Raw genomic sequence first — 54,039 nt, 5'->3', positions numbered from 1 at the left:
GGTGTATGGCGGCATCGCCGGCCGGCGGATGGCGCGGTCCGGCCTGCGCGCTGCGGTGCCGGTGGTGTGCATCGGCAATCTCACGCTGGGCGGCACCGGAAAGACGCCGACCGCGATCGCGGTGGCGAAGATGTTTCGGCTCGCCGGGCTGAAGCCGGTGTGTCTCACCCGTGGTTTCGGTGGCCGGGCCGAGGGGCCGGTGACGGTCGAAGCCGGAGCGCGGGCCGAGGATGTCGGCGACGAGCCGCTGCTGCTCGCCCGCGTGGCGCCGACGGTGGTTTCGCGTGACCGCGTCGCCGGCGCCGAGGCGGCGATCGCGATCGGTGCCGACGTCATCGTGATGGACGACGGGCTGCAGAACCCGGCGCTGGAGAAGACGGTGTCGCTGGTCGTGCTCGACGGCCGCCGCGGCATCGGCAACGGGCGGGTGTTTCCCGCCGGGCCCCTGCGGGCGCCGCTCGCCGGCCAGCTCGAAAAGGTCGACGGCGTCTTGGTGATCGGCGCCACGCCGGAGGGGACCGAGGCGACACGGGCGCTGCTCGACAGCGTGCGGCGGGCGGACAAGCCGGTGTTTTTCGGGGCGCTCGTGCCGGAGGCCGAGGCGGTGGCGGCGCTGCGCGGCAAGCGCCTGCTCGCCTATGCCGGGATCGGCGACCCGGAAAAATTCTTCGCGACCTTGCGCGGCCAAAAACTGGATGTGGTGCGAACGAAAAACTTTCCGGATCACCACCGCTTCTCGCCGGCCGACGCCGCCTGCCTGACCGACATCGCCGCCGCCGAGGGGCTGGTGCTCGTCACCACCGAGAAGGATGTTTGCCGGATGCAGGGCGACCCCGCCCTCGCAGGCCTGGCGACGACGAGCGCCACGCTGCCGGTGACCCTCGTGCTCGACGAGGAGGCGGGTGCGGATCCGGGGCTCGACCGCTGGCTCGGCGCCCGCACGGGGCTGTTCGTCGAGGCGAAAGCGTCCGGCGCGCCGCTCTGACGACGCGCCATTTCTCACCAGTTATTGAAAAAAAACGAAAAAGGGCGCGCCGCGGCGCGCCCTTTTCCGACGTATTCCAGAGAGCGAGGCTCAGGCGGCGAGCGCCTCGTCCAAGTTCTCGGCGACCTTGTCGAGGAAGGCGGTGGTCGAGAGCCATGTCTGCTCCGGCCCGACCAGCAGCGCGAGGTCCTTGGTCATGAAGCCGGCCTCGACGGTGTCGACGCAGACCTTCTCGAGCGTCGCGGCGAAGCGGGCGAGCTCGGCGTGGTCGTCGAGCTTTGCCCGGTGCGCGAGGCCGCGGGTCCAGGCAAAGATCGAGGCGATCGAGTTGGTCGAGGTCTCCTGCCCCTTCTGGTGTTGGCGATAGTGGCGCGTCACCGTGCCGTGCGCGGCCTCCGCCTCGACGATCTTGCCGTCCGGCGACATCAGCACCGAGGTCATCAGGCCGAGCGAGCCATAGCCCTGCGCGACGGTGTCGGACTGCACGTCGCCGTCGTAGTTCTTGCAGGCCCAGACATAGCCGCCGTTCCACTTCAGCGAGGCGGCGACCATGTCGTCGATCAGCCGGTGCTCGTAGGTGAGCCCGCGCTCGGCGAACTTCTCCTTGAACTCGGCGTCGAACACCTCCTGGAAGATGTCCTTGAAGCGGCCGTCATAGACTTTCAGGATGGTGTTCTTGGTCGACAGATAGACCGGATAGTTGCGCATCAGCCCGTAATTGAACGAGGCGTGCGCGAAATCGCGGATCGAGTCGTCGAGATTGTACATCACCATGCCGATGCCCGAGGCCGGGAACTTGAAGACCTCGTGCTCTTCGACCGTGCCGTCCTCGCCGACGAACTTCACCGTCAGCGTGCCCTTGCCCGGCACCTTGAAGTCGGTCGCGCGATACTGGTCGCCATAGGCGTGGCGCCCGATCACGATCGGCTGGGTCCAGGACGGCACCAGGCGCGGCACGTTCCGGCAGATGATCGGCTCGCGGAAGATCACCCCGCCGAGAATGTTGCGGATGGTGCCGTTCGGCGAGCGGTACATCTTCTTGAGCGAGAACTCCTTCACCCGCGCCTCGTCGGGGGTGATGGTGGCGCACTTCACGCCGACGCCGGCCTTCTTGATGGCCTCCGCCGCGTCGATCGTCACCTGGTCGTCGGTCGCGTCGCGGTGCTCCATCCCGAGATCGAAATATTGGAGATCGACGTCGAGATACGGGTGGATCAGCTTGTCCTTGATGTACTGCCAGATGATCCGGGTCATCTCGTCGCCGTCCATCTCGACGACCGGGTTCTTCACCTTGATTTTCGCCATGGGGCAGACGGCCTTTCACGAGCGCACGGGCGGATCGGGGATGCGGGCGGCGGGCGGACCGGCGGGCGCTCGCCGCCGGGGGCCGCAGTCCAGGCGGCGCCTATAGCATCCGCGAAGTTCCGGAGGAAGACGACAAAGGGTCGAAAGCCGCGCCGCCCCCGGCCTTCGCCCGGCCGATGTGAGGGACTCGCGGCGCGGCCGGACGGCGCGAGAACGGTACGCCGCCAGCCGAAAAACATCTCGCGGACGCCTTGCGCCGGCCCGCGTTCACCGATATTTGGTTGCCATCGACATTTGGCCGGACAATCGGGCCGTTTCGCCTTCGCCGAAAGCGGGCGTACGATCGGACTTATCTCTCCAAAGATCGAACGAGCGACCGAAGAGCCACCGTGGTTCAGCTGCCGTGGCGCTTCGGTGTATCCGCACACAGCTGCGAAAGGATCTCCCGATGACCCGGGGTACCGTGAAGTTCTACAACGATCAAAAGGGTTACGGCTTCATTGCGCCGGACGACGGCAGCAAGGACGTGTTCGTCCATGCGACCGCGCTCGAGCGCGCCGGCCTGCGCGGCCTCGCCGAGGGCCAGAAGGTCGAGTTCGACACCCAGCAGGATCGTCGGACCGGCAAGATCGCCGTCGGCACCATCGCGATGGTGTGACGACGCGCGTCGCCGTCGGCGACACCGCGTGCACGACAAGAGCCGCCCTCCGGGGCGGCTTCTTCGTATCCGGGTTCGTATCCGGAAGGAGCCGCCGATGAGCGAGCGCCACGCGGCTCGGACCGCAACGGCCCCGACCCCGGCAGCCCCGACCGCGCCGGCCGGTCCGCCCGCCGATGCGCTGGCCGACGCGCTCTCGGCCGCGATCGCGGCCGCCGGCGGCTGCAGGACCTGCGGGGCGTGCTGCGCCTATGCCGCCGACTGGCCGCGCTTCTCGCTGGAGAGCGAGGCGGCGCTGGCGGCGATCCCGCCGGAGCTGGTCGCCGCCGACGGTGCCGGCATGCGCTGCATCGGTGACCGCTGCGCGGCGCTCTCCGGCGAGGTCGGGGTCGCCACCGCCTGCACCATCCATCCGGTGCGGCCCGAGGTGTGCCGCGCCTGCGAGCCCGGCGATCCGGAATGCGGGCTCGCCCGCGCCCGGTTCGGGCTGTGACGCCGGCGCCGGCCGTTCGCCGGTTCCGGGCGGCGGTCGACACGCGAAACCGGATCGGCTAGTGGTCCGATTCCGACATTCGAGCCCCGCTCGGCCGCAGGCTCGTCCACCAGAAAGACCCCTCCCGAGACCATGCCCGGCGCCGGAACCGACAAGACGAAAACCTGGGTGGTCGCCCCCGCTCCCGTGGTGATTCTGGTCGAGCCCCAGCTCGGCGAGAACATCGGCGCCGCCGCCCGTGTGATGGCGAATTTCGGCCTGTCGCGGCTGCGGTTGGTAGCGCCGAAGCAAGGGTGGCCCAATCCCAAGGCCCACATGATGGCGGCGGGCGCCGACCGCGTGCTCGAGAGCGCCGTGCTCTACGACACCCTGAAGGACGCCATCGCCGACTGCACGCAGGTGCTCGCCTGCACCGCGCGCGCCCACGACCAGGCGAAGCCCGTGCTGTCGCCGGAGGCGGCGGCGGCGACGCTCGCCCCGCCGGTCGCGGCCGGCGAGACCGTCGCGATCGTGTTCGGGCGCGAGCGCAACGGGCTCGAGAACGAGGAGGTCGGGCTCGCCGACGCGATCGTCACCTTCCCGGTCAATCCGGCCTTCGCCTCGCTCAACCTCGCCCAGGCGGTGTCGGTCGTCTCCTACGAGTGGTTCAAGCTGACCGGCACCGGGCTCCCGTTCGCCATGCCGGTGCGCTCGCAGCCGGCGCCGAAGGAGCAGCTGCTCGCCTTCTTCGGCGACCTCGAGCGCGAGCTCGAGACGGTCGAGTTCTTCCGTCCCGCCGAGAAGCGCGAGACGATGACCATCAATCTGCGCAACATCTTCTCTCGCATGCAGCCGAGCCGGCAGGACATCCAGACGCTGCACGGCGTGATCATGGCGATCGCCGAAGGCCGCAAGGGGCCGGCGCGCGGCGGCGTGCTGGACGGCGACGAGGCGTCGCTGCTGCGCAAGCTGCTGGCCGAGCACGGCGACGGCAAGGTGCCGGGCGAGCGCGGGCCGGTGCGCGGCTTGTCGCGGCTCTTGCGCCGCAATCCGACCGAGGCCGAGCGCACACTGTGGGCGGCGCTGATCGCCGACCGCCGGTTCGCCGGGCAGGGCTTCAAGCGGCAGGTGCCGGTCGGCCCGCACATCGCCGATCTCGTGTCGTTTCCGCTGCGCACCGTGATCGACATCGAGCCGCGCGAGGAAGCCGACGAGGCCCGCACCGCGCGCGCCGACAAGCGCGCCTGGCTTTCCGCCCGCGACTACCGGGTGCTGCCGGTCGCGGCCGGCGCGATCGAGGCGGACCCGCATGCCGTGCTGGACGCGCTCGCAACCGCGCTCGCCGCGCCGCGTGCCGACGCCTGACGGGACGCCGAAGCGCCGTACCACATCGTCTTTCACGCATGTGTGAAAGCTCGCGGGATGCCGATTCGCGCGCAGCTCGCGGCGACACGACGGCGCCTGCGGCAATCGGCGCGCCGCCGCGGGCGGACGTCTTGCTTTGGATCAAGGAGCCGGCGACGAATGTGCGCTTGGCTCGCGCCATCCGAAAACGAGGTCTTTTGGCGATGGGTTTGCGCAATTCGTCTTATGCCTACGGCTCGCTCGCGCGGGCGTTCCACTGGCTCACCGTGCTGGCCGTCACGCTCGCCTGGATGATCGGCCTGTTCCACGATGCGCTGCCGAAGGGCAGCCCGGAGCGCGCCGCCGCGATGCTCACCCATTTCAGCCTCGGCCTGTCGATCGTCGCCTTGTTGATCATGCGGGTGCTGTGGCGGGTCGCCGACCCGGCGCCGCGCCCGGAGCCGACCCCGCTCGGCCGGCTCGGCGAGATCTCCGCCGCCGCGGTTCACGGCATCGCCTATCTGCTGCTCGCCGCGGTGCCGGTGGTCGGCGTCCTGATGGTGTTCGCGGCCGGCCACGCGCTGCCGGTGTTCGGGCTGGTGATGATCCCGCCGCCGATCGCTGCCGATCCCGCGCTCGCCAAGATGCTGCATCCCTGGCACGAGTGGCTCGCCCACGCGCTGATGGCGGTCGCCTTCGTGCATGCGCTCGCCGCGCTGATGCACCACTGGGTGTTTCACGACCGCACGCTCACCCGGATGCTCGGCCGCGCCTGACGGCACACGCTCCCGGTGCGCGAAGGGCCGCGTTTCGCGGCCCTCCATCCGATACGCGAAGGGCCGCGGTTGCGCGGCCCTTTGTCGTCGTTTCGCCGGTGGGGATCGTCCGTCATCGGCTGGTCGTCACTGGCCGGCCTTCACCGAGTCGATCGCCTGGAGCAGCAGCTCCTCCATCGTCCGTCTGATCTGATGGTCGGACTGGTGCACGCCCGCGGCGTCGAAATCACGCCGGATCTTCTGAAACACGTCCTCCTCGCCGGGCGCCTCGAAATCGGCGATCACCACCTCCTTGGCGTACGCCTCGGCCTCGGCGCCGGACCGCCCGAGCTTCTCGGCGGCCCACAGGCCGAGCAGCTTGTTGCGCCGCGCCACCGCCTTGAAACGCAGCTCCTCGTCGAGCGCGAATTTCTTTTCGTGACTGTCCCGCCGATCCTCGAAAGTATTCATCGGTTCCTCGTCGCTGACCCCGTTTTCCGACCTCGCGTCGGACGCCCGGCGGAAATGTCGCCGCGCGGCATCGCAACTGCGCCTTGCATACCGCAAGGTAGAGGTCAAGGCCGGCTTACCACCCGCACAAGTCCTCATTGCACGGCCTGCCCCGGAGGTCTATGTCGATTGTGCTCGCCGCCACCATCGGGTAGTTTCGCTGCCGGACGTGGGCAGCCGGCCGGACGTGGCGTGCCCGCAACGTCCGAAACTCGACCTCGCCGCGGGCAACCCCGGACCTGGGCAAGCGCCTCTGGGCAACCCCGAAACGGAGCCACGGCATCCATGGATTTCCTCGAGACACGGTACACCCCCATGAGCCGACGCCGCCGCATCTACGAAGGCAAGGCGAAGGTCCTCTACGAGGGCCCGGAGCCGGGAACGTTGATCCAGCACTTCAAGGACGACGCGACCGCCTTCAACGCCAAGAAGCATCAGGTGATCGAAGGGAAGGGTGTGCTGAACAACCGCATCTCCGAGTACCTGTTCCAGCACCTGAACGACATCGGAGTGCCGACCCACTTCATCCGCCGCCTCAACATGCGCGAGCAGCTGATCCGCGAGGTGGAGATCGTTCCGCTCGAGGTGGTGGTGCGCAACGTCGCCGCCGGCTCGCTGTCGCAGCGCCTCGGGATCGAGGAGGGCACCCAGCTGCCGCGCTCGATCATCGAGTTCTATTACAAGAACGACGCGCTCGGCGATCCGATGGTCTCGGAAGAGCACATCACCGCCTTCGGCTGGGCGACGCCCCAGGAGATCGACGACATCATGGCGCTCGCCATCCGCGTCAACGATTTCCTCTGCGGCCTCTTCCTCGGCGTCGGCATCCGTCTGGTCGACTTCAAGATGGAATGCGGCCGGCTGTGGGAGAACGATCTGATGCGGATCGTCGTCGCCGACGAGATCTCGCCGGACTCCTGCCGCCTGTGGGACATCAAGTCGAACGAGAAGCTCGACAAGGACCGCTTCCGCCGTGATCTCGGCGGTCTGCTCGAGGCCTATACCGAGGTGGCGCGCCGGCTCGGCATCATGAGCGAGAACGAGCGCTCGATCGGCTCCGGCCCGGTCCTCGTGAAGGGCTGATGCTCGTGAAGGGCCGACGGCGACGCGCCGGAAGCCGACGAAAGAAAGACAGCCCGGCCGGACGGCGGCCGGGCGCCTCGGCACAAGCCCGAGCCGGGGCAAGACGCTCGCGACGCAGCCCCCGAGCCGCCACACGCCAGATCCACGTCAGGAGACCGCATGGGCATCCCGACGATCAGCACCGCACCGATGTCGGTGGAGGATTTTTATGCCTTCACCGACGGTCGTCCCGACGAGGAGAGGTGGGAGCTGATCGAGGGGGAGCCGATGATGCAAGCGTCTCCGGGGTTCTTTCATCAGGTCATCGCCGCCAATCTGATCACTGCGCTGAAAACGCGGTGCGCCGGCACGGCCGGCTGGACGGTGATTCCGGGAATCGGCGTGCGGGTCTCGGGAGCGAGCCTGCCGCAGCCCGACGTGATGGTGGTGCCGACGCCGGCCCGGCGCGACCATCGGCCCGGCGCCGGCTTGCGGCACGCAGAAAACCCGCTGGTCGTGTTCGAGATTCTCTCGCCCTCGACCGCCGACCGTGACCTTCGCTGGAAGCGCAACGCCTACACCGCGCTGTCCTCGCTGACGCACTATGTCGTGATCGCACAGGACGCGATCGAGGTCGCGGTGTTCGCCCGCGACGCCGGCTTTGCCGAGCGGCGGCTGCGCTCGCGCGACGACGCGATCGCCTTCGCCGATCTCGGCGTCACGCTGTCGCTCGACGAGATTTTCCGCGACACCGGCCTGTGAGCGTTTTCCGCCGTCCGGTGCGATCCGTGACCGGTGCGCCTCTCCTCCGGCCGTAGCGAAACCATTCGCGACTCGCTACTCACCACTCGCCGCCCTCACACCGTCACCTGTGTGCCGACCTCCACCACCCGTCCGGTCGGGATCTGGAAGAAGTCGGTGGCGTCGCTGGCGGTGCGGGCGAGGCGGATGAACAGCTTGTCCTGCCAGCGCGGCATGCCGGAATGGGCGGCGGGCTTGAGCGAGCGGCGCGACAGGAAGAACGACGTCGACATGATGTCGAAGTGCCAGCCCTGCTTGCGGGCGATCGCCAAGGCCTTCGGCACGTTCGGCGTCTCCATGAAGCCGAACCGCAGCACCACCTTGCTGAACAGCGGTGAGAGCTGGGTGATGCGCACCCGCTCCTCGTCGGTGACGCGCGGGGTGTCGGCGCTCTCGATCGTCAGCACCACGTTGTGCTGATGCAGCACCTTGTTGTGCTTGAGATTGTGGAGGAGGGCGGTCGGCGCCGAATCGGGGTCGCCGGTGAGGAATACCGCGGTGCCCGGCACGACGTGCGGCGGCTTCTTGGTCAGCGTCTGCACCAGCGTCTCGAGCGGGATCTCGAGGTGGCGGGTTTTTGCGAGCAGCAGCCGCGAGCCGCGCCGCCAGGTGATGATCATCAGCACGATGGTGCCGGCGAACAGCAGCGGCACCCAGGCGCCCTCGAACAGCTTGAGCAGGTTGGCGACGAAGAAGGTGACGTCGATCAGCGCGAACGGGGCGATCAGCGCCGCCGCCGCCCACGGCTTCCAGTGCCACAGCTTCCAGATCACCACGAAGGCGAGCAGGCCGTCGACCACCATCGTGGTGGTCACCGCGATGCCGTAGGCCGAGGCGAGATCGCTCGAGGTGCGGAACAGCGCGACCAGCAGCAGCACGCCGACCAGCAGCGCGGTGTTGACGCGCGGAATGTAGATCTGGCCGAGCTGGGTCTCGGAGGTGTGGCGGATCGCCAGCCGCGGGATCAGGCCGAGCTGGATCGCCTGGCGGGTCAGCGAGTAGGCGCCGGTGATCACCGCCTGGCTGGCGATCACGGTGGCGGCGGTCGCCAGCACCACCATCGGGATCTGCAGGAGCTCCGGCACCATCCGGTAGAACGGGCTCTCGATCGCCGCCGGGTGCGACAGCACCAGCGCGCCCTGCCCGAAATAGTTGATCACCAGGGAGGGGAAGACGAGGCCGAACCAGGCGGTGCGGATCGGCGTGCGGCCGAAATGGCCGAGATCGGCATAGAGCGCCTCGCCGCCGGTGACGGCGAGAAAGACCGCGCCGAGCGTGACCAGCCCGGTGACCGGGTGGTCCCACACGAAGCGGACCGCGTGCAGCGGGTTGACCGCGCCGAAGATGTGCGGGTCGTCGGCGAGGTGGACGAAGCCGAGCGCGGCGAGCGACAGGAACCACACCACCATCACCGGCCCGAAGAACGCCGCGACGCGGGCGGTGCCGCGCGACTGCACGGTGAACAGCGCGACCAGGATGATCACCGTGAGCGGCATCACCACGTGATCGAGCGCCGGGGTGACGATGGTCAGACCCTCCACCGCCGACAGCACCGAGATCGCCGGAGTGATCACCGAGTCGCCGTAGAACATCGCCGCGCCGATGATGCCGAGCATGACGATCGGCACCGTCCGCCGGCCGACCGCCCGCGAGGCGAGCGCGGTCAGCGACAGCGTGCCGCCCTCGCCGTGATTGTCGGCGCGCAGCAGCAGCAGCACGTATTTGGCGGTGACGACGATGGTCAGCGCCCACAGGATCAGCGACAGCACGCCGAGCACCGCGGCCTGGGTGATCGGCCCGGTGCCGACCGCGGCGCGCAGCGCCTCGCGGAAGGCGTAGAGCGGGCTGGTGCCGATGTCGCCATAGACGACGCCGACGCTGCCGAGGGTGAGCGCCCAGAAGCCGGAGGGGTGGCCGGCACCGGAGGAGCTTTCGGTTTTTGCGCCGTCCGGTTTCGGTCCTTCGGGTTTTGCCCCGTCGGGTTTTGCTGCGTCGGATTTGGCTGCGTCGGATTTGGTGGCGGCCGTTTTTACCGGCTCTGGCTTGGTCGCATCCGGCTTGGTCACGTCGGGCTTGGCGGCGTCGGGCTTGGCGGCGGCCGTTTTTACCGGCTCCGGTTTGGCCGGCTCCGCCTTCGTCGCATCCGACTTCGCCATATCCGATTGGGCCGCGCTCGGCTCGACCGAATTCGACCGGGCGGAGTCCGGGGTACCGGACGGCGCGATGTCGCGGGTCGCCTCGTTCATGGTGGTGCCGACTCGATCCCCGCGCAAATCCGAAGCGGCGGTCGGAGCCGGGGCGAACCGGTGTCCGGCCGCCGCGGTCCCTCTGCCGCGTTTATGCCCCAATAGCACGCCGGGCCATCGGGACAATGGTCTCGACGACGTACGGGTTTCACCCGCGTCGCTGCGGCGGCCGGTCCCGGCGCCGGGAGTTGCAGAAAAAATCGTTCAATTCGAGCACATTGGCTTCGAAATGCGGCGCCTGGTGGCGTTTTCGCCACGGTTCGGGCCGGTCGTGCATGGCGGTCCCGCAAGGCGGGTGGTCTCGACCGGGAGCCGAATTCCGGCGGCGCTGCACGTCAAGGACGCGTGCGTCAGGGCTTGAAGTCGAGCGGCAGCGGCGGCGCCTCGCGCACCAGCGTGATGGTCACCCGCCGGTTGGCGGCGATCGCCGGGTCGTCCGGAAACAGCGGCTCGGTGCCGGCCTTGCCGGCGACGCGGAAGAAATGGCCGGTCGGCACGCCTTCCTCCTCGAGGATGCGGCGCACTGCGTTGGCGCGCGCCGCCGAGAGCTCCCAGGCGTCGTTGCCGGCGCCGTAGGCGATGCGGGTCTTCGAGGTGTGCCCGGTGATCGAGATGCGGAACGGCATCGCCTTGAGCATGGTGGCGAGCTTCTGGACGATCTGGCGGGTGCGCTCGTAGGGCTCGGCCGAGCCTTCCGGGAACATCGAGCGGCCGTCCTGGTCGACGATCTCGACATTGAGGCCGTCGCGGCTCTCCTCGATCATGATGTGCTTGGAGGCTTCGGTCAGCTCCGGCATGTCGTGCATCGCCTGGCGGAGCGTGGCGGCGGCGAGCGCCAGCGCCTTGTCCTTCTGCAGCCGGGCGCCGGGGCTCATGGAGTCGGACTGCTCGTCCGGGGTCGGGTTCTGCGAGGCGTCCTCGGGCGGGATGTGGGCGGCGCTCTTGAGCTTCGGCCGGGTCGGCAGGCCGGGCATCTCGATGATGCCGGAATAGCGGATCGCGGTCTGCACGCCGAAGGCGTCGCGCATCGAGCCGGCGACGATCTGCAGCTTCTGCTTGTCCTGGGTGGAGAAGGCCGCGAGCATCACGAAGAAGGCGACCAGGAGCCCCATCAGGTCGGCGAAGGTGACGAACCAGCCGTGGCCGCCGCCGGCGGCTTCCTTGCGGCGTCCCATCAAGGCCTCCCGCGGGTGTGCGCCGGGCGCGCCGGCCGGACGGTGGTCGGAGTGCTCGCCCGGTCTCTCATGGCTGGAAATCCAGCGGGATCGACGGCTCGTCCCGCATCAGGGTGATGGTCACCCGCCGGTTGGCGGCGACGTAGGGGTCGTCGGGGAACAGCGGCTGGGTGTCGGCCTTGCCGGCGACCACCTGGACGCGGGCGTCGGCGACGCCCTCGTCCTCGAGGATGCGGCGCACGGTGTTGGCCCGCTCGGCCGACAGCTCCCACGGCCCGTAGCCCGGCCGCGAGGGCGTGCGGGTGGCGGCGGTGTGGCCGGTGACGGCGATCGGGAACGACATCGGCTTCAACGTGACGCCGAGCCGCTCGATGATGCGGCGGGTGCGCTCGTAGGGCTCGCGCGAGCCTTCGGGAAACATCGAGCGGCCGTCCTGGTCGACGATCTCGATGTTGAGGCCGTCCTTGGTCTGCTCGAACATGATGTGCTTGGAGGCCTCGGTCAGCTCCGGCATGTCCTCCATCGCCTGCCGGAGCGACGCCGCGGCGAGCGCGAAGGCGCGGTCCTTCTCGAGCTTGGCGCCGACGTCGCGCTCACGGTCGCGGTCGGGGGTCTCCTTCGGCATCTCTTCCGGCGGAATGTGCGCGGGGTTCTTCAGCTTCGGCCGGGTCGGCAGGCCGGGCACCTCGATCATGCCGGAGTAGCGCACGTTGTTCTGCACGCCGAAGGCGTCGCGCAGCGAGCCGGCGACGATCTGCAGCTTCTGCTGATCCTGGGTCGAGAAGGCGACCAGCATGACGAAGAAGGCGACCAGCAGGCCCATCAGGTCGGCGAAGGTGACGAACCACCCGTGACCGCCGCCGTGCCCGCCGTCCTTGCGCCGCCCCATGCTCGCCTCCGCCGCCGGCCGTTCAGGCCGCGGCCGCCTCGGTCATTTCTTCGCGGTTCTTCTCCGGCACGTAGGCGAGCAGCATCTCGCGCACCACCGCCGGGCTCTTGGAGTCGCGGATCATCAAGACGCCGTCGATGATCAGCGTGCGGTTGATCTCCTCGTCGACCAGCTTGCCGTGCAGCTTGTCGGCGATCGGCAGGCAGAACAGGTTGGCCACCGTCGCCCCGTAGAAGGTGGCGAGCAGCGCCACCGCCATGTACGGCCCGAGCTTCGAGGGGTCGGTCATGTTGGCGAACATCTGCACCATGCCGATCAGCGTGCCGACCATGCCGAAGGCCGGCGCGCAGTCGCCGATCGCCCGATAGATCTTCTGGCCCTCGTCGAGATGGGTGAGGAAGTTGTCGCGGTCGCGCTCGAGGTTGTCGCGGATGAATTCGAGGTCGTAGCCGTCGGCCACCAGCCGGACGCCCTTGCCGAGGAAGGAGTCCTGGCACTCCACCTTCTCCAGCCCGATCGGCCCCTGCTTGCGGGCGATCTCGGCGAGGTTGGAGATCTCGTCGATCAGCTCGCGCTGGGTGGTCCGGCGCAGCGTGAAGGCGAATTTGAGCCCGAGCGGCACGCCGTGGAAGATCGACGACAGCGGGAAGCGGATCAGCGTCGCCGAGAACGAGCCGCCGAAGATGACGATGAAGGCGTGCGGGTCGATGAACATGCCGATGTCGCCGCCCATCAGGATGAGAGTGCAGAGCACCACCATTCCGGCGACGAGACCGAGCGCAGTCGAAATATCCATCGAAAGCTCCAGCGTCAGGCGAACGCGCCACGGCGTCCTCGAGGGAAATCGCTCCCGGACGCGTCACCGGACCGTAGCCACAAGCCGTCTAAAAAGCGTAAAACCCGAGCAATCCTTTTCCTTACATGCGTTTTTCACATGGAAGCGCAGCCGTTTCGGCCCGTTCGACGGTGCGCTATGGAGGAGAGGCAGCACCGCTGCGGCGCCACGTCGCGGACGGTGAGAAAAAACCGGCGCCGGGCCGGCGGGATTTTCCGGCGGCCGGCCGAACGGGATGACGAGAATGGCCGAATACGAGCTGTACTGCTTCGCCCAATCCGGCAACGCCTATCGGGTCGCGCTGATGCTCGAGCTGGTCGGCGCCGACTGGTCGCCGGTGTTCGTCGACTTCTTCAAGGGCGGCGAGACGCGCACGCCGAAATATCGCGAGGAGGTCAACGAGATGGGCGAGGTGCCGGTGCTCCGGCACGGGGCCCGCCGGCTGACCCAGTCGAGCGTCTGCCTGACCTATCTCTCGCGCCGCTTCGGCAAGTTCCAGACCCAGGGCGAGGACGAGGAGCTGGAGGCGTGGCGCTGGATGGTGTTCGACAACCAGAAGCTCAACGGCTTCCTCGGCACCTATCGGTTCTTCCGCAACTTTTTGCCGACGCCCGGCGATCCGGCGGTGCTCGCCTTCCTGCGCGGGCGCGCCGAGGGGGCGCTGGCGGTGGTCGACAAGCGGCTCGGCAAGGCGCCGTTCCTCATCGGCGAGCGGCCGACCGTCGCCGACGTCTCGCTGTGCGGCTATCTCTATTATCCGGCCGAGGAGTTCGGCTTCGACATCGCGGCGACCTATCCGAACGTCGCGGCCTTTCTGGAGCGCATGAAGGCGCTGCCGGGCTGGAAGCACCCCTACGACCTGATGCCGGGCTGGCCGATGGCGAAGTGACGCCGGGTCTCGGTGATCGATCGTGATCGCGGTCTCGGCCGCGATCACTCCGCCGCGTCGCGCACCGACAGGTTGTCGAGCGAGGAGACGATGTGGCCAGCCAGCGCCTCGGCGAGCGGCGAGCGCTCGTGGGTGTTGCGCAACAGGCCGATGCGGCAGGGCGGCAGCGTCGGAAAGCCGTCGGCGGGGGTGAGCACCCGCATGCCGGGGCGCAGCCCCGAGGTCGGCAGCACCGAGATGGCGAGCCCCGCCAGCACCGCCGCCGAGATCGCGCCGGCATTGCCGCTCGAGAACAGAAGCCGGTGCGGCCGGCCGATCCGGTCGAGGCTTTCCACCGCGGTGGTCCGCCAGGCGCAGGCCGGCCGGCCGAGGGCGAGCGGCAGCGGCGAGTCGCAATGGATCGAGTGGCGGCTCGAGGTGACCCACAGGAGCTCCTCCTGCCGGAAGATCTCGACCGCCCGCGCGGTCTCGCAGCTCGTCACGATGGCGATGTCGATCTCGTCGTCGTCGAGCCGCAGCACCAGGTCGGTCGACGGCTCGCAGAACACCGTCAGCTCGACCCCGGGATAGACCCGTGAAAACCGTGCCATGATCTCGGGAAGGTAGCGGTCGGCATAATCGTCCGGCACGCCGAGCCGCACGCGCCCGGCGAGGTCGTCGTCGGAGAAGGCCGACACCGCCTCGACGTTCAGCTTGACGATGCGGCGCGCGTAGTCGAGCAGCCGCTCGCCGTCCTCGGTCAGCTTGGAGGCGCGCCCATCGCGCACGAACAGCGGCCGCTCGATCCGCTCCTCGAGCCGCTTCATCTGCATCGACACCGCCGACTGCGTCTTGTGCACGATCTCCGCCGCGCGGGTGAAGCTGCCGGTCTCGGCGATCGCGACGAAGGTGCGAAGCTGGTCGATGTCGAGCATCGGGGTCATGGCCTCTCCATGCGGTGGGGCCGGTCGCCGGCGAGGTGAGCCGGCGCGCGGTACGGCGGGTCGGTCCCGCATGCTGGCATCCCCGACGCCGACGCGCCAGCCGTCGCGCTGCCGCTCCCCCCCCCTCGGATACCCGAGAAAACGACATCACGAATGCTGATCCGAACGATCAGGAACATTCGTTTCAGTCATCGATCGGAGAATGGCATTGTCGTGACGCGGCCGCCTCTCGAACGGCTTTTCGGGTGGTCTCCCCGCCGGGGAGGACCGAGAGTGCCGGGGCGGTCACCACTGGAGATGGTCATGACTTCGCTTCCGCTTCCCCCGCAGGCCCTCGCCGCGCCGCTGCCCGCGCTGCGCACGCTCGCCGGCGCGATCGGGACGGTGACGATGGCCGTCCACCGCCTGCACGTCGTATGGACGCATCGCCGCGAGGCGGCGGCGCTCGCGGGCTTCAACGACCGCATGCTGGCCGATATCGGGCTGACGCGCTGCGACCTCGCCGACGCCTATTCCGAGCCGGCATGGCGCGACCCGACCGCGGTGCTGGCGCAGCGCGTCGCCGAGCGCCGGGCGAGCCGCCGCCGCCCGTTCCGGCCGACGCTGACGCGGCTGTCGTGCGGGCCCTCGATCGTTCCCGACGATGGCGGGCAGCGGGCCGATCGCCCGGTGCCGACCGCGGAGTGAGCGCGGATTTTTTTACGAGAAAGGCCGCCCGGGAGCGTCCCGGACGGCCTCTTGTCGAATTGGACGTCACCCGATCGAACTGGTCCCGACCGGGCGAGACCGGGCCGGTCCCGTCACGGGCACGGATGGCGCAAACCGTCGTAGCCGAGATAGGTGCCGGAGGCCGGGTCGTACGACTTGAACTTGGACTGGCAGTAGGCGACCTCGTTCGGCGTCGGGCCGGCCGCGTAGCCGGCGTAACCCGGGGCGTAGCCCGGCGCATAGCGCGGCTGCGACAGCGCGCCGCCGATGATGGCGCCCGCCGCCAGGCCGGCGATGCCGGCCGCCGCCGCGCCGCCCCAGTTGCGGTCGTGGTGATGGTAGTAGTACGGGCCGCCGCGGTGGTGCCAGCGCTGCGCTTGCGCCGGAGCGGTGGCGAGCATCACGGCGGTGGTGAGCGCGAGTGCGCCGGACACGACTTTGGTGGTGAGCATCGATTGCCTCTCCCTCTGTGCTGAAGTGGTGTGCCTCAGGAGCGAGAACTCCCGAAGCGGCCTGGGGTTTCGTGACGTTTGCGTTAGGTGAACGAACGCTTTCGGCATCGCCCGGGTGATGCGGTGGCCGTCAATGCGGTGTTTTCGGAGGACGACATGTCGGTTGCGGTGATCTCGCCCGAGTTTTTGCTGACCTCGCTGGTCGTCGTGGTCGCCCCCGGCACCGGCGTGCTCTACACGCTGGCCGCCGCACTGGCGCGCGGCCGCCGGGCGAGCGTCGCCGCCGCGATCGGCTGCACCCTCGGCATCGTGCCGCACATGGTGGCGGCGGTGCTCGGCCTCGCCGCGCTCCTGCACGCGAGCGCCGTGCTGTTCCAGACCGTGAAGCTCGCCGGCGTCGCCTATCTTCTGGTGATGGCGTGGCAGGCGCTGAAAGCCGGCGGCGCCCTGCAGATCGACCGGGAGGCGGGATCGAGCGGCCGCTCGTTCGGCACGGTGGTGCTGGTCGGCATCCTCGCCAACATCCTCAATCCGAAGCTGTCGCTGTTCTTCCTCGCCTTTCTGCCGCAGTTCGTCGCCGCCGATGCGAAACACCCGCTCGGCGAGATGCTGGCGCTCTCGGCGGTCTTCATGGCGATGACCTTCGCGGTTTTTCTGCTGTACGGCCTCGCCGCTGCGGCGTTCCGAACGCACGTCGTCTCGCGCCCGGCGGTGGTCGCCTGGATGCGGCGCGCGTTCGCGGCGGCATTCGTCGCGCTCGGAGTCAAGCTCGCGCTCGCCGAGCGGTGAGGCGGCGCAAGCTCTCACCCACGCTCTCACCCGAGGCATTGCCGCCCGTAATCCTGCGCCGCCCGCGCCAGCATCTTTTCGCAGCGCGCGGCGTCGACCGCGTCGACACGGCCGAGATTTTCCCCGTCCGCACCCTGGCGATAGAGCCACACCTCGCCGTCGCGCACATTGATCGAGTGGCGCTGCCCTTGCGGCGTCGTGCCGTCGTGCTCGAGCGGCGCCAGCCAGAAGTCGACATGCGCGTGGTTGGTCGAGCGCGGATCGAGATTGGTGTCGACGACGAACCGGATGCGTGACGGCACCAGCTCGGCGTCGGCCCGCTCGATCGCCGGCAGCAGCACCTCGCGCGCCCACCGCACGCCGCGGTCGAACCCGCTTTCGGCCGGCGCGGCGGCGCCGGTCGGGGCGGCCTGCTGGCGGCCGGCGAGAAACGCATCGAGAATCTGTCCCATGGCGGCCTCCGAGCCGGATTGCGTGTCGGTGTTGCGTGTCGGTGTTGCGTGTCGGGGTGGCGTCGCGCGGCGTCACGCTCCGCGGTACGACAACCGACGGACCGGCCGGGGGTTCACCGGCGACCGTTCGTCGGCGGCGAGGGTCCTCCGGCTCTGTCGCCGCCGGTCGCCGCGAGGTTCGAGCGCTCCGCCTCGAAAGGCTAGTCGCCGAGCTGCGGCACCACCGGGCGGCCGGCCGAATCGAGCGGCAGCGGCATCACCTTGCGCACCGCGGTGAGCGGCAGCGGGCCGTAGAGATGGGGAAACAGCGCGCCGCCGCGCGACGGCTCCCAGTGCAGCGCGGCGCCGAGCGCCTTCACCTCGACCGCCACCAGCAGCAGGCCGGGCTGACGGAAGAAGTGCTTCTCCGCCGTCTCGGCCACCTGCCCGGCGGTGGAGAAATGGATGAAGCCGTCCGCCCGGTCGACCGGCGCACCGTGGAAGACGCCGCTGCGCTCGGCCTCGCGCCACAGCGCCGACGGGCAGATCTTGTAGACGTGGGTCTCGTCGACTTTGGTCTCGGTCATCGTCGTCCCGTCACTCCGGTGGAATCGCCGGCGCAGAATGGCTCGCGAATGCCACCTGTCCAGCCGTTCGGCGCCGGCCGCCCGCAGGTCTGCGACGCGTCACCGCATGCGGCGCGAAAAGATCGCGCAACCGCAGCGCGCCTTTCGCGTTGATGCTGACGGCGCCGTCGTATCGGCGCAGTGGGATACCGCCATGCGCCGCATACTCGTTCTTCTCAACGCCCGCGCGGGCACTTTGGTCGATCTCGGCCCCGATCGCATCGTCGCGGCGCTCGCCTCGCTGCGCGAGGGCGGCCGGGCGGTGGAGGTTCGGCTCGTCCAGCCGAAAAAGATGCCGGACGCCATTCGCGACGCCGCCCGCTCCGATCACGACGCGCTGATCGTCGGCGGCGGCGACGGCACCGCCAATCTCGCCGCGACCGCGCTTTCCGGCAGCGACAAGATTCTCGGCGTGCTGCCGTTCGGCACCATGAACCTGTTCGCCCGCGACCTCGGCATGCCGGCCGACCCGGAGGCGGCGATCGCGGCGCTCGCGCAGGCGCGGCCGTGCCGGATCGACCTCGCCAGCGTCAACGGGCGCCTGTTTCACACGCTGTCCGGCATCGGCTTCTTCAGCCAGATGGCGCGCGCGCGCGAGGAAACCCGCGGCCACCCGCTCGGCCGGCTGTCGAGCGTGGCGGTCGCCGCCTGGCGGGCGCTGCGGCGCAGCGGCCGCTTCCGTTTCGAGATCGCCATCGACGATCGCACCGAGGTGGTCGACGCGAGCGCGGTGCTGATCACCGTCAACCGGTTCGGGGCCGACTGGCGGCGGACGCGGCTCGACGGCGGCGCGCTCGAGCTGCACATCGCCGAGAGCTCGGGCGCGCTCGGGCTCGCCAAGGCGGGCGCCGACCTGTTGACCGGAAGCTGGCGCGACAATCCGGGCATCCGCAGCCTCTCCGCACGGCGGGTCGCCATCCGCCACGTCCGCAAGCGGGTGTGGACCGCGACCGACGGCGAGCTCTTGCGCCTCCGCCTGCCGCTCACCTACGAGGTGCGGCCGAAGGCGGTGACGGTGCTGCTCGCCCCGCCCGTCGCCGAGGCGACGCCGACCGTGCGGGCCGGCGCGGACGAGGTGGACGGGGATCATCCCGCAAAGGACCGGTCCGCCGCGGACCTCTCCGCCACCGACCAGCCGGCCGCCGACCGGTCCGCCGAGGTTCAGCGGGTGTGAAACCTCGTCGATGGTGCCGATTCGCCGGGCCGCCGAGCGGCTTGCACAGCGCCGGACAGAACCTCGTGACATCCGCGCGACGGCTTCTGGACATCCGCCCGGCGAGCCTCTATAACCCGCCGGCGCTCGCGGTGCCGCGCTCCGGCGCCGAGGTCGTGGAGCACGCCCAGGTAGCTCAGTTGGTAGAGCACGTGACTGAAAATCACGGTGTCGGTGGTTCGATTCCGCCCCTGGGCACCACGCCTCCCTAACCGCTCGACGTCTTGCAATTTCCGAGCATCGACTTCCGAGCATCGACGGCTTTTTTGACCGCCCGACCGGTGCAGGCGGGTGGTGCACATGGTGCCCGCAATCGCCCGGCCGTCCCGGCGCTCCGAAAGCTCCAGTTTCCTCTTTCGCAGCCGCGTCCCCGCCGACATCCGGCCCGAGCAGGCCGGCGGCAAGGTCGTGGTCTCGTTCCCGCCCGAGACGGGGTCCGGCGAGCCGATCCGGGTGACGGAGAGGATCGGCGGCGAGGTGAGGGGCTCGGCTCATCCTGCGCAGCGACGAGCCCGTCGCCGTCCGTTCCGAGATTGCGTGCCCCGAGGTGCTGCCGGCGATCCGCAAGACGGGCGGCGACGTTCTGGCCGTCGCCGACCCGGCGAACGTGGAGGTGGGGGCGACCGAGATGATGCCGCTGCCGGCGACCTTCACGGAGGCGCTTCGGCAGCACGCCGCGACCCTGATCGAGCTCGCCGAGGAGACGGAGGCCCACGCCCGGACCACGGCGGAGCGGAGGGCGGTCGACGATCGGGACGGTGGGCCGGGCCGCTTTCGGCCGCTCGTTTCGTCGCCGATGTCGCGAGACTCTCCGGTACGCCCTTCGACCGGCTCCTGCCGGATCGGCGAAATCGGCTCCGGCGCAGCCCCGTCGGAGTTTCCAAACGCGCTCTTGGCGCCCTGCCCGTGAACGAACGCAGTTCGTAACGAACGGTGTTCTTGACGAACGGTGTTCGTCATGCGAGGGTCGGAACATGAAGCAGACCCCGTCGCAAACCGTTGTCAGCCGCCGTAGCCGCCCGGCCAAATCCCCCTTGAGCCGCGAGGCCATCGTCGAGGCCGCTCTCGCCATCCTGGAGGAGGAAGGCGTCTCCGGTCTCAGCATGCGCAATATCGCCAAGCGGCTGGATACCGGCGCGGCCTCACTCTACGTGTACTTTGCAAATACCGATGAGCTTCATGCGGCGCTCCTCGACCATGTTCTTGCGGAGGTGGTCCTGCCTGCTCGGCGGGGCACCTGGCGCGACCGATTGAAGGCCCTGCTCGTCTCGTATCACTCCGTTCTCGAGGCTCGCCGGGGCCTCGCGCAACTGGCGCTCTCGACCATCGCGTCCGGGCCGAACAGCTTGCGAATATGGGAGTGCATCCTCGCCCTTCTCGACGAAGGCGGTGTGTGTGCCGCCACCGCGGCTTGGGGCGTGGACCTTCTGGTGCTGTACGTCACCTCGATCGCCGCCGAGCAAGCTCTGCATACGACCGACGACCGCGGACTGACGCGCGTGGCCTCGGTTCTGGCGGCCGTCACTGCCGATGAATTCCCGCACTTGCACGGCCTACGCAGCGAAATGACGTCGGGCGACGGTCCGGACCGCAGCCAATGGGCCATCGACGTCATCATCGACGGGCTGTCGACCAGCAGGCCGCCGGCGTAGCTCGTCGCACATCACCCGAAAAACAGGAGACACATCGATGAGCACCTGTTTCGACGCGCGGGGAGACGCCATTATCGACCCGACGCGGACCCACAAGGACAGCTTCTCGGACATCTACGAGAATCAAGCCCCGCCGTGGGACACCGGAAAGCCGCAACCGCCGTTTGTCGACGCGGCGACGCAAGTCGTCGGCCCGGTCCTGGATTGCGGCTGCGGCACCGGCGGGATGGCCATCTATTTCGCGGAACGAGGCCATACGGTAACCGGCATCGATTTCGTGCCGAAGGCGATCGAAAGCGCCGAGCGCAAAGCCGCAGAAAAGGACGGGTTGTCGGTCCGCTTCCTCGTGAAGGATGCGATGACCTTGGAGCAGTGGGACGAGAGTTTCGCGACCGTCCTCGACAGCGGCCTGTTTCACATCTACGCGGCCGAGGAACGGGCGCGATATGTACGCGGGCTTGCCCACGTCGTGCGCCCCGGAGGCCTTCTGCTCCTGTTCAGCTTCAGCGACGAATGCCCTGCTTCGCCCAATGGCGGCGTCTCGCGCCGTGAGCTGCAGCAGGCTTTTTCCGACGGATGGACGATCGAATCCCTGGACCTGCGAGACAGCGAACTGAACCCGGCTTTCGTCGCCGCCCATCCGCAGGCGTTCGGAGACGGCTTGAAGATGTGGTTCGCGGCGATCCGGCGGAATGCCTGAACAGCGTCGCGTGACACGCGAGCCGGGCTCCGCCAGCCGGCGGCGCCGCGTCGGATCGCCCGACGAACCCTTCGTACGTCACGCGGCCCGCACGGTGGCGTCCCTCTGCCCGGAACGGCTGCCCGCCGCGAGGCTTGACCCTGCAACGAGGCTCCGCCCCGCAGCGGTGTGGCCGCCGCGCTTGCCCGCGAGGCCGCGCTCGCCCGCGAGGCCCCGGCACGTCGCGCCGGGCGAATACCGGGCACCAGCAGAAGAAAACCGGGCAGCAGCAGAAGACGAGCGCAGGAGAGCGGACGATGCGGTTCTTGCCCACGCGTGTACACGGCGTGATCGACTATGTGGTCGGCGCGCTCCTGGCGGCGTCGCCCTATCTGCTCGGCTTCGCCGACGGCGGGCCGGCGGAGTTCGTGCCGGTGGCGCTCGGGCTCGGCGCCATCCTCTACAGCGCCTTCACCGATTACGAGCTCGGACTGATTCACGCCATCCCGATGCCGGTGCATCTCGGGCTCGACGCCGCGAGCGGCGTCCTGCTCGCCGCCTCGCCGTGGCTGTTCGGCTTCGCCGACCAAATCTTCCTCCCGCACCTCCTGATCGGCCTGTTCGAGATCGTCGCGAGCCTCGTCACGCGCACCCGCCCGGAGTCCGGCCTGGTGATGGGCGACAATCCGCCCTGAGCGGCTCGCTCCCGGCGCTCGCCCGATGAGTTGGGTCGACGAGATCTTCGGCCGCACCGGCGACCTGACCACCGCGCAGGAGTGCGCGCGTGCGGTGTTGATTCTGGCCTATGGGCTGGTCGCCATCCGCCTCGCCGGCCGCCGGATGTTCGCCAAATGGTCGGCGCTCGACATCGTCGTCTCGATCATCGTCGGCTCGAATCTCAGCCGCACCCTGACCGGCACCGCCCCGCTGGTCGGCACGCTCGCGGCCACCACCTTGCTGATGGCGCTGCACTGGCTTCTGGCGCGCCTCGCGGCGCTCAGTCCCGGCCTGTCGCGGCTGATCGAGGGGCGTCCCGTATCGCTCGTCGACGAGGGCCGGCGGACGTTCGATGCGCGGGTGCGCTGGGGCGTGTCGGATGCCGATCTCGACGAGGCGATCCGCCAGCAGGACGCCGGCAGCGTGGAGGAGACGCAGGCGATCGTGCTCGAGCCGAGCGGCAAGATCTCGGTGCTGAAGCGCCGCCGAGATCCGCCCCGCTGAGCGGCGCGACGGAAGGCCGAGCGGCGCGACGGAAGAGTGGCGGTCCCGACAGGACTCGAACCTGTGACCTTCGGTTTAGGAAACCGCTGCTCTATCCGGCTGAGCTACGGGACCGTGGCGCGGGTGTAGCATAGACGCGGCGGGGGTGCATCCTCTCGGCCGAGCCGAGGCCCTCCGCCGTGCAGGTCGCCATCCGAGGTTTCGATGCGACGCTTCGGGCTCACCGCGGTCGGGCCGGCGAGCCGGCGGGCCGGTGCCGGCCGCCGCCGCGGTTTTCGCGCGACCGTGGTGCTCTTCGCGCTGGCGGCGGGATTTTGGGCGCGGCCGGCGGCCGCGGCGGAGGCGCGCCCCGCCGTCGGCGCCACCGTGCTGGCCGATCTCGGCTGCCCGCTGACGGTGACCGAAAGCGCCGACGTCACCGCAGTGGTCGACGGCCGCACGCTGCGGCTTCTCGACGGGCGCGAGGTGCTGCTCGCCGGAATCGAGGTCGATATCGGTCCGGCGGGCGACGACGGCGGGGCGGGGCCATCGGCCGGAACGGACACCGCCGCCGAGATCCTTCGCGACCTGATGCCTCCGGGCCGAGCGATCGTCATCGGCAGGTCGGGGCGGGAGGACGAGCCCGACCGCTGGGGCAGGGTGGTGGCGCACGTGCTTCTGCCGGCCGATCCCGGCGGGGCGCGCAGTCCCCGCGGCGGCGCCTCGCCGGCCGGCTCTCGTTCGCGCGCGGCGGCCCCCCGCTGGACCACGCTGCAAAACCTCCTGGTGTCGGGCGGGCTCGCGCTGGTCGACGGAAAAATCGGCGGCCCGTGCCGAAACACGCTGCTCGCGGCCGAGCGCGAGGCGAGAGACGCCCGTCGCGGCTTTTGGGCGGCGCCCGGCGCCGTCGCCCTGCCGGCCGAGGCGCCGGAAAAAATCCTGCGGCGGCGTGGGCACTTCGCGCTGGTGGAGGGGACCGTCCTGTCGGTCGGCCACGGTGCCGCCACCGTCTACCTTAATTTCGGCCGACGTTGGTCGCAGGATGTCACCGTGACGATCGCGCGACGAATCGCCAAAAGGCTGGCCGCGGCCGGGCTCGACCCGGACCGGCTGGCGGGGCGACGTGTCGCCGTGCGGGGGATCGTCGAGACGTGGGGCGGGCCGCGCATCGAGGTGCTGCGGCCGGAGCAGATCGCGATCGTCGGGGAGTGACGAGGGGCGATCGGGCCGCGGCCGGGCGAAGCGCGGCGGGCGAGCAGAACGGGGATCGGGTGAACGAGCACCTGCGTCCGCAGTGGATTCGGGGCACGGGGTGGCGTCGCGCCGCCGCGTCGCATTGTTGCGCGCGCGCGCTCGCACGGGTCGCGGGGGTGGCCGGCGTGCTGGTGCTCGTCGCCCTGGCGCTGCCGGGCTGCTCGTCGTGGGTCGGCAATCTCGACACCGGCCCCGGCACCACCACCACCGGCGCCGTCCATTCCGCCAACAAGCCGATCGAGCCGTCGTCGGCCGCCGAGCGCGAGCACCGCCGGATTCTCGCCTCCTATGGCGGCCCCTATCGGGACGCAAAAGTCGAGGCGATGATCTCCGGCATCGTCGACAAGCTGGTGGCCGCCTCCGAGCGGCCCGACATGCGCTATCGCGTCACCATCCTGAACTCGCCGGCGATCAACGCCTTCGCGCTGCCCTCGGGCGACCTCTACATCACCCGCGGGCTGGTCGGGCTCGCCGACGATTCCTCCGAGCTCGCCTCGGTGCTGGCGCACGAGATGGCCCACGTGCTCGCCCGCCATGCGGCGATCCGCGAGAATCAGGCGCGCAAGGTGGCGATGCTGGCCACCGCCTCGGCCGACCCGAACGACACCACCGGCGCGCTGGCGCTCGCCAAGACCAAGCTGGCGCTCGCCGATTTTTCGCGCGCGCAGGAGCTGGAGGCCGACGCCATCGGGGTCGGCATCGCCTCGCGGGCGGGCTTCGATCCGCACGGCGCGCCGCGCTTCCTGGAGGCGATGGGGCGGTTCGCGGCGCTGCGCTCGGCGAGCGGCACCGACGCGCGCTCGCTCGACTTCCTCGCCTCCCACCCGGCGACCCCGGAGCGGGTCGCCAATGCGCTCGCCAACGCGCGAAACTATCCCGCCGGCGCGCGCGGGGAAGCGCCCTATCTCGCGGCGATCGACGGGCTCGTCTATGGCGAGGACCCGGTCGACGGCTTCGTGCGCGGGCGGCGCTTCCTGCACCCCAAGCTCGGCTTCGCCTTCACCGCGCCCGAAGGGTTCTCGCTGGAGAACACCGCGCAGGCGGTGCTCGGCAGCGCGCCCGGCGGCGATCGCGCGCTCCGGCTCGACATCGTCAAGGCGCCTTCCGGCCAGACGCTGGCGCAGTACCTGAAGTCCGGCTGGATCGAGGCGATCGAGCCGGGCTCGGTGGAGGAGACGCGGATCGGCGGCTTTCCGGCGATCACCGCCACCGCCACCGGCGACCCGTGGTGGTTCCGCATCGTCGTCGTCCAATACGGCGACGAGCTCTACCGCTTCGTGTTCGCGAGCAAGACGCGGTCGGCCGAGATCGACAAGGCGCTCATGGACTCGGTCGGCACCTTCCGCCGCCTGTCGCTCGCCGAAGCGGCCTCCGCCAAGCCGTCGCGGATCGAGGTCGTCACGGTGAAGCCGGGCGACACGGTGGAATCGCTCGCCGCCCGCACCGTGCTCGGTGGCCGCAAGGTCGAGCGCTTCCGGGTGCTCAACGGCTTGTCCGACACCGCCTCGGTGAAGCCCGGCGAGCGGGTGAAGCTGGTGGTCGAGTAGGCGTTTGCGCGCTGCCCGTGGGTGGCGAGCCGCAAACCACACCTGCGCAAACCACACCTGCGCGAACCACACCAGCACGAACCACCTGCGCAAAGCACCTCTGCAAGACACTGCCGCAAGACACCGCCGCGTGTGGCGATCGCCTTCACGCATCGGAATCCATGCATCCGTTCTTCTCGGCCGGTGGTTTTGCGCACGAGGCCGCTTTCCAGTCGCGGGCCGGTCGGCGTTATCTCCACGATGTCAGTGAGATATCCGGAGAGGAGGGAGCCGCCGAACCCTCTGCGAACCGGCCGGCCGGTACGCCGTCGGACGATTCGCGCGAGGCATTCGGGAACCCCAGCGCCGGGGCGTGGTTTTCGAGGGACTCCGCGGCGATACCGGACCCCGGCCCGGTGCCGAAAAAACCCCCTCCGACCCGGGACCCGTTCATGAGCACCTCGATCCTCGACCGGACCCTCGACCGGCCCACCGTTCGCCCGGCCTCCGCGCCGCTCGCACCCGCGCAGGATCGGTCGCCGCAAGACCTGCTCGACGCCTTCCGTACCGTGCGGGCGCACACCGAAGCCTTGGCGGCGCCGCTCTCGGCCGAGGATCAGGTGGTCCAGTCGATGCCGGACGCCAGCCCGACCAAATGGCACCGCGCCCACACCACGTGGTTCTTCGAGGAATTCCTGCTGGTCCCGCATGCGCCAAATTACCGCCGCTACGACGACCGGCTCGCCTATCTCTACAACTCCTATTACGTGCAGGCCGGCCCGCGTCACGCCCGCCCGAAGCGCGGCCTGATCACCCGGCCGGACGTCGCCGAAGTTTCCGCCTATCGCGCGCATGTCGACCGGGCGGTCGAGGCGTTGTTGCACGGCGCCGAGGGATCGCTCGCCGAGGAGATCGCCAGCATCGTGACGATCGGCCTCAATCACGAGCAGCAGCACCAGGAGCTGATCCTCACCGACATCCTGCACGCCTTCTCCGAAAACCCCTGCGCGCCGGTCTACGACGCCGCCTGGGCGGCGCCCAAATCCATGCGCTCGGGCGACAAGGTGCATCTGCCGGAGGCGATCCACACGATCGGCCACACCGGCGAGGGGTTTTGCTACGACAACGAGGGCCCGGCGCATCGTGAGCTGGTCGGGCCGGCCTCGGTCGACAAAAGCCTCGTCACCAATGGCGAGTGGCTCGCCTTCATCGCGGACGGCGGCTACCAGCGGCCGACCCTGTGGTTGTCGGACGGCTGGGCGACCGTGGCCGCCGAAGGCTGGCAGGCGCCCGGCTACTGGCAGCAGGAGGCCGACGGCGCCTGGCGCGCGATGACGCTCGGCGGACTTCGTGAGGTCGATCCCGACGCGCCGGTGTGCCACGTCAGTTACTACGAGGCCGACGCCTTCGCCCGCTGGGCGGGACGCCACCTGCCGAGCGAGGCCGAGTGGGAGGTCGCCGCCCGCAGCGGCGCGCTGTCAGACGCGCACGGCGTTGTCTGGCAGTGGACCCGCAGCGCCTATTCTCCGTATCCGGGCTTCCGCCCGGTCGAGGGGGCGATCGGCGAGTACAACGGCAAGTTCATGGTGAACCAGATGGTGCTGCGCGGCAGCTCGCTGGCGACGCCCGCCGGCCACGCCCGCGACACCTATCGCAACTTCTTTCCGCCCGCGGCGCGCTGGCAGTTCACCGGGCTGCGCCTGTCCGACGCCGCCTGAGCGGCTGCATCATGTCGATGTCCGACCACGAGGTTCTCATGACGGCGCCCGTACGTCTCCCGCGGCTGATCGAGACGCTCGACGAGGAGAGCGCCGCGTTTCTGACGGACGTGCTGACCGGCCTGTCCGCCGATCCCAAGACGATCCCGCCGAAGTATTTTTACGACGAGCGCGGCTCGCAGCTGTTCGAGGCGATCACCCGAACGCCGGAATATTACCCGACCCGCACCGAGATCGGCATTCTCGAGCGGCATGCCGGGGACATCGCGGCGCTGATGCCGAAGGGCGCGGCGATGGTGGAGTTCGGCGCCGGCGCGATCACCAAGGCGCGCATCCTGCTCGGCGCGGCGCCGATCGAGATTTTCGTGCCGGTCGACATCTCGGCGGATTTTCTCGGCGGCGAGGCGAGCCGGCTGCAGCGCGAGCGCCCCGGCCTGACCGTGTTGCCGGTGGCGGCGGATTTCACCAAGCCGTTCACGCTGCCGAAGGCGGTGGCGGGGCGTCCGCTGGTCGGCTTCTTCCCGGGCTCCACGCTCGGCAATTTCGAGCCGCACGAGGCGGCGGCCTTCCTGAAGCACGCGGCGAACATGCTGGGCTCCGGATCGACGCTGATCATCGGCATCGATCTGGTCAAGGACCCGGAGGTGCTGAGCCGCGCCTACAACGACGAGGCCGGCGTCACCGCGGCGTTCAATCTCAATCTGCTCCGCCGCATCGATCGCGAGCTCGGCGCCGATTTCGACACCGCGGGCTTCTGGCACCGCGCCTTCTACAATCGCGAGCGCATGCGGGTGGAGATGCATCTCGCCAGCAGGGTTCGTCAGCGCGTGCGCGTCGACGGCCGCTGCTTCGACTTCCGCCGCGGCGAGACGATCCATACCGAGAGCAGCTACAAGTACACGCCCGAGATGTTTCGTGCGCTCGCGCTCGGCTCGGGCTGGACGCCGGCGGCAATGTGGCTCGACGAGCAGCAGTGGTTTTCCGTGCACGCCTTGACGGCGCGGTGAAGCGGGGGGGCGCCGCCTCGAACCGGCGCGCACGCGAGAGAACCTCTCTCCGCCCTCGTCCAGAGGAGCGCTCCGCAGTAGCGCGTCTCGAATGGCGAGGGCGGCCTCATGGTTCGAGACACGGCCTATGGCCGCTCCTCACCATGAGGGGCGAGTTAGTGCAATTGCGCGCCCGTATCACTTCCAGTCGGACTCGTCGGGGTCCCAGGACTTGCCCGCCAAATCCTTGGCGAGGGCGCGCAGCAGCGTGTCGAGCTCGACCGCGGCGGTCTCCTCGTCGGCGCTCTGCAGGGTGCCGGTGAAGGCGAGCTGGGCGCCGCTCGTGTGGTCGACCGGCTCGACGCTGGTCTCGCCGATCCAGATCACCAGGTTCTCCTTGTCGCCGGGCTTTTCCGGCCCGACCAGCAGTGTCACCTCGATCGTCTCGCTGAGGTCGAGGCCGCGCGCCGCCTGGTCGGGCCGCTCGAACCGCAGCGTCAGCTCGTCGGTGACGGCGTCCCATTCCGAGCCGACCGATTTCGCCGACAGCGCCGCGGCGAGCGAGGCGGACAGCTTGGTCGCGAGCGCGTCCTTCTTCAGGGCGTCGCCGTCGCGCCAGCCGCCGGCCGGCACGCGCACCGCGCGCTCGATCACATAGGCGCCGCTGGTCCAGCCGGCGCTCTCGACGCCGGCCATGCCCTGCAGATCCTTCACCACCGCCGGCGCGTTGGTCGGCGACACCTCGAGCCGCACGGTCTGATGACCGGTGCGCAGGTCGGCGCAGTTCTCGACTAGGCTCGTGTAGTCGACCCGCACCGGCTTGCCGCGCAGGCTCTTCACGACGTCGAGGAACGAATCGCGCGACACCCGCGCGGCGACCGCGATCGGCGAGACCTCGGCATAGGACTCGGGCTCGGCGACGATCTCGTCCTCGCTGGTCTGCTGCTCGCGATACTCGTCCTCGCTCATGTCGGTGAGGTCTTCGGCGGCGATCTGCTGAACGGTGTCGCCGTGGCGGATGGTGCCGGAGAGCGCGATGGTGTCGCCGTCCTGGGTGCGGCCGAGCGACACCGCGACCGGCACCTTGCCGGGCTCGCTGCGGCCGGTGCCGATCAGCTTGCCGCTCTCCGGATGCAGGGTGACGACGAAGCGGTCCTTGCGACGCGAGCTCGCGCTCACCGAATAGCAGACGTCCAGCACGGCGGAGACCACGGTGTCGCCCTTGCGGGTCTCGCGCCACACCGCGTCGCTCGGCAGGTCGCCCATCATCTCGCCGAAGATGGTGACGTAACGCGTCGTCTCGGCCGCGCCCGGGCGTGCCGTCGACTTGGTGTTGCCGCTCGCCTGCGACCAGGCCGGGGTCGCCAGCGACAGCGTCAGGGGCGCCAGCGTCAGCGACGCTGCGGCGAGGAGAGCGAGCGCACGCATGAGGTCCTCCAGGAAGGGTGGTTCGCGCCGTGACCGGCAGGCGACGCCGCCCGGAATCGGTTCGCCGACCGCCGCCGGGCGCTTGACCATGAGCACGACCTGTCGGCAAGAACAAGGCACCGGTGGCCGCATCGCGGCGCCGTTCGGCGGATCGTCCGCCGGTCCCCCCGCGCCGTCTCCGGAGAGTCCCATGAACAGCCGTCGCCTCGCCCTCTCGAGCCGGTTCGCGCGCGGCCGGGCTTTTTCCGGGCCCGCGATCGCCGCGGTGGTGGCCGGGGTCGCGCTTCTCACAGCGCCGGGACCGGCGCGCGCGCAGGCGGCGTTTCCTTATGGGGAAGAGCTTTTGATGGACGCCGACCCGCTGCCGGGCTCGGAAAAGATCCCGAGCATCGACATTCTCGCCAACGGCCTCGCCGACATCGAGCTGTGGTGCAATGCGGTGAAGGCGCGCCTCGTGGTCGCCGGCGACACCGTGACGGTGCTGGTCGGCCCGCACACCGAGCGCAGCTGCTCGCCGGAGCGGACGGCGGCCGACCAGACGCTGCTCGCCGCGCTCAACCAGGCGACCGGCTGGACGATGCGGGACGACACGCTCACCTTCACCGGCGGGCCGCAGCCGCTGCGCTTTCGCCTGCAGCGCAACTGACGGAGGCGCCCGCCGAGGGCAGCCGAGGGCGCACCCCGGCGTCAGGCCTCCTCGGTAGCCTCCGTTGCGGACGCCCCGCCCGCCCGGCGGTCGAAACGGCTACTTCTCGACCGACTGCTCCGGCCCGAGGCCGTCGTCCTGGTCCTGCAGCGTGTCGAGGTCCTTGCTCATCTGCAGGCAGGTGAGGAGCTCGACATAGCTCTGCAGCTCGCGGTCCATCTGGCCGACGCAGCCGCTGCGGGCTTTTGCCGGATAGTCGGCCCACACCGAGCGCAGCTTGTCGTGGGCGGCGTCCTCCTGGCGCAGGCAGGCGTCGAGCGCCGCCTTGGTGTCGGAGCCGCCGCGGCAGCTCGGCCGCACGTCGAAACTCGGCACCTCCTCGGCGGCGAGGGCGATGCCCGGCAGCCCCAGCAGGGCGGCGAGCGGCAGCACGAGCGACAGGCGCATCTTTCTCCTCCTCGGGATCGGCCGGGTCCGCGGCAGGGCTTGCGGCCGGATCGGCGTGCTCGTCGGGCAAACCCGCAGCGGCCGAGCGGTATCATCTGACGAAGCCGGCACCGTCGAGTAAATTGCAGCTCTCGCTTTATACATGATCGGACCCGTCATGACCGCACTCTTCGAGACTGCCGTGCGTGTGGGCGCCGCCTCCCGCACCACCATCGACACGCCGGCGCTGGTGCTCGACCTCGACCGTTTCGAGCACAACGTCGCCACCATGGCCCGATTCTGCCGGGACGCGGGCCTGGCCCTGCGCCCGCACGCGAAAACCCACAAGTCGAGCACCGTCGCGCGCCGGCAGATCGCCGCGGGGGCGATCGGCATCGCCTGCGCGACCATCGAGGAGGCGGAGGTGATGGTGGCGGCCGGGCTGCCCGGCGTGCTGCTCACCTCGCCTTTGGTGAGCGACGGCAAGATCGCCCGGCTCGCCGCGCTGCTGCGGCAGGCGGCCGACGTGATGGTGGTGGCCGACGATGCCGGCAATGTCGCGAGGCTCGATGCGGCGGCGGCGCGGATCGGGCGCCGGCTCGGCGTGCTGGTCGATCTCGACCTCGGCCAGAAGCGGGTCGGGGTGCCCGGCATTGCGGAAGGCGTCGCACTGGCGCGAGCCATCGCGGCGGCCGACAATCTGCGCTTCGCCGGCGTGCAGACCTATGCCGGGCATCTGCAGCATGTCGCGGGCCATGCCGAGCGGGCCGCCGCCACCCGCGCGGCGCTCGACTCGGCGAGAGCCTTGGTCGCGGCTCTGGGGGAGGCCGGGCTGCCGCCCGCCATCGTCACCGGCGGCGGCACCGGCACCTTTCGCATCGACGCCCGTGGAGGTGACGACGAAACGGGGGAGGGGGCGTGGACGAGCCCGCTCACCGAGCTGCAGCCCGGCTCCTACGTGGTGATGGACGCCGAATATGCCGACATCCAGTTCGCGCAGGACGCAGATTGGCCGTTCGTGCCGGCGCTCACCGTGCAGGTGACGGTGATCAGCACCCATGTGCCGGGCCAGGTGACGACCGATGGCGGCAGCAAGGCGTTCTCGCTCGACGGGCCGGTGCCCCGCATCGTCGGGCCGCTGGCGGGCGGAGCCTACGCCTTCGCGGGCGACGAGTATGGTCGGGTCGGCCTGCCGCCGGGCGTCGCGCCGCCGCCGCTCGGCAGCCGGATCGAATGCATCGTGCCGCATTGCGACCCGACCATCGCGCTCTACGACGAGATGGTGGTGGTGCGCGGCGACGCCGTGGTGGCGGTGTGGCCGATCGATGCGCGCGGCCGCCGCGCGCTGCCGCGGGTGCCGCCCCTGCGATGAGGCGGCGCGGCGGGCCTGCGGCCGGTCAGATCATGCCGAGGGCGGAGAGGTAGGTGTCGAGGATCGCCTCGTGCTCGGCGCGCTCGTCCTTGTCCTGCTTGCGCAGCCGGACCACCTCGCGCAACGCCTTGGTGTCGTAGCCGTTGCCCTTGGCCTCGGCATAGACGTCCTTGATGTCCTCGGCGATCGCCTTCTTCTCTTCCTCGAGCTTCTCGATGCGCTCGACGAAGGCCTTGAGCTGGTCCTTGGCGAACCGGGTCGCGGCGTCTTCGCGGGATTCGGCGGCAGCAGCGGACATGGAACGCTCCTCGACGATCTTCGATGGGGAAAGGCGGGTGTTACGGCCCGATTCTGGCTCGCGGTCAAGGCACCGGGCGCGACGAGCCGCGGCGCCGGGCGAGGCCGGGCGCCGAAAGAGCGCGAAACGGTGAGCGAATCAAGGCTGGTGCGGACGGCGGCGCTTTTTCGCCGGCGGTGTGGCGGGTTTCCCCGAGAGCCGGCGCGGGCGCACATCAGGGCTGCTTTCGGAGCGGGCGCACCCGCATTTCTCCGGGTGAACTCGTGCCCCCGACCGGCCTAGAAAGGAAGTCTTCGCCCGGCGGCCGGCTCGGTCGCCCGCCTTTCTCGGCTCTCGCCCCCGAGGTCGTCATGCGTTCGTCCCGCGATCTGCTCGAGCTGTTCTACCGAGACGCCGTCGCGGCGGCGCATCCGAGCGTGTGCCTGCCGCCGGTCCTGCCGGCGCCGCCGAAAGCCGGCCGGCTGATCGTGCTGGCGGCCGGCAAGGCGGCGGGTGCCTCGATCGAGACGGTCGAGCGGCACTATCTCGACGAGCTCGGCCTTTCGCCCGAAAAGCTCGCCGGCATCGCGGTGACGCGGCACGGCCACGGCCGCCCGAGCCGGGTGATCCCGGTGATCGAGGCCGGCCACCCGGTGCCCGACGCCGCCGGCCTCGCCGCGGCCGAGAAGACGCTGGCGCTCGCCGATTCGGCCGGCCCCGACGACCTGGTGCTGGCGCTGGTGTCGGGCGGCGCATCCGCCGCCTGGATCGCGCCGGCGACCGGCGTCAGCCTGGAGGCCAAGCAGGCGGTCACCCGCGCGCTGCTGAAATGCGGCGCGACGATCGGCGAGATCAACACGGTCCGCAAGCATCTCTCGCGGCTCAAGGGCGGCCGGCTGGCGGCGCACGCCCATCCGGCGCGGCTGGTGACGCTGGCGATTTCCGACGTGCCGGGCGACGACCCGAGCGTGATCGGCTCCGGCCCGACCGTGCCCGATCCCTCGACGCTCGCGAGCGCCTGGGCGATCGTCGCGAAATACGGCCTCGACCTGCCCGATTCGGTGCGCCGGGCGCTGGCCGATCCGGACAACGAATCGCCCAAGCCCGGCGACCCCGCCTTCGCCGACACCACCTACGAGATCGTCGCCAAGCCGGCCGACGCCTTCCGCGCCGCCGAGGCGACGATCCGCGACAAGGGCTACGACTGCCTGATGCTCGGCGACTGCCTGGAGGGCGAGGCGCGCGAGGTCGCCGGCCACCACGCCCGCATCGCCCTCGACCTCGCGGCGCAGGGCCGGCGGGTGGTGATCCTGTCGGGCGGTGAGCTGACCGTCACCATCCACGGCGAGGGCCGCGGCGGCCCGAACCAGGAATACGCGCTGGCGCTGGCGATCGCGCTCGCCGGCGAATCGGGGATTTGCGCGCTCGCCGCCGACACCGACGGCATCGACGGCGGCGCCGGCAAGGCCGACGACCCGGCCGGCGCGGTGATCGACGACGGTACCATGATCCGGGCGCGCCGCGCCGGCCTCGATCCCGCCGCGTTTCTTGTCGACAACGATTCCACCGGTTTCTTCGCACGTCTCGGCGACCTGGTGACACCGGGCCCGACTTGCACGAACATCAACGATTTCCGGGCGATCCTCGTCGATCGATGACCCGGTCCCGGCCACTCTCGACCTCGCCTTTGGGAATGACGACGGAAGCGACGAACATATTCGCCGGGCTTTGCGCCCGGCGCACGGCCGCCGCCGCGGCCTGCGCCCTTCTCGCGCTCGGATGGACCGGGCCCGCGCGGGCCGACTTCCGGCTGTGCAACAACACCGGCGGGAAGGTCGGAATCGCCATCGGCTACAAGGACGGCAACGGCTGGGCCACCGAAGGGTGGTGGAATCTGCCGGCCCGCACCTGTGAAACCCTGCTCCGTGGCACGCTCGTTGCACGTTACTATTACATATACGCGGTAGACTACGATCGCGGCGGGGAGTGGTCCGGACAAGCCTACATGTGCACCCGAGACAAGGAATTCACGATCCGCGGCACGGAAGACTGCCTCGCTCGTGGGTACGACCGAACCGGCTTCTTCGAGGTCGATACGGGCGAGCAACAAACCTGGACGGTACAATTGACGGATTCGAACGAGCAGGCGACGCGCCCCGGACAGGGGACGCCGCTGATGGCGGTTCCCCCCGGCCGCACCCCCACCCCCACTGGCCCCCAGTTCCCGGCCGGAGCGCCCACACGATGAGACGGCGCCGCCGAGTGAAGATCCTCGCCACGCTGGGACCGGCGTCGGGGGATCAAGCGATGATCACGCGCCTGTTCGAGGCGGGCGCCGACGTCTTCCGCATCAATATGAGCCACACCCAGCCCGACCGGCTGCGCGAGATGGTGCGGATGATCCGCGCCGTCGAGGAGGAGCAGGGCCGTCCGGTCGGCATCCTCGCCGACCTGCAGGGGCCGAAGCTGCGCATCGGCACGTTTGCCGAGCCCGCCGTGATGCTCGATCGCGGCGCCACCTTCGTGCTCGATTCCGACCCGACGCCGGGCACCGCCGGCCGGGTGTTCGTGCCGCATCCGGAGGTGCTCGCCTCGCTGGAGCCCGGCCACCGGCTGCTGCTCGACGACGGCAAGATCCGCCTCCTGGTGGTCGAGACGTCGCCGACCGCGGCGGTCTGCCAGGTCGAGGTCGGCGGTCGGCTGACCGCCCGCAAGGGCCTCAACCTGCCGGACTCGCTGATCGCCTTCCCGGCGCTCACCGAGAAGGACCATCGCGACCTCGAGGCGGCGCTCGACGCCGGCGTCGACTGGATCGCGATGTCGTTCATCCAGCGCCCCGAGGATCTCGCGGCTGCCCGAAAAATCACCCGCGGGCGGGTGGGGCTGCTCGCAAAAATCGAGAAGCCGCAGGCGATCACCTGCCTGAAGGAGATCATGGAGTCGGCCGACGCGCTGATGGTCGCGCGCGGCGATCTCGGCGTCGAGATGCCGCTCGAGAAGGTGCCGGGGCTGCAGAAGCAGATCACCTGCATGGCCCGCAGCATGGGCAAGCCGGTGGTGGTCGCGACCCAGATGCTGGAATCGATGATCTCCAGCCCGGTGCCGACCCGCGCCGAGGTGTCGGACGTCGCCACCGCGATCTTCGAGGGCGCCGATGCGGTGATGCTGTCGGCCGAATCGGCCTCCGGCCAGTATCCGGTCGAGGCGGTCGCCACCATGAACAAGATCGCCGAGGAGGTGGAGTGCGATCCCACCTACCGCACGGTGATCCGCGACCATCGGGCGCCGCCCGAGCGCACCGGCGCCGACGCGATCGCCGCCGCCGCGCGGCAGATCGCGGAAACGCTCGGCCTGTCGGCGGTGGTGTCGTGGACCTCGTCGGGCGCGACCGCCTTCCGGGTCGCCCGCGAGCGGCCGGCGATGTCGATCGTCGCGATCTCGCCGAGCCTCGCCACCGGCCGCAAGCTGGCGCTGGTGTGGGGCGTGCACGCGGTGATCGCCGAGGACGCCCGCGACCAGGACGACATGATCGACCGCGCCTGCCGCACCGCCTTCTCGGAGGGCTATGCGCGCTCGGGCGACCGCATCATCGTCGTCGCCGGCATGCCGCTCGGCATGCCCGGGGCGACCAACATGGTGCGCATCGCCTATGTCGGAGCGGAAGCGGCCGAGTGACCGCTTTCGCCGCGTGACCGCTGCGGCGACCGACCGTGCGCCGGGCGAGCGTGCCGCGGCGGCGGGCCGCGACCGGCTGCCGGTTGCGACCGCCGGTCGCGTTTCGCTGCGGGAACCGCGAGCCCGAACAACACGTTGACCTCGTGACCGCGCCGCCTTCGGGCGGCCGGTCGGCGGACCATCGTCCGCCGTGAGACGCTACGTCACGAGGTCGAGTGCATGGGAATTATCGAGTCGATTCCGGTGGTGCGCCGGTCGAGGCCGGCCACCTCGTCGAACGGTTTGCCCGAGCCGAAGCCGGACCGTGAGCCGGTTCCGGGGCCCGCGGGACCGCGCACGCCCTATCCGGTGAACGATCCGGGGATCGCGCAGCCCGACAAGCCCGGTGCCGAGCCCGACTACGTTCCGCCGACGCCGCCCGGCGGTCCCGGCCAAATGTGACCCGTAGCGTCGCGCGTGTTGCGATGCGTCGCGCCCTCGCGATCCGCGGGGGCGTTTTTCGTTCGTGGGGAAGCCGGCCTGCCGGCCGCCTCGAAAAGAGAAAAAGGGAAGGGGACGAGTCCCCCCGGGACGAGTCCCGGGAACTGGTCCCGCTCAGATCGGAACGCCCTCGACCTCGACGGACAAGGTCTTGATCTTGTCGGCCAAACCGTCGAGGCGGGGATTGATCTCCAGCGCCTTGCGGTAGGCGGCGAGGGCGTCGGCGTCGCGGCCGATGTCCTGAAAGATCACGCCGAGCCCGGCATAGGCGCCGAAATGGCGCGGCTCGCGGCGGATCACCTGGCGGAGATCGGCGAGCGCGCTGGCATAGTCCTTCTTCAGGAAAAAGACGGTGGCGCGGCGGTTCCAGCCCTCGACGAATTGCGGGCGGATCTCGACGACCGCGTCGAGGAGCCGCACGGCGACGTCGTAATCGTTCTTGTCGATCGCCGATTTCGCCCGCGCCATCAAGAGGTTCACGGTGTCGCTGCCGGACGCCAGCCACTCCGCCCAGATGCGGTTCTCGATCACCTTGCCGGTGTCGTCGTCGGGCGCCTCCTTGAGCGCGCGAAACAGCGTGTCGAGGTCGTGCAGCGGATCGGGGGCGGCGTGCGGCAGGGTCGGCGGCGGCCCGACCCAGTCGTCACGGCCGGGATCTTCCGCGCGCACGGGCGATACGATCGCGGCCAGCAGGACGGCGGCGGCGCACACCGGCAGAAGCGGGGCGAAGCGATGTCGGCGGGGGCTCATGCGGCCAGTCTAGGCGAGCCGCGCGCCATCGTACAGGGCGGCGTTCCGCCACCCGGTCACGGCCACGAAATACCGCTCACGGCCGCGGCGCGGCCGGCGTTCTGCGGTTCGGTAAGGACGCGAGAAAAACGCTCGTCCGGCGCGGAGGCCGGACGAGGGATCAACCCTGGCGGGCCTTGTAGCGGCGCTGGGTCTTGTTGATGATGTAGACGCGGCCCTTGCGGCGCACCAGCCGGTTGTCGCGATGCCGCTCGCGCAGCGACTTGAGAGAGTTGCGGATCTTCATGGCACGTCCTCGACACGCCGTGGGTCGAGGCCACGGGTGGACATGTGAGACACGTAAAATGACCCCACCGTCGGAGCCGGGTCCGGCACGGTCGGGTCGGTGATCGGAGGTCGTCGCAGGCCGGCACCGGGCGTTTCGCCGGACACTGGCCGTTCGCGCGGGACCATAGGGATGCCGAACCGGCGGGTCAAGCCGTGACGCGCCGCGAGATTTCGTCCGCCGACGCATGGCTCGGCGGTCCGGCGCGGGGACTTTCGGGCGGGAGGGGGGGCGGGAGCCCGCTACCGCCGTTTCGGCTTGAAGCCGCCGCGCTGGCCGGGGCGGCCCATGGTCGAGCGCGGGCCCGAGGGCTTGCCGCCTCCGTGGTCGCCGCCTCCGTGGTCGCCGTCTCCGCGGTCGCCGCCGCCGTGCTCACCCGAGGGGGCGTCGTGGCCGTAGGGGATCGATTCGACGCCCGGTCCCATCTCGTCGAGCATCGGCTTTCGCGGACGCTTCGCGTCGGGCCGGTGCACGCCGCGCTCGTGCCACAGCGCGATTCCCATCTCGTCGAGATTCGGCTTGTGGGGGCGGGCGCGACCGTCTTCCCGTGAACGGGGAGAGGGAGAAGAGGCGCCGCCCCGCGCCGTCCTCGCCTTGGACAAGTCCACCACCTTGGCGGTGGGATCGTCGGTGACGGCGAGCTCGGTCGCGCGCAGCCGCTTGATCTCGTCGCGCAGCCGGGCGGCCTCCTCGAAATTCAGGTCGGCGGCGGCCTCGCGCATGCGCGTCTCGAGGTCGGAGATCACGCTCTCGAAATTGTGGCCGATGGTGGCGGCGTCCGCAAAGCCGCCTCCGGCACGACCGTCGCCGCGCCCGGACGAGACCAGCACGTGGTCGCGCTCGTACGGCGAATCGAGAATGTCGGCGATGCCCTTCTTCACGCTTTCCGGGGTGATGCCGTTCTCGGTGTTGTAGGCCTCCTGCTTCTCGCGGCGGCGGTTGGTCTCGGCCATCGCCCGCTCCATCGAGCCGGTGACGTGGTCGGCATAGAGCAAGACCTTGCCGTCGACGTTGCGGGCGGCGCGGCCGATCGTCTGGATCAGCGAGGTCTCGCTCCGCAGAAAGCCTTCCTTGTCGGCGTCCAGGATCGCCACCAGCGCGCATTCGGGGATGTCGAGGCCCTCGCGCAACAGGTTGATGCCGACCAGCACGTCGAAGGCACCGAGCCGCAGGTCGCGAATGATCTCGATGCGCTCGATGGTGTCGATGTCCGAGTGCATGTAGCGCACGCGAAGGCCCTGCTCGTGCAGATATTCGGTGAGGTCCTCGGCCATGCGCTTGGTCAGCACGGTGACCAGCGCGCGATAGCCGGCCTGCGCCACCAGCCGCACCTCGCCGACGAGGTCGTCGACCTGGGTGCGGGCGGGGCGCACCTCCACCGGCGGGTCGATCAGCCCGGTCGGGCGGATCACCTGCTCGACGAAGACGCCGCCGGACTCGTCCATCTCCCAGCCGCCGGGCGTCGCCGACACCGCGACGGTCTGCGGGCGCATCGCGTCCCATTCCTCGAAGCGCAGCGGCCGGTTGTCCATGCAGCTCGGCAGCCGGAATCCGTACTCGGCGAGCGTTGCCTTGCGACGAAAGTCGCCGCGGAACATGCCGCCGATCTGCGGCACGGTGACGTGGCTCTCGTCGACGAACACCAGCGCATTGTCGGGCACGTATTCGAACAGCGTCGGCGGCGGCTCGCCCGGCTTTCTGCCGGTGAGATAACGTGAGTAGTTCTCGATGCCGGCGCAGCTGCCGGTCGCCTCCATCATCTCGAGGTCGAAGATGGTGCGCTGCTCGAGCCGCTGCGCCTCCAAGAGGCGGCCGGCGTCGGTGAGCTGGGCGAGGCGCCAGCGCAATTCTTTCTTGATGCCGTCGATCGCCTGCAGCAGCGTCGGGCGCGGCGTCACGTAGTGCGAGTTGGCGTAGATCTTCACGAACGACAGCTCGTCGGTTTTTTGGCCGGTGAGCGGGTCGAACTCCTCGATGCTCTCCACCTCGTCGCCGAACAAATTCACCCGCCAGGCGCGGTCCTCGTAGTGGGCCGGGAAGACGTCGACCGTGTCGCCCCTCACCCGGAAGGTGCCGCGGGAGAAATCGGGCGTGCGCTTGTAATGCAGGGCGACGAGGTCGCCGATCAGCCGGCGCTGGTCGATGCGGTCGCCGCGCTTCAGCGTGAAGGTCATGGCCGAATAGGTCTCGACCGAGCCGATACCGTAGATGCACGACACGGAGGCCACGATCACCACGTCGTCGCGCTCCAGCAGCGCGCGGGTCGCCGAGTGGCGCATCCGGTCGATCTGGTCGTTGATCGAGGATTCCTTCTCGATATAGGTGTCGGTGCGCGGGACGTAGGCTTCCGGCTGGTAGTAGTCGTAATAGCTGACGAAATACTCGACCGCGTTGTCGGGGAAGAAATTCTTGAACTCGCCGTAGAGCTGGGCCGCGAGCGTCTTGTTGGGCGCGAGGATCAGGGCCGGGCGCTGGGTCGCCTCGATCACCTTCGCCATGGTGAAGGTTTTTCCCGAGCCGGTGACGCCGAGCAGCACCTGGGTCTTGTCGTGGCGCTGCACGCCCTCGACCAGCTCCGCGATTGCGGTCGGCTGGTCGCCCTTCGGCTCGAACTCCGACTTCACCACCAGGCGGACGCCGCCTTCGCTCTTCTCCGGCCGCGGCGGGCGGTGCGGCGTCCAGGCCTGGTCGGAAAATTCCGGCCGGCCGTCGCGCAGCAGCCTTTCCAGCGACTCGGCCGTGGCGGTGGTGCCGAGCTCCGACAGCGCCGGCTTTGCGGGCCGGCGGCGGGACGGGGCGTCGCTGGGTTTCGCAACGCCGGGACTCGCGGCGGGCTCGGCGTCGTCGCCGGTCAGGCCGAGCGCGCGGGCCAGCTCCGGCGACGCCTCGCGAATTTCTTCTGCGTCGGCATAGCTTGCCTGCGGCGCCTCGCCGAAACCGGACGGCGCGGACGCAGCCTCGGACCACCTCTCCCCGTCGGGGAGAGGTCGCGCCGAAGGCGCGGCCAAGGGGGATCGATCGTCACCTCGGCCCCCCCTCACCCGCCCTCGCTTCGCTCGGTCGACCTCTCCCCCCTGGGGAGAGGTGAACTCGTCGGTCGATCGGCGCGCCGTGTGGGCGGCGGAAAAGTCGGCGCGGCGGTCACGCGAATTGTCGGCCGGTGGCGCCAGGTCGGACGGCCGATCGGACCCCGGATCGGCGGGCGACGACGGGGCCTCGTCGCGCCGCTTCAGTGGCTTGCGTAGGGATGGGTCGAGGCCGGGCCCACTGGCGCGTCCACGAGTGGGCGCCTGCTCTCGCCCGGTCTGCGAGCCGATGCCGGCCTCGCCGCGGGCAATTCCCGGATTGAGCAGCGATTCCAGCGCCGGGCCGATCTCCGGCAGCGTTTCGCGCGAGGCTTTCCCGCGGCTCGTGCGGGCGGCGGGCTTGCGCGGCGACTTGTGCGGCTCTTGGCGGGAGCCGGGCGGCGAATCGGGGGATTTCGGAGGCTTCGGCATCGCCGGCAATATGGGCCGCGGGGCGCGCCGATGAAAGAGCCGCCCGCACCGCCGGTGCCGGGCGGGCGGTGCGCTCCTATATCTCGGTGGCCGCGGCAGCAAAACGGCCGGCGGCGCGGTATCCGCCATTCAGGGAGCTTTCGATGGTCACGCCTCCGGACGCCTATCTCGACCTCCTGCGCGAGAAGAAGGCCTTTGCCAGCATCGCCACCGTGATGGCGAACGGAACCCCGCAGGTGACGCCGGTGTGGTTCGACTATGCCGACGGCATCTTTCGGGTGAACACCGCCAAGGGGCGGGTGAAGGCCAAAACCCTGACGCCCGGCGCGCCGGTGGCGATGGCGATCGTCGATCCCGAGAATCCCTACCGCTACCTGCAGGTTCGCGGGCGGGTGAAGAGCGTCACCGAGGAGGGCGCCGACGCCCACATCGACGCGCTGACGAAAAAATACCTCGGGGTCGACACCTATCCGTACCGTCAGCCGGGCGAGGAGCGCCTGTCGGTGACCATCGAGCCCAGCTCCGCCTCCGGGGTCGGCTGAGATCGCACCGCCTCTTGCGGGCGGCCGGGCGGTCGGGCAAGAAGAAAAAACCCCCGGCTGCCCGTCCGTGCGCGACCATCAGGAGGCGTCATGCCGCTCTACGGTTATGCCTGCAAAAGCTGCGGCCACATGTTCCAGACCCTCGTGCGGTCGTCCGAGGTGCCGGCCTGCCCGGCCTGCGAGAGCGTCGAGCTCGAGCGCCAGCTCTCGCTGATCGCCTCGCCGCAGAAGGGCGGCGCCGATCCGGAGCCGACCTGCCCGGCGGGAGGGGCCGGCTGTGGCCAGTGCTGCGGCATGGGCGGCGGCATGTGCGGCTGAGGCCGCCTCTGCGAGGCGGCCGTCGCACGCTGTCGCCGGTTGGTCAGAACGCCTGAAACACCTCCTCGACGTGCTCGACATAGGGCGGCGCGTCGAAGGTGTGGGCGACGCAGCCGCGCCACTCCTGGAACTCCGGGGCGTTGCGGAAGTCGACCGTGTGCGCCTCGAGCGTGTCCCACTGCACCATCAGCCGGTAGCGCTGCGGTTTTTCCACGCTGCGCACCAGCTTGACGCTCTTGCAGCCCTTGGAGCGCTGGAACGCCGGGACCGCCTTGCGCACCCCGGCCTCGAACTCGGCCTCCATGCCGGGCTTCACGTCGATCTGGGCGATTTCCGTCACCATGGCGTCCTCGTAGGGATTCGGCCGCGCGATCCGCGGCCTCTCGGGAAGGGGCCGGGATGATGCGCCCGCCCCGCCGGCCCGCGCAAGCGACGGCGACGCAGATCTCGCGCGCGATGTCCTCGCCTGCGCGGACCGTCAGTCGGCCACGGCGACCGCCGGGCCACCGCCGCCGCTGCCCTTCTTCAGCAGCAGCACCAGCGGCACCGCGGCGAGCGAGATCACCATCAACAGCCAGAAATCGTCGACGAAGGCGATGATGGTCGCCTGCCGGGTGATCTCGCTGTCGAGCGCGGCGCGGCCGACCGCGGTCCACGGGCTCCAGGAGTGGACGAACGCCGGCAGCTCGAACAGCCGGTTGAACGGCGTGACATAGGTGGCGATGTCGGCGTGGTTCGCCTGGGTGTTCTCGGTCAGGAGCGCCGAGACGATCGAGATGCCGACCGAGGAGCCGACATTGCGCGAAAGGTTGTAGAGCCCGGTGCCGGCCGGGCGCTTCTCGGCCGGGATGGTGGAGAAGGTCACGGTGGTCAGCGGCACGAACAGGAAGCCGAGCCCGGCGCCCTGGATCATGCCGACCCAGACGATGGTCCATTGCGAGACGTCGGGCGTCCAGCCGGTCATCTCCCACATCGCCCAGGCGGTCAGCAACAGGCCGGTCGCCAGCAGCACGCGGGTGTCGACCTTGCCGATCAGCCGGCCGACCAAGATCATCGCCAGCATGGTGCCGACGCCGCGCGGGCCCATCACGATGCCGGCGGTGACCACCGGATAGCCCATCAGCGTCTGCAGATAGGGCGTGAGCAGCGCCAGCGAGGCGAGATAGGCGATGCCGACGACGAAGATGAAGATCATGCCGATCGCGAAATTGCGGTCGAGAAAGAGCGTCGGGTCGACGAAGGAGGCCTTCGCCGTGAAGGTGTGGACGAGGAAGAGATAGAAGGCGACGCACAGCACCAAAAGCTCGAGCTGGATTTCGCCGGACGACAGCCAGTCGAGCTGCTCGCCGCGGTCGAGGAAGAGCTGGAGCGCGGCGATCGCCAGGCTCAGCATCGCGAAGCCGAACCAGTCGAGTTTTGCGAGCAGGTTTCGCGGCGTCTCGCGCAGATAGATCGACATGCCGAGAAAGGCGAGCGCGCCGATCGGCAGGTTGATGTAGAACACCCAGCGCCAGCTCATGTTGTCGGTCAGCCAGCCGCCCAGCACCGGGCCGAGGATCGGGCCGACCATCACCGCGACGCCGAACAGCGCCATCGCCGAGCCGCGCTGCTGCGGCGGATAGATGTCGAGCAGGATCGACTGGGCGAGCGGCACCAGCGCCGCGCCGAACAGGCCCTGCAGCACGCGGAAGGCGACGATCTGAAACAGCGACTGCGCCATGCCGCACAGCATCGAGGCGACGGTGAAGCCGAGGATCGCCGCCATCAGCACGCGCTTGCGGCCGAACCGGCCGGCCAGCCAGCCGGACGGCGGCGTCATGATCGCGGCGGCGACGATGTAGGAGGTGAGGACCCAGTTGATCTGGTCCTGGCTCGCCGCGACGCTGCCCTGGATGTAGGGCAGCGCCACATTGGCGATCGTGGTGTCGAGCGCCTGCATGATGACGGCGAGCACGACACAGGCCGTGACGGCACCGCGATGCGGAACCGGAGTGTCGGCGCCGCCACGACCCGTGTCAGCCATCGGAACGGTCTCCGGAGGCGGCGGCGGGCGCCGTCTCGGCCGGGGTCGCGGGGGCGGCGACGGCGGTGCCGCCGAACAGGTTCTTGACGAACATCGGCAGGCCGCGCGGATGGCCGGTGTCGACGTCGATCGTCACGCTCATGCCGACCCGCAGATGCGGCTTGTCGCCGGGGGTGTCGAGCTTCACCCGGATCGGGATGCGCTGCACCACCTTCACCCAGTTGCCCGAGGTGTTCTGCGCCGGCAGCAGCGAGAAGCTCGACCCGCTCGCCGGGCTGATGCTGGCGACCGAGCCGTGCCATTCGACGCCGGGATAGGTGTCGACCGTCACCGTCACCGGCTGGCCGGGCGAGACGTGGGTGAGCTCGGTCTCCTTGGGGTTCGACTCGACCCACACGTGATCGGTCGCGACCAGGCTGAAGGCGGAGGTCGCCGCGGCGAGATACTGCCCCGGCTGGAGCGAGGGCACATTGGTGACGACGCCGGCGAACGGCGCTTTCACGCGCGTGTGGGCGAGCTGGCGGGCCGCCTCGTCGCGCTGGGCCTTCGCGTCGACGTAGCGCGGATGGTCCTTCACCGCGATGTCGGGGTTCTGGTTCAGGTTGGCGGCGATGCCGGCGAGCTGCTGGCCGAGCGAGGCGACCTTCTGCTGCGCCACCTCGAGATTGTGGTGCGCGCTGTCGAACGCCTGCTCGGAGGCGACGTTGCGGGCGACCAGCGCCTTCTGGCGGTCGAACTCGCGGGTGTAGAAATCGACGTCGGCCTTGGCCTGCGCGATCTGCGCCTGCATGTCGCGATAGCTCGCCTTGAGCGCCGCGATCTGGTCGCGCACGATCGCGAGGTTCGCCTGGGCGCGGGTCAGCGCCAGCCGGAACGGCTCGTCGTCGAGCTCGAACAGGAGGTCGCCGGCGGCGACCCGCTGGTTGTCGGTCACGTCGACCCGCTTCACGATGCCCGACACGTCGGTCGAGATCGCCACCTTGTCGGCCTGCACATAGGCGTTGTCGCTCGACACCACGGCGCCGCCGGTGACGTAGAGCCAGCCGCCGATCACCAGCGCCACCGGGAGGGCGGCGAACATCAGCGTGCGCACCCGCCGCCGGCGATCGTCCGACCCGGCTCGCGCCGGGCCGGACGCGCCGTCCGGAGCGGCCGCCGACCGACGGGGGGCAACCCGGTCGGGGCCGTTCGGTGCGTCGTGCCGCGGGGAATCTGTCGGCTCTCGCGCCTCGGGGGCATCCGTCCGAGGGAGGTCGGACGGATGGGCGTCGGCGGAGCGCTGCTCGGGCGGGCGGACCTCGTGCAGCCGCATCGGTGCGGCGGTGGGCGGGGTCGGCCCGCCGGCAGCGTCGTCCGGGTCGAGCACGGGGGTGCGTTGCGGCTCAGTCATGCGCGAGTTCCTTCTGCCGGCACGAGGTGCCGCAGAGCTGCACGAGATTGTTCTTCATGGTGGAGAGGAGTTCGCCCAGGCGCTCGCGGTCCTCCTCCGAGAGGCCGGCGAGGGCTTCCGCCCGCGTGGCCTCGCCGACCGCACGCATCTCGCCGAGGATCGGCAACGCGGCCGGGCGCAGATAGAGGCGCTTGATCCGGCGGTCGCTCGGATGCGGGCGGCGCTCGACGAGGTCGGCGGCTTCGAGCCGGTCGACCTGCCGGGCGAGGGTGATCGGCTCGACCTCCAGAATGTCGGCGAGGCCGCCCTGCGAGATACCCTCCGCGTGCGACAGATAGGCCAGCACCTGCCACTGCGCGCGCGTCAGCCCGGAGGCGCCGGCGTTCTGCTCGAACCGCTTGCGCAGCAGGCGGGCGACGTCGTTCAGCAAGAATCCGAGTGTGGGGGCGGTCGGGTCGGGCATGGCGGTCATCGGGTCGGTGCCGGGGCGGTACGATTTTGCGTTATACAGATATATGTCATCGCTACCTTGTGTCCGGCACAACATAAGCATGCTTATGATCTCGTCAAGGAGGGCCGGGCGAACTTCGAGACGCGGCGTCGGCGGCGGGCGACGGACGGGGGCGGCACGGCGCAGCCGGTGTCGAGGAGCCCGCGAGGAGGAGCGGCCGTGAACGACCGCGGCGGCGCGCGGTTCGGAACATCGACGCATCTGCCGGAAAGCTATTTTTCGCCGGCTCGAGCCATAGTCCGGGGCTTCGGGCTATTCCAGGCGCCGGATCGGTCGGCTGTGCGACTCGCCGGCGGGAAAGCCGTCGTCGCGGTAAAGCGGCGCGCCGCCGTGCCGTTCGGCCGGCTATCACCGCACGATCCCACCACCATCATGGAAAGGCGCGAGGCGGGTGCTCGCTGCGGGCACGAAAGCACGCGGAACCCGAACGGCCGGCCGGCCGAATTCGGCCGCGGCGCGACGGGACGATACCTTCGCCTTTTCGCTGCGCACCGGTGCATCGACACGGTTGCTTTCGCAAGGCCCGCCGGAATCGTCGCTCGATGCTTTGCGGCCCGCGGAAGTGCACGCGCCACCGGCGCCGGCGCGCCGCGCTCGGCCGAGGGCTCGCCTCCGCGCGAGCGCCCGCGGCCGCACGGCGGCGGGTTTTGCCGATGCTTTGCCGAATACCGCCGCCGGTATCATGCCGAAAACCCGATCGAGCCCCGTCCGGAGTCGGGTGTTTCGTTCGTGCGGCAACCGCCAGTAAGCGATCGTCGCCGCCCGATCCGGTTCCGGATTTCACCAAAGAGTTTTCCGCTTGCGGGCGGCATTATCTCGTGACAAGGGACGTTTCGTCGGACTTCTCGCCGATGGATCGGGCCGACCGAAATCGTTCCGTCCTTTCGTTTCATGCAAAGCGTTTGAAATTCGTTCGAAGGAGAGCCTCGATGGCCGCCGTGAATCTCAAAGCTCTCGACGTGGATGCCCTTTTGGGGCTGCGCGCCGAGATCGACCAGACCCTCGAGGAGCGCAGCCGCGAGTTGCGCAAGCAGCTTTCGGTGCTGGAGGCCGTGCGCGGCCGGCCGGGCCGCCCGGCGGCGGGCTCGGGCCGCAGCAGCGCGCTCAAGGGCGTGAAGGTGGCGCCGAAATATCGCGGGCCGAACGGCGAGACCTGGGCCGGGCGCGGCGCGCATCCGAAATGGCTGGCGGCGCTGCTCGCCGAGGGGCACGAGCTCGAGGAGTTCTCGATCGAGAACGGTGTCGAGGAGATCGAGGAGGACGAGGCGCCGGCGCGGCGCGGGCGCCCGCGGCGCAAGCGGGCCTGATCGGCCGGCTTTTGCGCTCTGCTCGTTGCCCGAGGCGCCGGGAGATCGCCCCGTCGTCGCGTGAAAAAGATCAGGCGGCGAGCCGCACCACCGCGTGCTGGGCGTAGCCGCGATAGGGGCGGTCGATCTCGAGCGCCGCCCCGAGGTCGCGCGAGCGGGCCGCGAGGCACGTTTCCAGCCGGTCGCGCGGCTCGACGTGAAACAATGCGAGCCACTGCCGCAGCGCCGTCCTGACCGGCCGCGGCAGCCCCTCCTGACCGCCGAAATCGACGATCCGCAGCTCCCCGCCGGGCGCCACCAGGCCGAGCGCCCGGTCGAGCGCCGCGTCCCAGTCCGGGATCATCGACAGGCTGTAGGAGAAATAGACGCGCTCGAACGCCGCCACGCCGAACAGCGCGCCCGGCGCCAGCGTGGTGGCGTCGGCATGGGCGACGCTCACCCGGCCGGCGAGGCCCGCCCGGCCGATCGCCTCGATGGCGGTCTCCAGCATCGCGGTCGAGACGTCGATCCCGAAGAAGCGCGCGTTCGGCCAGCGCTTCGCCGCCCGGATCAGGTTGCGGCCGGTGCCGCAGCCGATCTCCAGCACGCACGCCGCCTCGCCAGGATCCAGCCGGTCGATCAGGTCGTCGCGGCCGAGCAGATAATATTTGCGGGTGAGGTCGTAGACGTGACGCTGATGCCGGTACATCCGGTTCATCGCTGCGGTGGCGCCGGTGGTCATCGCGCCCGCTCCGCGACATCGCCCGATGTGCCGTCGGTCAGCACATAGAGGTGGAAGCCGCCATAGATCGCCGAGCGGTCGCGCGCGCCGAGCGTTTCCGAGCGCTCCTGCTCGTAGCGCCAACGCGACAGCACGGAAGGATCGAGCCGGCCCGGCAAAATGCTCGGCGCGGCGGCGGTGCGAAAAACGACGCGAGCGCCCGGCCGGGCGGTGCGGGTGATCTCGTTCCACAGCGCCCCGAGCGTCGCGTCGCTCATCCAGTCCTGCGCGTCGAGCAGCACATAGCGGTCGACCGAGCCGGCCGGCAGTGTCGCGAGGTGATCGGTCATCGAGGCGTTGACGACGCCGACCCGCTCGGCCCGCTCGTGCACCAGCGCGTAATTGTCGCGCGCGAGATAGGGCGGCACCGGACCGCGCTCGCCGTCGCCGTAGCGGCGGCCGAACGCCTGCCATGCAAAGTAATTGTCGTCGAGGTCGAAGTCGCAGGTGAGCTTCTCCACCCGCCGCCGCAGCACCGAGGCCATGTCGGTGCCGGCCGAAGCGAGCGCGACATATTGCGCCGGCGGAATGCCGAGCCCGTAGAGCGCGACCGGCCGGCTCACCGCCCACCGCACGAAGCGCTTGTCGAACAGCGGCGCGAGCATGGTCTCGAACACTTCGAGCTGCTCCTCGCGCGAGCGGGCGGCGAGCACTTTTTTCGGATCGACGCCATAAGCGCGGGCGACCGCGTGGCCGAGCCCGATGAAATGGCCGAGCAAACCGTGGCGATAGACGTTGCGGGCAAAGATCGAGATGCGGCGGCGGCCGAGCCCGAAGGCGCTGCGCCCTTCCCAATAGGCGCGCGTCGCGTCGTCGAGCACGGGCGCGAGATGCCGCCAATAGGCCAAGACATTGGCGGGCGAATCGGCCTCGCCGAAGAAGCGATAGAAGGCGTTCCACGACGGCAGGTGACGCACCGCCGCGAGCTTGAGCCGCACCAGCGCGACATGCGCGGTGTTGACGTCGACCGCGGTGATCCGTTTCGGATCGGCGGTGAGATAGGAGAGCACGTTGCAGCCGCCGGACGCGATCGCCACCACGTGATGGTCCGGCCCGATCTCCAGCGCCGCCATGTCGACCGCCGGGTCCTCCCAGATCTGCGGATAGACCAGCCCGCGAAACATCCAGGCGAACAGAATTTCGGAAAGTCCCTGGCGCGAGAGCGCCGGCGTGCGCCGCACCGCGGCGCTGACCCGGCAAGGGGTCTTCGAGAGGGTGTTCAAGCCGAGCCTCGACGATGGATGGAAAAACCGCGCAATCGGAATCGGTGTCCGACGTGTTTATCGGCGCGTCGATGACGGTGTCGTGACAGGAGCGCCGCCGTGCATCGGTTTCGTGACGATACGCTCGGCGTGTCAGCCGTGCCGGTAATCGCGTGTATCGACGATCGTTTTGCCGTCGTGCGGCAGGGCGCCGGGTGCCACCCGCTCCACTTTTGCGCGGAGCCGAGTCACGGTCTGCACGCTGTCGGCGACGGTAGCGGTGAAGGACGGTTCGGCCGTCTCCGTCTCGATCTGCAGCACCATCGTGTCGGCGCCGGCCTCCCGGCCGATCACGAGCCGCGCGTGAAGAATCTCGGGATGGCGGCGTCTCAGCTCGGCGACCTGATGAGGATGGACGAACAGCCCCTTCACCTTGGTGCTCTGGTCGGCGCGGCCGAGCCAGCCGCGGATGCGCGGGCCGGTGCGCCCGCAGGAGCTCGTTCCGGGAAGCCGGCTCGACAGATCACCGGTCGCGTAGCGCAACAGCGGCCAGGCGGTATCGAGCAGCGTCACCAAAACTTCGCCGGCCTCGCCGTCGGCGACCGGATCGCCGGTGCCGGGCGCGACGATCTCGACGATCACGCCCTCGTCGACGATCAGCCCGTCGTGCGCCGGGCTTTCGTAGGCGATCAAACCCAGCTCGGCGGTGCCGTAGCTCTGCATCACGGCGGTACCGCGGGCGTCGTAAAAGGCCCGCGTATCGGGCAGAAGCGCGCCGCCGGTGACGTGCGCCATCCGGATGCTGGACAGATCGGCGCCGTGCGCCTCCGCCTTCTCGAGGATGGTGCGCAGAAAGTCGGGCGTGCCGGAATAGGCGGCCGGCTTCAAGGCGGCTGCGGCCTCCACCTGCTGGTCGGTCTGGCCGGTGCCGGCCGGAAACACCGATGCGCCGAGCGACAGCGCGCCTGCCTCCATCATCGCACCGGCCGGCGTGAAGTGATAAGCGAAGCAGTTGTGGAGAAGATCGCCGGGGCGCAGCCCGGTCGCCCACAGCGCACGGGCGTAGCGCCAGAAGTCGTCGCGGCGCGCCTCCGGCTCGTAGATCGGGCCGGGCGAGGCAAAGACCCTGGCGGGTTTCAGCACGGCGGTGGCGAGCCCGCCGAACGGCGGATTCTTTTGCACCAGCGCCGCCATGTCGGCCTTTCGCGTGACCGGCACTTTTGTCAGATCAGCGGGGCCGTGGACGGCGTCGAGATCGATGTCGGCGAGCGCGCGTGAGAAATAAAAGCTCGTGCGCTTGGCCTCCGTCAGCACGGCCGCGAGCGCTTTTGCCTGCGCGGCGGCGCGGGCGTCGGCGCTGCGGGTTTCGAGATCGTCGTAGGGCGTGTCGAGAAGCGTCACAGCCACCGCTTGCGTCTCCGAAAGCTCTTCAGGTTTTTAAAACTCTTGCGCTCGGCGCCGCTGCCGCCGAGATAGAATTCTTTCACGTCCTCGTTGTCGCGCAGCGCATCCGCGGTGCCGTCGAGCACCACCTTGCCCTGCTCCATCACATAGCCGAAGCGCGCGACCGACAGCGCCGCGCGGGCATTCTGCTCGACCAGCAGAATGGTGACGCCGAGCTCTTGGTTGATCCGTCGCACGATGCCGAACACTTCCTGCACCAGGAGCGGCGACAAGCCCATCGACGGCTCGTCCATCAGGATCAGCTTCGGCCGCGCCATCAGCGCACGGCCGATCGCCAGCATCTGCTGCTCGCCGCCCGAGAGATAGCCGGCGAGCCCGGTGCGCTCCTTCAGCCGCGGAAAATAGGTCAGCACGCGGTCGAGATCGTCTGCCACCTCGGCGTCGCGCCGGACATAGGCGCCGAGCCGCAAATTTTCCAGCGGCGTCATGTCGGCGACGATCTTTCGGCCTTCCATCACCTGCGAGATGCCCCGCCGCACGATCTTCTCCGGGTCGATGCCGTCGATGCGCGCGCCGTCGAACAGAATCTCGCCGCGGGTGACGGCGCCGTTCTCGGTTTTCAGAAGGCCGGAGATCGCCTTCAGTGTGGTCGATTTGCCGGCCCCGTTGGCGCCGAGCAGCGCCACCACCGCGCCCTTCGGCACCGAAAGGCTGAGGCCGCGCAGCACCAGAATCACCTCGTCATAGACGACCTCGATGTTCTGCACCGCGAGCAGCGGCGGCTCGGCTGCGCCGTTCGCGCCGCCGTGCCCGCCGCCGTGTCCCGGCTCGCTCGTCTCGTCCTGCCGGCTCATGGGGACTCGTCCCGCTCCAAGATGTCACGCGATGCGTGGGCTTGCTTCACCTCTCCCCGCCTGCGGGGAGCGGTCGAGGCGCGGAGTGCGTCGGGTAAGCACGTCGGGTGAGGGGCACATCGATTGCCCGCGAAATTGCCCCTCTCCCCGACCCTCTCCCCGCGTGCGGGGAGAGGGAGCGCCGGCGCTCTGCCGTGAGACCGATCGGCAGCCATCGACTGCGTTCGATCTCAATCGCCTTCGCTCACCACCCGAGCCATTCGGGCTTGCGCGGCAGGTCGATGGTCGTCACCTTCTCGAGTGAGATGGTGCCGTTCTTCACCAGCTCCGGCAGCGGCGCGTCGGTGGGACCGGACACCTTGGAGCGATAGAGCGCGACGCTGGTGGTCGGGCGGTGGTCCTCCGCGGTCCATGTCGAGGGCATGCACACGCCCTCCATGCCGGCCGGCACCCAGTCCTTCTTCTGATAGAATCCCTTCTTGACGTTCGGGCCGGTGATGCCGCCGTTTTTCGCGGCCCACGCCATCGCCTCCTTCAGATACATCGCCGAGCAGACGCCGGCGAGATAATGAACCGGCCGATAGGTCGCGCCCTCCGGATCGGACTCTTTGGAGATCTCCTGCACCGTCTTCATGCCGGGCGCGTCGCCGCCCCAGGCGACCGCGGTGCGCAGCGGAAACACCACGCCGTCGGCGGCGTCGCCCGCCGCTTTTGCGGCGTTCTCGTCCATGCCCCAGACGTTACCGAGGAACTGCACGTCGACGCCGGCGGTCTTGCACGCCTTCAGCACCGCGATGTTGGAGCCCGCCGTGTTGCCGAGATAGGCATAGTTCGCGCCGGCGTTCTTCAACGTGAGGCATTGCGGCGTGTAGTCGGCCGGCGTGAAGGCGAACTGCACCGGCGGCAGCACCTCGAAGCCGAGGTCTTTTGCGATTGCCTCGCCGGCCTCCTTCGGCGCGTTCGGATACGGGTGGTTCGCGCCCATGTGGACGAATTTCGGCTTCCCGGGCTTGCCCTTCTTCTTCCAGTCGTCGGCCGCCCAGGTCAGCATCGCGCGCAGGGCGTCGGAATAGCTCGGCCCGTAAAAGAAATTATAAGGTGCGGCCTTGGCCTTGCCGCTCTTGCCGGTCGGGTCGGTGAGCGCGGCGGAATACGAGCCCGAGATGTAGGGGATCTCGTCCTGCGCGACGAAGCGGGTCAGCGCCTCGGTGTCGGCGGTGCCCCAGCCGACGATCGCAGGCACCTTGTCGCCCGACCATCGCTTGTAGAGCGTGACGGCGCGCGGCACCTGATATCCATAGTCGGTGGTGTCGACCTTTGCCGCCTTGCCGTCGATGCCACCGTGCTCGTCCACCCAGGCAAAAGTGTCGGCGACCCCTTGCGCGAACGGCTTTCCGACATCGGCGGTGCCACCCGAGAAATCGGCGAGATGGCCGATGGTGATGGTGTCTTCCGCGCGCGCGGTCGTCACCGCCACGCTCATCAGGGCCGCGAGGGAGACGCCCCGCAAGATCGTCGTGATGGTCATCGGTGCTTCCTCCAGTGATGGTCCCGGCTTCTGTGGCCGTTTGTGTTCAGTGTGAGAACGGATAGAGCTTCCAATAGGCCTTGATCTGCCGCCAGCGATGCGCGAGCCCGTCCGGCTCGAACAGGAGAAACAGCACGATCACCAGGCCGATGGCGATCTCGCGCAGGAACGAGATGTTGGTGTCGAGCGAGAGCGCGCGGTCGATCGCGCTGCCGCGAACGGCGGCGCTCACCCACTCCATCGCCTCGGGCAGCAGCACCATGAAGGCGGTGCCCATCAACGTGCCGGACACCGAGCCGAGCCCGCCGATGATCACCATCGCGAGGAACACGATCGAGCGCTCGATGCCGAAACCCTCGTTGGAGACGACCTGCTGATAATGCGCGTAGAGCGCGCCGCCGAGCCCGGCATAGAAGGCGGCGAGGCCGAACGCCATGGTGCGGTAGGTGGTGAGGTGAATGCCCATCATCTCGGCCGAGAGATAGTGATCACGGATCGCCACCAGCGCACGGCCGTCGCGGGTACGCAACAGATTGGTCACCATCAGATAGGTGATCACCAGATAGGCGAGCACGACGAAGAAATATTGGCGGTCGCCCTGCAGCTCCCAGCCGAACAGCGCGAACGGTCCGGCGATCGCCGGCACCACGCCGCCGGTGAACCACTCCGCGCGCGAGAAGAAGTCGAGCAGAATGTATTGCGCGGCGAGGGTCGCGATGGCGAGATAGAGGCCCTTCAGGCGCGCCGCCGGCAGGCCGAACAGAAGTCCGACCAGCGCGGTGACGACCGCCGCGAGCGGGATCGCGAAGAACACGGGAATCGGAAACGTGGAGCTGAGATAGGCCGAGGAGAAGGCGCCGAGGCCGAAGAAGGCGGCATGGCCGATCGAGATCTGGCCGGTGAACCCGACCAGAAGATTGAGCCCGAGCGCGGCGATGCCGAGATAGCCGATCTGGATCAGGATCGCCAGCCAATAGCGGTCGACCAGCCACGGCGCGAGGCACAGGAGCGCGATCCCGAGGATCACCGCATTGCGCGAGGTTTTCGTCGGGAAGATGGTGGTGTCGGCCGCGTAGCTGGTGCGGAAATCGCCGGCCGGCAACAGGCTCTGCATCGCCATCTCGCTCTCCTATGCCGCCTCTACACCTCTCCCCGCATGCGGGGAGAGGTCGGCGCGCGTCGCGCGGCGGGTGAGGGGGCGTTGCCGGGCTTTCCGAGCCGCCCCTCACCCCAACCCTCTC

At 69.6% G+C, this 54,039-nt stretch carries 55 protein-coding genes and 2 tRNA genes (1 of these 57 only partly in view); 30 read left to right on the top strand and 27 right to left on the bottom strand.

The genetic code is table 11. The features are described from left to right. Positions 1-985, top strand: the 3' portion of a protein-coding gene (gene lpxK, locus A33M_RS12450) for a tetraacyldisaccharide 4'-kinase (RefSeq protein ID WP_008387534.1). Its footprint begins 68 nt before the window's first position; 985 of the gene's 1,053 nt are visible here — the last part of the coding sequence; its start codon lies off the left edge, out of view; the stop codon is at positions 983-985. Positions 986-1,075: 90 nt separating this feature from the next. On the opposite strand, the gene A33M_RS12445 is transcribed toward lpxK, so the two are convergent. Beyond that, positions 1,076-2,290, bottom strand: coding sequence for an NADP-dependent isocitrate dehydrogenase (locus A33M_RS12445; RefSeq protein WP_008387533.1), 1,215 nt, complete (start codon positions 2,288-2,290; stop codon positions 1,076-1,078). A gap of 448 nt (positions 2,291-2,738) precedes the next feature. Between A33M_RS12445 and A33M_RS12440 the strand changes: the two genes are divergently transcribed. The 4 genes from A33M_RS12440 (at position 2,739) to A33M_RS12425 (ending at position 5,540) form a co-directional block, all read left to right on the top strand. Beyond that, positions 2,739-2,948, top strand: coding sequence for a cold-shock protein (locus A33M_RS12440; RefSeq protein WP_040620383.1), 210 nt, complete (start codon positions 2,739-2,741; stop codon positions 2,946-2,948). A 97-nt stretch (positions 2,949-3,045) separates the two neighbouring features. After that, positions 3,046-3,441, top strand: coding sequence for a YkgJ family cysteine cluster protein (locus tag A33M_RS12435; RefSeq protein WP_008387531.1), 396 nt, complete (start codon positions 3,046-3,048; stop codon positions 3,439-3,441). Between the two features lie 132 nt (positions 3,442-3,573). After that, positions 3,574-4,785 carry a TrmJ/YjtD family RNA methyltransferase gene (locus A33M_RS25310; RefSeq protein WP_008387530.1) on the top strand — a complete coding sequence of 404 codons (1,212 nt, stop codon included), beginning with the start codon at positions 3,574-3,576 and terminating at the stop codon, positions 4,783-4,785. A gap of 203 nt (positions 4,786-4,988) precedes the next feature. Continuing rightward, positions 4,989-5,540 (top strand): cytochrome b, encoded by a 552-nt coding sequence (locus A33M_RS12425; protein ID WP_040620382.1) that lies wholly within the window; start codon positions 4,989-4,991, stop codon positions 5,538-5,540. Between the two features lie 126 nt (positions 5,541-5,666). Here A33M_RS12425 and A33M_RS12420 read toward each other — a convergent pair whose 3' ends face one another. Beyond that, entirely contained in the window at positions 5,667-5,990 is a 324-nt protein-coding gene (locus A33M_RS12420; protein WP_008387528.1) for a DUF1476 domain-containing protein, read from the bottom strand. A gap of 354 nt (positions 5,991-6,344) precedes the next feature. Between A33M_RS12420 and purC the strand changes: the two genes are divergently transcribed. Next, on the top strand, positions 6,345-7,112 hold the full coding sequence (purC, locus tag A33M_RS12410) for a phosphoribosylaminoimidazolesuccinocarboxamide synthase (RefSeq protein WP_192814110.1): 768 nt from the start codon (positions 6,345-6,347) through the stop codon (positions 7,110-7,112). Between the two features lie 159 nt (positions 7,113-7,271). Beyond that, the gene (locus A33M_RS12405) at positions 7,272-7,853 is read left to right on the top strand and encodes a Uma2 family endonuclease (protein ID WP_008387526.1); all 582 of its coding nucleotides are present in this window, start codon (positions 7,272-7,274) and stop codon (positions 7,851-7,853) included. A gap of 95 nt (positions 7,854-7,948) precedes the next feature. Here A33M_RS12405 and A33M_RS12400 read toward each other — a convergent pair whose 3' ends face one another. Beyond that, positions 7,949-9,958, bottom strand: a complete 2,010-nt coding sequence (locus A33M_RS12400) for a potassium transporter Kup (protein WP_237718363.1) — start codon at positions 9,956-9,958, stop codon at positions 7,949-7,951. Between the two features lie 22 nt (positions 9,959-9,980). On the opposite strand from A33M_RS12400, the gene A33M_RS24435 reads away from it, so the two are divergent. Beyond that, complete coding sequence (locus A33M_RS24435; protein ID WP_192814111.1) at positions 9,981-10,499, top strand: hypothetical protein; 519 nt, start codon at positions 9,981-9,983, stop codon at positions 10,497-10,499. Here the strand turns inward: A33M_RS24435 and A33M_RS12395 are convergent. The 3 genes from A33M_RS12395 to A33M_RS12385 all read right to left on the bottom strand — a co-directional run bounded on the left by A33M_RS12395 (position 10,489) and on the right by A33M_RS12385 (position 12,998). Continuing rightward, on the bottom strand, positions 10,489-11,313 hold the full coding sequence (locus tag A33M_RS12395) for an OmpA/MotB family protein (RefSeq protein ID WP_008387522.1): 825 nt from the start codon (positions 11,311-11,313) through the stop codon (positions 10,489-10,491). The genes A33M_RS24435 and A33M_RS12395 overlap by 11 nt on opposite strands. Before the next feature lie 67 nt (positions 11,314-11,380). Further along, complete coding sequence (locus tag A33M_RS12390; RefSeq protein WP_008387521.1) at positions 11,381-12,202, bottom strand: OmpA/MotB family protein; 822 nt, start codon at positions 12,200-12,202, stop codon at positions 11,381-11,383. A 22-nt stretch (positions 12,203-12,224) separates the two neighbouring features. Next, positions 12,225-12,998 carry a motility protein A gene (locus A33M_RS12385; protein ID WP_008387520.1) on the bottom strand — a complete coding sequence of 258 codons (774 nt, stop codon included), beginning with the start codon at positions 12,996-12,998 and terminating at the stop codon, positions 12,225-12,227. A gap of 283 nt (positions 12,999-13,281) precedes the next feature. Here A33M_RS12385 and A33M_RS12380 point away from each other — a divergent pair, with 283 nt between their 5' ends. Beyond that, entirely contained in the window at positions 13,282-13,926 is a 645-nt protein-coding gene (locus A33M_RS12380; RefSeq protein WP_008387518.1) for a glutathione S-transferase family protein, read from the top strand. 44 nt (positions 13,927-13,970) lie between these two features. Here the strand turns inward: A33M_RS12380 and A33M_RS12375 are convergent, their stop codons facing one another. Then, on the bottom strand, positions 13,971-14,849 hold the full coding sequence (locus tag A33M_RS12375) for a LysR substrate-binding domain-containing protein (protein WP_008387517.1): 879 nt from the start codon (positions 14,847-14,849) through the stop codon (positions 13,971-13,973). Between the two features lie 303 nt (positions 14,850-15,152). Here A33M_RS12375 and A33M_RS12370 point away from each other — a divergent pair, with 303 nt between their 5' ends. Next, complete coding sequence (locus A33M_RS12370) at positions 15,153-15,536, top strand: DUF1127 domain-containing protein (RefSeq protein ID WP_008387516.1); 384 nt, start codon at positions 15,153-15,155, stop codon at positions 15,534-15,536. A gap of 113 nt (positions 15,537-15,649) precedes the next feature. Here the strand turns inward: A33M_RS12370 and A33M_RS12365 are convergent, their stop codons facing one another. Next, a complete protein-coding gene (locus A33M_RS12365) occupies positions 15,650-16,009 on the bottom strand; it encodes a BA14K family protein (RefSeq protein WP_008387515.1) in 360 nt (119 codons plus the stop codon). A 156-nt stretch (positions 16,010-16,165) separates the two neighbouring features. On the opposite strand from A33M_RS12365, the gene A33M_RS12360 reads away from it, so the two are divergent. Then, positions 16,166-16,798: a LysE family translocator gene (locus A33M_RS12360; RefSeq protein WP_237718362.1), complete on the top strand. Its 633-nt coding sequence runs from the start codon at positions 16,166-16,168 to the stop codon at positions 16,796-16,798. Positions 16,799-16,824: 26 nt separating this feature from the next. Here A33M_RS12360 and A33M_RS12355 read toward each other — a convergent pair whose 3' ends face one another. Both A33M_RS12355 and A33M_RS12350 read right to left on the bottom strand, forming a co-directional pair. Beyond that, positions 16,825-17,250, bottom strand: a complete 426-nt coding sequence (locus A33M_RS12355) for a hypothetical protein (RefSeq protein ID WP_008387513.1) — start codon at positions 17,248-17,250, stop codon at positions 16,825-16,827. A 200-nt stretch (positions 17,251-17,450) separates the two neighbouring features. Continuing rightward, entirely contained in the window at positions 17,451-17,816 is a 366-nt protein-coding gene (locus A33M_RS12350; protein ID WP_008387512.1) for a DUF952 domain-containing protein, read from the bottom strand. 193 nt (positions 17,817-18,009) lie between these two features. Between A33M_RS12350 and A33M_RS12345 the strand changes: the two genes are divergently transcribed. The 6 genes from A33M_RS12345 to A33M_RS12315 all read left to right on the top strand — a co-directional run bounded on the left by A33M_RS12345 (position 18,010) and on the right by A33M_RS12315 (position 22,620). Continuing rightward, positions 18,010-19,029, top strand: coding sequence for a diacylglycerol/lipid kinase family protein (locus tag A33M_RS12345; RefSeq protein WP_008387510.1), 1,020 nt, complete (start codon positions 18,010-18,012; stop codon positions 19,027-19,029). A gap of 164 nt (positions 19,030-19,193) precedes the next feature. After that, positions 19,194-19,269 (top strand) — tRNA-Phe (locus A33M_RS12340). A gap of 773 nt (positions 19,270-20,042) precedes the next feature. After that, the gene (locus A33M_RS12330) at positions 20,043-20,720 is read left to right on the top strand and encodes a TetR/AcrR family transcriptional regulator (protein WP_040620378.1); all 678 of its coding nucleotides are present in this window, start codon (positions 20,043-20,045) and stop codon (positions 20,718-20,720) included. Positions 20,721-20,757: 37 nt separating this feature from the next. Beyond that, the gene (locus tag A33M_RS12325; RefSeq protein ID WP_052027031.1) at positions 20,758-21,420 is read left to right on the top strand and encodes a class I SAM-dependent methyltransferase; all 663 of its coding nucleotides are present in this window, start codon (positions 20,758-20,760) and stop codon (positions 21,418-21,420) included. A gap of 296 nt (positions 21,421-21,716) precedes the next feature. Further along, a complete protein-coding gene (locus A33M_RS12320) occupies positions 21,717-22,094 on the top strand; it encodes an SPW repeat domain-containing protein (RefSeq protein WP_040620377.1) in 378 nt (125 codons plus the stop codon). A gap of 25 nt (positions 22,095-22,119) precedes the next feature. Next, positions 22,120-22,620, top strand: a complete 501-nt coding sequence (locus A33M_RS12315; RefSeq protein WP_008387505.1) for a DUF421 domain-containing protein — start codon at positions 22,120-22,122, stop codon at positions 22,618-22,620. 37 nt (positions 22,621-22,657) lie between these two features. On the opposite strand, the gene A33M_RS12310 is transcribed toward A33M_RS12315, so the two are convergent. Next, a tRNA-Arg gene (locus A33M_RS12310) sits at positions 22,658-22,734 on the bottom strand. A gap of 90 nt (positions 22,735-22,824) precedes the next feature. Between A33M_RS12310 and A33M_RS12305 the strand changes: the two genes are divergently transcribed. The 4 genes from A33M_RS12305 to egtD all read left to right on the top strand — a co-directional run bounded on the left by A33M_RS12305 (position 22,825) and on the right by egtD (position 28,104). Beyond that, positions 22,825-23,811: a thermonuclease family protein gene (locus tag A33M_RS12305; RefSeq protein WP_008387504.1), complete on the top strand. Its 987-nt coding sequence runs from the start codon at positions 22,825-22,827 to the stop codon at positions 23,809-23,811. A 167-nt stretch (positions 23,812-23,978) separates the two neighbouring features. After that, positions 23,979-25,400 carry a M48 family metalloprotease gene (locus tag A33M_RS12300; RefSeq protein ID WP_202801869.1) on the top strand — a complete coding sequence of 474 codons (1,422 nt, stop codon included), beginning with the start codon at positions 23,979-23,981 and terminating at the stop codon, positions 25,398-25,400. Positions 25,401-25,831: 431 nt separating this feature from the next. Continuing rightward, on the top strand, positions 25,832-27,097 hold the full coding sequence (egtB, locus tag A33M_RS12295) for an ergothioneine biosynthesis protein EgtB (protein ID WP_008387502.1): 1,266 nt from the start codon (positions 25,832-25,834) through the stop codon (positions 27,095-27,097). Between the two features lie 38 nt (positions 27,098-27,135). Further along, a complete protein-coding gene (gene egtD / locus A33M_RS12290) occupies positions 27,136-28,104 on the top strand; it encodes an L-histidine N(alpha)-methyltransferase (protein ID WP_052027034.1) in 969 nt (322 codons plus the stop codon). 177 nt (positions 28,105-28,281) lie between these two features. On the opposite strand, the gene A33M_RS12285 is transcribed toward egtD, so the two are convergent. After that, on the bottom strand, positions 28,282-29,511 hold the full coding sequence (locus A33M_RS12285) for a hypothetical protein (protein WP_008387500.1): 1,230 nt from the start codon (positions 29,509-29,511) through the stop codon (positions 28,282-28,284). A 190-nt stretch (positions 29,512-29,701) separates the two neighbouring features. On the opposite strand from A33M_RS12285, the gene A33M_RS12280 reads away from it, so the two are divergent. Further along, a complete protein-coding gene (locus A33M_RS12280) occupies positions 29,702-30,157 on the top strand; it encodes an META domain-containing protein (RefSeq protein WP_008387499.1) in 456 nt (151 codons plus the stop codon). Between the two features lie 99 nt (positions 30,158-30,256). Here A33M_RS12280 and A33M_RS12275 read toward each other — a convergent pair whose 3' ends face one another. Next, positions 30,257-30,604 carry a hypothetical protein gene (locus A33M_RS12275; RefSeq protein WP_008387498.1) on the bottom strand — a complete coding sequence of 116 codons (348 nt, stop codon included), beginning with the start codon at positions 30,602-30,604 and terminating at the stop codon, positions 30,257-30,259. 157 nt (positions 30,605-30,761) lie between these two features. On the opposite strand from A33M_RS12275, the gene A33M_RS12270 reads away from it, so the two are divergent. Then, entirely contained in the window at positions 30,762-31,955 is a 1,194-nt protein-coding gene (locus A33M_RS12270; RefSeq protein ID WP_040620400.1) for a DSD1 family PLP-dependent enzyme, read from the top strand. A gap of 25 nt (positions 31,956-31,980) precedes the next feature. On the opposite strand, the gene A33M_RS12265 is transcribed toward A33M_RS12270, so the two are convergent. After that, positions 31,981-32,253: a DUF2312 domain-containing protein gene (locus A33M_RS12265; RefSeq protein WP_008387496.1), complete on the bottom strand. Its 273-nt coding sequence runs from the start codon at positions 32,251-32,253 to the stop codon at positions 31,981-31,983. A gap of 350 nt (positions 32,254-32,603) precedes the next feature. Between A33M_RS12265 and A33M_RS12260 the strand changes: the two genes are divergently transcribed. The 3 genes from A33M_RS12260 to pyk are packed head-to-tail and all read left to right on the top strand — an operon-like array spanning position 32,604 to position 35,907. Then, positions 32,604-33,890 (top strand): glycerate kinase type-2 family protein, encoded by a 1,287-nt coding sequence (locus tag A33M_RS12260; protein ID WP_008387495.1) that lies wholly within the window; start codon positions 32,604-32,606, stop codon positions 33,888-33,890. Positions 33,891-33,925: 35 nt separating this feature from the next. Next, positions 33,926-34,480 (top strand): DUF1036 domain-containing protein, encoded by a 555-nt coding sequence (locus A33M_RS12255; protein ID WP_083850438.1) that lies wholly within the window; start codon positions 33,926-33,928, stop codon positions 34,478-34,480. Continuing rightward, positions 34,477-35,907, top strand: coding sequence for a pyruvate kinase (pyk, locus tag A33M_RS12250; RefSeq protein WP_040620375.1), 1,431 nt, complete (start codon positions 34,477-34,479; stop codon positions 35,905-35,907). Before A33M_RS12255 ends, pyk begins: the two co-directional genes overlap by 4 nt. Before the next feature lie 594 nt (positions 35,908-36,501). On the opposite strand, the gene A33M_RS12240 is transcribed toward pyk, so the two are convergent. The 3 genes from A33M_RS12240 to uvrB form a co-directional block, all read right to left on the bottom strand. Beyond that, positions 36,502-37,137, bottom strand: a complete 636-nt coding sequence (locus A33M_RS12240) for a tetratricopeptide repeat protein (protein ID WP_083850437.1) — start codon at positions 37,135-37,137, stop codon at positions 36,502-36,504. 160 nt (positions 37,138-37,297) lie between these two features. After that, positions 37,298-37,423: a type B 50S ribosomal protein L36 gene (gene ykgO, locus A33M_RS12235; RefSeq protein ID WP_008387490.1), complete on the bottom strand. Its 126-nt coding sequence runs from the start codon at positions 37,421-37,423 to the stop codon at positions 37,298-37,300. Positions 37,424-37,704: 281 nt separating this feature from the next. Next, entirely contained in the window at positions 37,705-40,470 is a 2,766-nt protein-coding gene (uvrB, locus tag A33M_RS12230; protein ID WP_443213060.1) for an excinuclease ABC subunit UvrB, read from the bottom strand. Positions 40,471-41,102: 632 nt separating this feature from the next. Between uvrB and A33M_RS12225 the strand changes: the two genes are divergently transcribed. Together A33M_RS12225 and A33M_RS12220 are read left to right on the top strand one after the other, a co-directional pair. Continuing rightward, positions 41,103-41,501, top strand: a complete 399-nt coding sequence (locus A33M_RS12225; protein WP_008387488.1) for a PPOX class F420-dependent oxidoreductase — start codon at positions 41,103-41,105, stop codon at positions 41,499-41,501. A 90-nt stretch (positions 41,502-41,591) separates the two neighbouring features. Then, positions 41,592-41,819 (top strand): FmdB family zinc ribbon protein, encoded by a 228-nt coding sequence (locus A33M_RS12220; RefSeq protein WP_008387487.1) that lies wholly within the window; start codon positions 41,592-41,594, stop codon positions 41,817-41,819. Between the two features lie 43 nt (positions 41,820-41,862). Here A33M_RS12220 and A33M_RS12215 read toward each other — a convergent pair whose 3' ends face one another. The 4 genes from A33M_RS12215 to A33M_RS12200 form a co-directional block, all read right to left on the bottom strand. Next, positions 41,863-42,162, bottom strand: a complete 300-nt coding sequence (locus A33M_RS12215; RefSeq protein ID WP_008387486.1) for an antibiotic biosynthesis monooxygenase family protein — start codon at positions 42,160-42,162, stop codon at positions 41,863-41,865. A gap of 135 nt (positions 42,163-42,297) precedes the next feature. Next, on the bottom strand, positions 42,298-43,842 hold the full coding sequence (locus A33M_RS12210; RefSeq protein ID WP_008387485.1) for a DHA2 family efflux MFS transporter permease subunit: 1,545 nt from the start codon (positions 43,840-43,842) through the stop codon (positions 42,298-42,300). Beyond that, the gene (locus A33M_RS12205; RefSeq protein WP_202801868.1) at positions 43,835-45,232 is read right to left on the bottom strand and encodes an HlyD family secretion protein; all 1,398 of its coding nucleotides are present in this window, start codon (positions 45,230-45,232) and stop codon (positions 43,835-43,837) included. Before A33M_RS12205 ends, A33M_RS12210 begins: the two co-directional genes overlap by 8 nt. After that, the gene (locus tag A33M_RS12200; protein ID WP_008387483.1) at positions 45,225-45,695 is read right to left on the bottom strand and encodes a MarR family winged helix-turn-helix transcriptional regulator; all 471 of its coding nucleotides are present in this window, start codon (positions 45,693-45,695) and stop codon (positions 45,225-45,227) included. The genes A33M_RS12205 and A33M_RS12200 overlap by 8 nt, the downstream gene beginning before the upstream one ends. Positions 45,696-45,902: 207 nt before the next feature. Between A33M_RS12200 and A33M_RS23945 the strand changes: the two genes are divergently transcribed. Both A33M_RS23945 and A33M_RS12195 read left to right on the top strand, forming a co-directional pair. Next, on the top strand, positions 45,903-46,565 hold the full coding sequence (locus A33M_RS23945) for a hypothetical protein (RefSeq protein ID WP_008387482.1): 663 nt from the start codon (positions 45,903-45,905) through the stop codon (positions 46,563-46,565). Between the two features lie 107 nt (positions 46,566-46,672). Beyond that, entirely contained in the window at positions 46,673-47,050 is a 378-nt protein-coding gene (locus tag A33M_RS12195) for an H-NS histone family protein (protein ID WP_008387481.1), read from the top strand. A gap of 70 nt (positions 47,051-47,120) precedes the next feature. Here the strand turns inward: A33M_RS12195 and A33M_RS12190 are convergent, their stop codons facing one another. From A33M_RS12190 to A33M_RS12165, 6 genes are all read right to left on the bottom strand, one after another. Further along, positions 47,121-47,771: a class I SAM-dependent methyltransferase gene (locus tag A33M_RS12190; RefSeq protein ID WP_008387480.1), complete on the bottom strand. Its 651-nt coding sequence runs from the start codon at positions 47,769-47,771 to the stop codon at positions 47,121-47,123. Further along, positions 47,768-49,033 (bottom strand): DUF3419 family protein, encoded by a 1,266-nt coding sequence (locus A33M_RS12185; protein ID WP_008387479.1) that lies wholly within the window; start codon positions 49,031-49,033, stop codon positions 47,768-47,770. The genes A33M_RS12190 and A33M_RS12185 overlap by 4 nt, the downstream gene beginning before the upstream one ends. Positions 49,034-49,165: 132 nt before the next feature. Beyond that, a complete protein-coding gene (locus A33M_RS12180) occupies positions 49,166-50,419 on the bottom strand; it encodes a phenylacetate--CoA ligase family protein (protein ID WP_008387478.1) in 1,254 nt (417 codons plus the stop codon). Then, positions 50,410-51,270, bottom strand: a complete 861-nt coding sequence (locus A33M_RS12175) for an ABC transporter ATP-binding protein (protein ID WP_008387477.1) — start codon at positions 51,268-51,270, stop codon at positions 50,410-50,412. Before A33M_RS12175 ends, A33M_RS12180 begins: the two co-directional genes overlap by 10 nt. A 244-nt stretch (positions 51,271-51,514) precedes the next feature. Next, positions 51,515-52,798 carry an ABC transporter substrate-binding protein gene (locus A33M_RS12170; protein ID WP_008387476.1) on the bottom strand — a complete coding sequence of 428 codons (1,284 nt, stop codon included), beginning with the start codon at positions 52,796-52,798 and terminating at the stop codon, positions 51,515-51,517. 46 nt (positions 52,799-52,844) lie between these two features. After that, complete coding sequence (locus A33M_RS12165; protein ID WP_008387475.1) at positions 52,845-53,918, bottom strand: branched-chain amino acid ABC transporter permease; 1,074 nt, start codon at positions 53,916-53,918, stop codon at positions 52,845-52,847. Positions 53,919-54,039: the final 121 nt, after the last annotated feature.

Source organism: Rhodovulum sp. PH10 (assembly GCF_000293785.1).
Taxonomy (GTDB): domain Bacteria; phylum Pseudomonadota; class Alphaproteobacteria; order Rhizobiales; family Xanthobacteraceae; genus Rhodoplanes.
Note: the sequence above shows the minus strand (reverse complement) of the source record. Positions and strands in the feature narration are given on the sequence as shown.

What these genes read in the sequence shown, in the direction of transcription:
- A33M_RS12170 (WP_008387476.1), bottom strand. Translation starts at nt 52,798, where the DNA reads ATGACCATCACGACGATCTTGCGGGGCGTCTCCCTCGCGGCCCTGATG.
- A33M_RS12315 (WP_008387505.1), top strand. Translation starts at nt 22,120, where the DNA reads ATGAGTTGGGTCGACGAGATCTTCGGCCGCACCGGCGACCTGACCACC.
- A33M_RS12435 (WP_008387531.1), top strand. Translation starts at nt 3,046, where the DNA reads ATGAGCGAGCGCCACGCGGCTCGGACCGCAACGGCCCCGACCCCGGCA.
- A33M_RS12365 (WP_008387515.1), bottom strand. Translation starts at nt 16,009, where the DNA reads ATGCTCACCACCAAAGTCGTGTCCGGCGCACTCGCGCTCACCACCGCC.
- A33M_RS12385 (WP_008387520.1), bottom strand. Translation starts at nt 12,998, where the DNA reads ATGGATATTTCGACTGCGCTCGGTCTCGTCGCCGGAATGGTGGTGCTC.
- A33M_RS12280 (WP_008387499.1), top strand. Translation starts at nt 29,702, where the DNA reads ATGAACAGCCGTCGCCTCGCCCTCTCGAGCCGGTTCGCGCGCGGCCGG.
- A33M_RS12395 (WP_008387522.1), bottom strand. Translation starts at nt 11,313, where the DNA reads ATGGGACGCCGCAAGGAAGCCGCCGGCGGCGGCCACGGCTGGTTCGTC.
- A33M_RS12350 (WP_008387512.1), bottom strand. Translation starts at nt 17,816, where the DNA reads ATGACCGAGACCAAAGTCGACGAGACCCACGTCTACAAGATCTGCCCG.
- A33M_RS12355 (WP_008387513.1), bottom strand. Translation starts at nt 17,250, where the DNA reads ATGGGACAGATTCTCGATGCGTTTCTCGCCGGCCGCCAGCAGGCCGCC.
- A33M_RS12305 (WP_008387504.1), top strand. Translation starts at nt 22,825, where the DNA reads ATGCGACGCTTCGGGCTCACCGCGGTCGGGCCGGCGAGCCGGCGGGCC.
- egtD (WP_052027034.1), top strand. Translation starts at nt 27,136, where the DNA reads ATGACGGCGCCCGTACGTCTCCCGCGGCTGATCGAGACGCTCGACGAG.
- A33M_RS12425 (WP_040620382.1), top strand. Translation starts at nt 4,989, where the DNA reads ATGGGTTTGCGCAATTCGTCTTATGCCTACGGCTCGCTCGCGCGGGCG.
- A33M_RS12175 (WP_008387477.1), bottom strand. Translation starts at nt 51,270, where the DNA reads ATGAGCCGGCAGGACGAGACGAGCGAGCCGGGACACGGCGGCGGGCAC.
- A33M_RS12275 (WP_008387498.1), bottom strand. Translation starts at nt 30,604, where the DNA reads ATGCGCCTGTCGCTCGTGCTGCCGCTCGCCGCCCTGCTGGGGCTGCCG.
- A33M_RS12345 (WP_008387510.1), top strand. Translation starts at nt 18,010, where the DNA reads ATGCGCCGCATACTCGTTCTTCTCAACGCCCGCGCGGGCACTTTGGTC.
- A33M_RS12380 (WP_008387518.1), top strand. Translation starts at nt 13,282, where the DNA reads ATGGCCGAATACGAGCTGTACTGCTTCGCCCAATCCGGCAACGCCTAT.
- A33M_RS12165 (WP_008387475.1), bottom strand. Translation starts at nt 53,918, where the DNA reads ATGGCGATGCAGAGCCTGTTGCCGGCCGGCGATTTCCGCACCAGCTAC.
- A33M_RS12255 (WP_083850438.1), top strand. Translation starts at nt 33,926, where the DNA reads ATGACGACGGAAGCGACGAACATATTCGCCGGGCTTTGCGCCCGGCGC.
- A33M_RS12375 (WP_008387517.1), bottom strand. Translation starts at nt 14,849, where the DNA reads ATGACCCCGATGCTCGACATCGACCAGCTTCGCACCTTCGTCGCGATC.
- A33M_RS12325 (WP_052027031.1), top strand. Translation starts at nt 20,758, where the DNA reads ATGAGCACCTGTTTCGACGCGCGGGGAGACGCCATTATCGACCCGACG.
- A33M_RS12370 (WP_008387516.1), top strand. Translation starts at nt 15,153, where the DNA reads ATGACTTCGCTTCCGCTTCCCCCGCAGGCCCTCGCCGCGCCGCTGCCC.
- A33M_RS12260 (WP_008387495.1), top strand. Translation starts at nt 32,604, where the DNA reads ATGCGTTCGTCCCGCGATCTGCTCGAGCTGTTCTACCGAGACGCCGTC.
- A33M_RS12330 (WP_040620378.1), top strand. Translation starts at nt 20,043, where the DNA reads ATGAAGCAGACCCCGTCGCAAACCGTTGTCAGCCGCCGTAGCCGCCCG.
- pyk (WP_040620375.1), top strand. Translation starts at nt 34,477, where the DNA reads ATGAGACGGCGCCGCCGAGTGAAGATCCTCGCCACGCTGGGACCGGCG.
- A33M_RS12405 (WP_008387526.1), top strand. Translation starts at nt 7,272, where the DNA reads ATGGGCATCCCGACGATCAGCACCGCACCGATGTCGGTGGAGGATTTT.
- A33M_RS12205 (WP_202801868.1), bottom strand. Translation starts at nt 45,232, where the DNA reads ATGACTGAGCCGCAACGCACCCCCGTGCTCGACCCGGACGACGCTGCC.
- A33M_RS12195 (WP_008387481.1), top strand. Translation starts at nt 46,673, where the DNA reads ATGGCCGCCGTGAATCTCAAAGCTCTCGACGTGGATGCCCTTTTGGGG.
- A33M_RS12265 (WP_008387496.1), bottom strand. Translation starts at nt 32,253, where the DNA reads ATGTCCGCTGCTGCCGCCGAATCCCGCGAAGACGCCGCGACCCGGTTC.
- A33M_RS12360 (WP_237718362.1), top strand. Translation starts at nt 16,166, where the DNA reads ATGTCGGTTGCGGTGATCTCGCCCGAGTTTTTGCTGACCTCGCTGGTC.
- A33M_RS12190 (WP_008387480.1), bottom strand. Translation starts at nt 47,771, where the DNA reads ATGACCACCGGCGCCACCGCAGCGATGAACCGGATGTACCGGCATCAG.
- A33M_RS12220 (WP_008387487.1), top strand. Translation starts at nt 41,592, where the DNA reads ATGCCGCTCTACGGTTATGCCTGCAAAAGCTGCGGCCACATGTTCCAG.
- A33M_RS12320 (WP_040620377.1), top strand. Translation starts at nt 21,717, where the DNA reads ATGCGGTTCTTGCCCACGCGTGTACACGGCGTGATCGACTATGTGGTC.
- A33M_RS12210 (WP_008387485.1), bottom strand. Translation starts at nt 43,842, where the DNA reads ATGGCTGACACGGGTCGTGGCGGCGCCGACACTCCGGTTCCGCATCGC.
- egtB (WP_008387502.1), top strand. Translation starts at nt 25,832, where the DNA reads ATGAGCACCTCGATCCTCGACCGGACCCTCGACCGGCCCACCGTTCGC.
- A33M_RS12285 (WP_008387500.1), bottom strand. Translation starts at nt 29,511, where the DNA reads ATGCGTGCGCTCGCTCTCCTCGCCGCAGCGTCGCTGACGCTGGCGCCC.
- A33M_RS12445 (WP_008387533.1), bottom strand. Translation starts at nt 2,290, where the DNA reads ATGGCGAAAATCAAGGTGAAGAACCCGGTCGTCGAGATGGACGGCGAC.
- A33M_RS12270 (WP_040620400.1), top strand. Translation starts at nt 30,762, where the DNA reads ATGACCGCACTCTTCGAGACTGCCGTGCGTGTGGGCGCCGCCTCCCGC.
- A33M_RS12240 (WP_083850437.1), bottom strand. Translation starts at nt 37,137, where the DNA reads ATGAGCCCCCGCCGACATCGCTTCGCCCCGCTTCTGCCGGTGTGCGCC.
- A33M_RS12225 (WP_008387488.1), top strand. Translation starts at nt 41,103, where the DNA reads ATGGTCACGCCTCCGGACGCCTATCTCGACCTCCTGCGCGAGAAGAAG.
- A33M_RS12420 (WP_008387528.1), bottom strand. Translation starts at nt 5,990, where the DNA reads ATGAATACTTTCGAGGATCGGCGGGACAGTCACGAAAAGAAATTCGCG.
- ykgO (WP_008387490.1), bottom strand. Translation starts at nt 37,423, where the DNA reads ATGAAGATCCGCAACTCTCTCAAGTCGCTGCGCGAGCGGCATCGCGAC.
- A33M_RS12440 (WP_040620383.1), top strand. Translation starts at nt 2,739, where the DNA reads ATGACCCGGGGTACCGTGAAGTTCTACAACGATCAAAAGGGTTACGGC.
- A33M_RS12215 (WP_008387486.1), bottom strand. Translation starts at nt 42,162, where the DNA reads ATGGTGACGGAAATCGCCCAGATCGACGTGAAGCCCGGCATGGAGGCC.
- A33M_RS25310 (WP_008387530.1), top strand. Translation starts at nt 3,574, where the DNA reads ATGCCCGGCGCCGGAACCGACAAGACGAAAACCTGGGTGGTCGCCCCC.
- purC (WP_192814110.1), top strand. Translation starts at nt 6,345, where the DNA reads ATGAGCCGACGCCGCCGCATCTACGAAGGCAAGGCGAAGGTCCTCTAC.
- A33M_RS12390 (WP_008387521.1), bottom strand. Translation starts at nt 12,202, where the DNA reads ATGGGGCGGCGCAAGGACGGCGGGCACGGCGGCGGTCACGGGTGGTTC.
- A33M_RS12200 (WP_008387483.1), bottom strand. Translation starts at nt 45,695, where the DNA reads ATGCCCGACCCGACCGCCCCCACACTCGGATTCTTGCTGAACGACGTC.